Annotated in this window: 39 protein-coding genes; 18 read left to right on the plus strand and 21 right to left on the minus strand. The window is 72.9% G+C overall.

Going from position 1 to position 46,531, the window contains the following annotated elements:
• The first annotated feature begins 170 nt into the window (after window positions 1-170).
• Window positions 171-1,235: a glycosyltransferase family 4 protein gene (locus VG276_25505; protein ID HEV8652648.1), complete on the plus strand. Its 1,065-nt coding sequence runs from the start codon at window positions 171-173 to the stop codon at window positions 1,233-1,235.
• A 48-nt stretch (window positions 1,236-1,283) separates the two neighbouring features.
• Here the strand turns inward: VG276_25505 and VG276_25510 are convergent, their stop codons facing one another.
• On the minus strand, window positions 1,284-1,442 hold the full coding sequence (locus VG276_25510; GenBank protein HEV8652649.1) for a hypothetical protein: 159 nt from the start codon (window positions 1,440-1,442) through the stop codon (window positions 1,284-1,286).
• 135 nt (window positions 1,443-1,577) lie between these two features.
• Between VG276_25510 and VG276_25515 the strand changes: the two genes are divergently transcribed.
• The 4 genes from VG276_25515 to VG276_25530 all read left to right on the plus strand — a co-directional run bounded on the left by VG276_25515 (window position 1,578) and on the right by VG276_25530 (window position 4,598).
• Complete coding sequence (locus VG276_25515; GenBank protein HEV8652650.1) at window positions 1,578-2,411, plus strand: PHP domain-containing protein; 834 nt, start codon at window positions 1,578-1,580, stop codon at window positions 2,409-2,411.
• Window positions 2,412-2,461: 50 nt separating this feature from the next.
• The gene (locus VG276_25520) at window positions 2,462-3,067 is read left to right on the plus strand and encodes a MarC family protein (GenBank protein ID HEV8652651.1); all 606 of its coding nucleotides are present in this window, start codon (window positions 2,462-2,464) and stop codon (window positions 3,065-3,067) included.
• 197 nt (window positions 3,068-3,264) lie between these two features.
• Window positions 3,265-4,065 (plus strand): PD-(D/E)XK nuclease family protein, encoded by an 801-nt coding sequence (locus tag VG276_25525; GenBank protein HEV8652652.1) that lies wholly within the window; start codon window positions 3,265-3,267, stop codon window positions 4,063-4,065.
• Window positions 4,066-4,160: 95 nt separating this feature from the next.
• Window positions 4,161-4,598, plus strand: coding sequence for an ATP-binding protein (locus VG276_25530; protein HEV8652653.1), 438 nt, complete (start codon window positions 4,161-4,163; stop codon window positions 4,596-4,598).
• 99 nt (window positions 4,599-4,697) lie between these two features.
• Here the strand turns inward: VG276_25530 and VG276_25535 are convergent, their stop codons facing one another.
• Window positions 4,698-4,919, minus strand: a complete 222-nt coding sequence (locus tag VG276_25535) for a BldC family transcriptional regulator (protein HEV8652654.1) — start codon at window positions 4,917-4,919, stop codon at window positions 4,698-4,700.
• A 459-nt stretch (window positions 4,920-5,378) separates the two neighbouring features.
• On the minus strand, window positions 5,379-5,927 hold the full coding sequence (locus tag VG276_25540) for a metallophosphoesterase family protein (GenBank protein ID HEV8652655.1): 549 nt from the start codon (window positions 5,925-5,927) through the stop codon (window positions 5,379-5,381).
• Window positions 5,928-6,225: 298 nt separating this feature from the next.
• On the opposite strand from VG276_25540, the gene VG276_25545 reads away from it, so the two are divergent.
• The 3 genes from VG276_25545 (at window position 6,226) to VG276_25555 (ending at window position 9,520) form a co-directional block, all read left to right on the plus strand.
• A complete protein-coding gene (locus tag VG276_25545) occupies window positions 6,226-7,122 on the plus strand; it encodes an SDR family NAD(P)-dependent oxidoreductase (GenBank protein HEV8652656.1) in 897 nt (298 codons plus the stop codon).
• A gap of 150 nt (window positions 7,123-7,272) precedes the next feature.
• A complete protein-coding gene (locus tag VG276_25550; protein ID HEV8652657.1) occupies window positions 7,273-9,198 on the plus strand; it encodes an ABC transporter ATP-binding protein in 1,926 nt (641 codons plus the stop codon).
• A 79-nt stretch (window positions 9,199-9,277) separates the two neighbouring features.
• Window positions 9,278-9,520 carry a DUF2630 family protein gene (locus tag VG276_25555; protein HEV8652658.1) on the plus strand — a complete coding sequence of 81 codons (243 nt, stop codon included), beginning with the start codon at window positions 9,278-9,280 and terminating at the stop codon, window positions 9,518-9,520.
• 212 nt (window positions 9,521-9,732) lie between these two features.
• Here the strand turns inward: VG276_25555 and lon are convergent, their stop codons facing one another.
• The 5 genes from lon to VG276_25580 form a co-directional block, all read right to left on the minus strand.
• Entirely contained in the window at window positions 9,733-12,078 is a 2,346-nt protein-coding gene (gene lon / locus VG276_25560) for an endopeptidase La (protein ID HEV8652659.1), read from the minus strand.
• Window positions 12,079-12,204: 126 nt separating this feature from the next.
• Complete coding sequence (locus VG276_25565) at window positions 12,205-12,594, minus strand: cupredoxin domain-containing protein (GenBank protein ID HEV8652660.1); 390 nt, start codon at window positions 12,592-12,594, stop codon at window positions 12,205-12,207.
• Window positions 12,595-12,656: 62 nt separating this feature from the next.
• Entirely contained in the window at window positions 12,657-13,487 is an 831-nt protein-coding gene (locus VG276_25570; GenBank protein ID HEV8652661.1) for a zf-HC2 domain-containing protein, read from the minus strand.
• The gene (locus tag VG276_25575) at window positions 13,477-14,016 is read right to left on the minus strand and encodes a sigma-70 family RNA polymerase sigma factor (protein ID HEV8652662.1); all 540 of its coding nucleotides are present in this window, start codon (window positions 14,014-14,016) and stop codon (window positions 13,477-13,479) included. The genes VG276_25570 and VG276_25575 overlap by 11 nt, the downstream gene beginning before the upstream one ends.
• 467 nt (window positions 14,017-14,483) lie before the next feature.
• Complete coding sequence (locus VG276_25580; GenBank protein ID HEV8652663.1) at window positions 14,484-15,797, minus strand: DEAD/DEAH box helicase; 1,314 nt, start codon at window positions 15,795-15,797, stop codon at window positions 14,484-14,486.
• 315 nt (window positions 15,798-16,112) lie between these two features.
• Between VG276_25580 and VG276_25585 the strand changes: the two genes are divergently transcribed.
• Entirely contained in the window at window positions 16,113-16,454 is a 342-nt protein-coding gene (locus tag VG276_25585; GenBank protein ID HEV8652664.1) for a nuclear transport factor 2 family protein, read from the plus strand.
• A 44-nt stretch (window positions 16,455-16,498) separates the two neighbouring features.
• On the opposite strand, the gene VG276_25590 is transcribed toward VG276_25585, so the two are convergent.
• On the minus strand, window positions 16,499-16,729 hold the full coding sequence (locus VG276_25590) for a DUF3107 domain-containing protein (protein ID HEV8652665.1): 231 nt from the start codon (window positions 16,727-16,729) through the stop codon (window positions 16,499-16,501).
• Window positions 16,730-16,954: 225 nt separating this feature from the next.
• Here VG276_25590 and VG276_25595 point away from each other — a divergent pair, with 225 nt between their 5' ends.
• On the plus strand, window positions 16,955-17,668 hold the full coding sequence (locus VG276_25595) for a hypothetical protein (GenBank protein ID HEV8652666.1): 714 nt from the start codon (window positions 16,955-16,957) through the stop codon (window positions 17,666-17,668).
• Between the two features lie 132 nt (window positions 17,669-17,800).
• Complete coding sequence (locus tag VG276_25600) at window positions 17,801-18,850, plus strand: DNA recombination protein RmuC (protein ID HEV8652667.1); 1,050 nt, start codon at window positions 17,801-17,803, stop codon at window positions 18,848-18,850.
• Here VG276_25600 and VG276_25605 read toward each other — a convergent pair.
• The 6 genes from VG276_25605 to ligD all read right to left on the minus strand — a co-directional run bounded on the left by VG276_25605 (window position 18,834) and on the right by ligD (window position 27,773).
• Window positions 18,834-19,874, minus strand: coding sequence for a VWA domain-containing protein (locus VG276_25605; protein HEV8652668.1), 1,041 nt, complete (start codon window positions 19,872-19,874; stop codon window positions 18,834-18,836). The two genes, VG276_25600 and VG276_25605, sit on opposite strands and share 17 nt — an antisense overlap.
• Before the next feature lie 177 nt (window positions 19,875-20,051).
• Window positions 20,052-21,014, minus strand: a complete 963-nt coding sequence (locus VG276_25610; protein ID HEV8652669.1) for a DUF58 domain-containing protein — start codon at window positions 21,012-21,014, stop codon at window positions 20,052-20,054.
• A complete protein-coding gene (locus tag VG276_25615) occupies window positions 21,011-22,036 on the minus strand; it encodes a MoxR family ATPase (protein HEV8652670.1) in 1,026 nt (341 codons plus the stop codon). Before VG276_25615 ends, VG276_25610 begins: the two co-directional genes overlap by 4 nt.
• 453 nt (window positions 22,037-22,489) lie before the next feature.
• Complete coding sequence (locus VG276_25620) at window positions 22,490-24,022, minus strand: HAMP domain-containing sensor histidine kinase (protein ID HEV8652671.1); 1,533 nt, start codon at window positions 24,020-24,022, stop codon at window positions 22,490-22,492.
• A gap of 145 nt (window positions 24,023-24,167) precedes the next feature.
• Window positions 24,168-24,863 (minus strand): response regulator transcription factor, encoded by a 696-nt coding sequence (locus VG276_25625; GenBank protein ID HEV8652672.1) that lies wholly within the window; start codon window positions 24,861-24,863, stop codon window positions 24,168-24,170.
• A 117-nt stretch (window positions 24,864-24,980) separates the two neighbouring features.
• Window positions 24,981-27,773, minus strand: coding sequence for a non-homologous end-joining DNA ligase (gene ligD / locus VG276_25630; GenBank protein ID HEV8652673.1), 2,793 nt, complete (start codon window positions 27,771-27,773; stop codon window positions 24,981-24,983).
• Between the two features lie 92 nt (window positions 27,774-27,865).
• Here ligD and VG276_25635 point away from each other — a divergent pair, with 92 nt between their 5' ends.
• Both VG276_25635 and VG276_25640 read left to right on the plus strand, forming a co-directional pair.
• Window positions 27,866-28,723 (plus strand): Ku protein, encoded by an 858-nt coding sequence (locus VG276_25635; GenBank protein ID HEV8652674.1) that lies wholly within the window; start codon window positions 27,866-27,868, stop codon window positions 28,721-28,723.
• 245 nt (window positions 28,724-28,968) lie between these two features.
• Window positions 28,969-29,952: a sensor domain-containing diguanylate cyclase gene (locus tag VG276_25640; protein HEV8652675.1), complete on the plus strand. Its 984-nt coding sequence runs from the start codon at window positions 28,969-28,971 to the stop codon at window positions 29,950-29,952.
• 171 nt (window positions 29,953-30,123) lie between these two features.
• Here VG276_25640 and VG276_25645 read toward each other — a convergent pair whose 3' ends face one another.
• Complete coding sequence (locus VG276_25645; protein ID HEV8652676.1) at window positions 30,124-31,284, minus strand: lysylphosphatidylglycerol synthase transmembrane domain-containing protein; 1,161 nt, start codon at window positions 31,282-31,284, stop codon at window positions 30,124-30,126.
• 215 nt (window positions 31,285-31,499) lie between these two features.
• A complete protein-coding gene (locus VG276_25650; GenBank protein ID HEV8652677.1) occupies window positions 31,500-32,714 on the minus strand; it encodes a M20 family metallopeptidase in 1,215 nt (404 codons plus the stop codon).
• A gap of 103 nt (window positions 32,715-32,817) precedes the next feature.
• Between VG276_25650 and VG276_25655 the strand changes: the two genes are divergently transcribed.
• On the plus strand, window positions 32,818-34,683 hold the full coding sequence (locus VG276_25655) for a Mur ligase family protein (protein HEV8652678.1): 1,866 nt from the start codon (window positions 32,818-32,820) through the stop codon (window positions 34,681-34,683).
• Window positions 34,684-34,735: 52 nt separating this feature from the next.
• Here the strand turns inward: VG276_25655 and cphA are convergent, their stop codons facing one another.
• The 4 genes from cphA to VG276_25675 form a co-directional block, all read right to left on the minus strand.
• Window positions 34,736-37,426, minus strand: a complete 2,691-nt coding sequence (cphA, locus tag VG276_25660) for a cyanophycin synthetase (protein HEV8652679.1) — start codon at window positions 37,424-37,426, stop codon at window positions 34,736-34,738.
• Window positions 37,427-37,873: 447 nt separating this feature from the next.
• On the minus strand, window positions 37,874-38,830 hold the full coding sequence (locus VG276_25665) for a cyanophycinase (protein ID HEV8652680.1): 957 nt from the start codon (window positions 38,828-38,830) through the stop codon (window positions 37,874-37,876).
• Between the two features lie 122 nt (window positions 38,831-38,952).
• Window positions 38,953-39,552 carry a hypothetical protein gene (locus VG276_25670; protein ID HEV8652681.1) on the minus strand — a complete coding sequence of 200 codons (600 nt, stop codon included), beginning with the start codon at window positions 39,550-39,552 and terminating at the stop codon, window positions 38,953-38,955.
• Window positions 39,549-41,123: an RIO1 family regulatory kinase/ATPase gene (locus tag VG276_25675; protein HEV8652682.1), complete on the minus strand. Its 1,575-nt coding sequence runs from the start codon at window positions 41,121-41,123 to the stop codon at window positions 39,549-39,551. The genes VG276_25670 and VG276_25675 overlap by 4 nt, the downstream gene beginning before the upstream one ends.
• 222 nt (window positions 41,124-41,345) lie before the next feature.
• On the opposite strand from VG276_25675, the gene VG276_25680 reads away from it, so the two are divergent.
• The 4 genes from VG276_25680 to VG276_25695 all read left to right on the plus strand — a co-directional run bounded on the left by VG276_25680 (window position 41,346) and on the right by VG276_25695 (window position 45,754).
• The gene (locus VG276_25680) at window positions 41,346-42,275 is read left to right on the plus strand and encodes an ABC transporter substrate-binding protein (protein ID HEV8652683.1); all 930 of its coding nucleotides are present in this window, start codon (window positions 41,346-41,348) and stop codon (window positions 42,273-42,275) included.
• Window positions 42,276-42,350: 75 nt separating this feature from the next.
• Complete coding sequence (locus VG276_25685; protein HEV8652684.1) at window positions 42,351-43,034, plus strand: response regulator transcription factor; 684 nt, start codon at window positions 42,351-42,353, stop codon at window positions 43,032-43,034.
• The gene (locus VG276_25690; protein ID HEV8652685.1) at window positions 43,031-44,299 is read left to right on the plus strand and encodes a HAMP domain-containing sensor histidine kinase; all 1,269 of its coding nucleotides are present in this window, start codon (window positions 43,031-43,033) and stop codon (window positions 44,297-44,299) included. Before VG276_25685 ends, VG276_25690 begins: the two co-directional genes overlap by 4 nt.
• 90 nt (window positions 44,300-44,389) lie before the next feature.
• Window positions 44,390-45,754: a trypsin-like peptidase domain-containing protein gene (locus tag VG276_25695; protein HEV8652686.1), complete on the plus strand. Its 1,365-nt coding sequence runs from the start codon at window positions 44,390-44,392 to the stop codon at window positions 45,752-45,754.
• Window positions 45,755-46,531: the final 777 nt, after the last annotated feature.

Consider the following 46,531-nt stretch of genomic DNA (forward strand, 5'->3'; position numbering starts at 1 on the left):
GCGCATCTGCTCGGGGTGACGAGCGCACCTGCTCGGGGTGACGAGCGCACCTGCTTGGGCATCCGGCCGCGATGGATGGACACGGCCGGGATGCCGTCATTCGCGGGATCGCGGCGGAACTTTGATCGCTTTGTTATGTTCGATCGTCCCGTCCGGATCAGGAGGTGCCCGTGTCAACGCGCGAGGATGGCTCGTCGCTCCGCATCGCGATCGTCGCCCCACCCTGGTACTCGATCCCACCGTCGGGCTACGGCGGCATCGAGTCGATGGTCTACTGGCTGGCAGAGGGCCTCGTCGACCGAGGCCACGACGTGACCGTCATCGGCGCGGGCCCGGCCGAGACCAAGGCCAGCTTCCTCGTCACCTTCCCGGAGCCGCCCAGCGAGCGCATCGGGCAGGCACTGCCCGAGGTCATCCACTCCCTGCACGCGGCCGAGCTGCTCGACGAGCTCGAGTGCGAGCAGCCGCTCGACGTCGTCCACGACCACTGCGCCGCCTCGGCCCTGGCCGCCTCCCGCCGCCGTGCCCCGACCGTGGTCACCGCCCACGGCCCGGTCACCGGCGAGATGGCCGCCTACTACCGCCGACTCGAGCCGGGCATCGCGCTGGTGGCCGTGTCCGACTTCCAGCGGGCCAGAGCCCCGGAGCTGCCCTGGGCCGGCACCGTCCACAACGCCACCCCGGTCGACAGCCACCCGTTCGAGTCCCGCAAGGACGACGCCTGCCTGTTCCTCGGCCGCATGAGCCCGGAAAAGGCGCCCGACCTGGCCATCAGGGCGGCCCGAGCCGCCGGCCGGCCGATCGTGGTGGCTGGCAAGTGCACCGAGCCGGTCGAGCGAGCCTACTTCAACGAGCGCGTGCGCCCGCTGCTCGGCCCGGACGCGACCTGGTTCGGCGAGGCCGATGTCGTGCAGAAGGCCGGCCTGCTCAGCCGGGCCCGCTGCCTGGTCTTCCCGGTCCAGTGGGACGAGCCCTTCGGCCTGGTCATGGTCGAGGCGATGGCCTGCGGCACCCCGGTGGTGGCCCTGCGGGCCGGGTCGGTGCCCGAGGTGGTCGAGGACGGCGTCACCGGCTTCGTCTGCGACCACCCGGACGAGCTGCCCGCCGCCATCGCCAGGGCCGACGAGCTGGAGCCCAAGGCCTGCCGCCAGCGGGTCGTCGACCAGTTCGACGTGCCCCAGATGGCCGAGGGCTACGAGGCGGTCTACCGAAAGATCCTGCGGGAACGGTCGTGAGCCGTCCGCGCAGGACACCGCAGTGGGCGGGCCGCCGCCCGCCCAGTGCTACTCGTCGCGCTGCTCCTGCTCGCCCGCGGCCAGCGCCGTCTCCACGAGGTCCTGGGTGGGGCCGACCACCCGGCCCTCGAGTCCCGAGGTGAGCAGCAGGATCGCCAGGAGCGCGACGGGGAACAGCGCGATCACGGCGAGCATGGCCAGCGACACGACGGGACCTCCTTGGTGCGGTGACCTCCACCCGGACCAGTCTCCCTCCTGTATCGGAACGGCCGGGGCCGGTCTGGACGCTCGTTATCCATTCGTTCCCCAACCCTGGGTGGACTGTCTTGCTATCGTCTCGACATGGCCGGGTTCGATCTCCACACCCACTCGACGTACTCCGACGGCACCCTCGACCCCGAGGAGGTCGTGGAGCTCGCGTCCTCCCGCGACCTGGCCGGGATCGCCCTGACCGACCACGACATCACCGACGGCGTGGACCGGGCCCGCAAGGCCGCCCAAGCCATGGGCCTCGTCGTCCTCACCGGCTGCGAGCTGTCGGCCGAGCACGACGGGGACCCGGTGCACGTCCTCGGCTACGAGTTCGACCCGGCCGAGCCCGTGTTCGCGGCCAAACGGGACTGGATCCGCTCCGGCCGCGTCACCCGGGCCAGGCGGATGGTCGAGCGCCTCCGCCGCCTCGGCGCTCCGGTCCAGTACGACCGGGTCGAGGAGCTTGCCGGCGGCGGCTCGGTCGGCCGGCCCCACATCGCCCGCGCCATGGTCGAGGCCGGAGTGGTCCCTGACGTCCCCAGCGCCTTCTCGCCCGACTGGATCGGCACCGGCGGCCGCGCCTACGTGGCCAAGGAGGCGGTCACGCCGGTGGAGGCGGTCGAGCTCATCCACGGCGCCGGCGGGGTCGCCGTGCTCGCCCACCCGTCGATCCACGCCGGCGCGCGCGCCGTGCCCGAGCCGGTGATCCGCGACATGGCGGCGGCGGGCCTGGACGGGCTCGAGGCCGACCACCCCGACCATCCGCCCGCCGACCGCGACCACTGGCGGGCCCTGGCCGCCGAGCTGGGCATGGAGGCGACCGGGTCCTCCGACTGCCACGGCGCCCTCTACGGCTACCGCATGGGTGTCTGCCGCACCTCCGAGACCACCCTGGCCGCCCTGCTCGCGCGAAAGCCTCACTGACTCCGGCAGCCTACGATAGCGCGGGAGCCCCCCTGGCGCCGGACTCGCGCATGGACACCTTCTTCCTGGTCAAGAGCTTCGTCACCCTGCTCGTCATCATCGACCCGGTCGGCAGCGTACCCCTGTTCCTCGGGATGACCACCGGCTTCGAAGCCCGCGAGCGGAACCGGGCTGCCTGGCAGGCGGTGCTGGTGGCCGCGCTCGTGATCGCCGTGTTCGCCCTGTTCGGCCAGCAGATTCTCACCTACCTGGGCATCACCGTGGCCAGCCTGCAGGCCGCTGGCGGGCTGCTGCTGCTCGTGGTCGCGCTCGACCTGCTCCGGGGCGAGACCGAGAGGCTGTCCGGGGGGCACGGCTCCAACATCGCGTTCGTGCCGCTCGGCACGCCGCTGCTGGCCGGGCCGGGCGCGATCGCGGCCATCATGGTGTTCATGCGCCAGGCCGACGAGGCTGACGAGCGCCTCGGGATCGCGCTGGGGCTGGCTGGCGTGCTCGTCGTGCTCTACCTGAGCCTCCGCTTCGCGGGGGTGCTGCAGCGGCTGCTGCGGCAGGAAGGCGTCGAGCTGATCACCCGCATCTCGGGCCTGCTGCTGACCGCGATCGCGGTCCAGCTGATCGTGGACGCGGTGCGCGAGTTCGTCCGCCAGGGTGTCTAGCGATCCCTGGTCGCTGGGCGGCCACTGAACAACCCGCGGGCAACCTGATTTTGCAACGCCCTGACCTGCGGCGTTGCAGCCCGGCAAGGGCAGGAGCGGCCCTTGTTCAGTGGCCGCCCAGGGCGCCGCCCAGGGGTTGTCCGAGCTGCGCCCAGGGGGCTGTCCGAACTGTCCGTTCCCTAGCGTACCCTGGGGTCGTGAGCGGCTCAGAGCAGCAGGTCCTGCCCGGGGTGGACGCGGCCCGGGTGACGTTCCTGTCCCCGTCGGCCCTCGACCGCTACCGGCACTGCCCCCGGTTGTACCGGTTCCTGCACGTGGACGGGTTGTGGCGCATGTCGAGGATCGGCGCCGGGCAGTCGTTCGGGACCAGCGTGCACGCGGCGCTGCGGGAGTTCTTCCGGCTGCCGGTGGCCAGCCGGTCGCTCGAGCGGTTGCTCGACCTGTTCCGCCGCTCCTGGGTCCGGGAGGGGTACGGCAGCAAGGAGGAACGGTCGCGGGAACGGGCTCGCGGCATCGACGTGCTCAGGACGTGGTACGCGCAGGCCGATACGAAGGCCAAGCCGCTCGCGACCGAGCTCGGCCTGCAGGCGGGGTACGGTGACATCGTGCTCAAGGGACGGATCGACCGGCTCGACGCCGGTCCGGACGGCGGGTTCGTGGTGGTCGACTACAAGACCGCGAAGCGGCCGGCCAGCCAGGCGTCGGCCGACGAGGACGTCGCGCTCACCATCTACGCCTCGCTGGTGGAGCGGAAGCTCGGGCGGCCGGTGACCGAACTGGTGCTGGACTACGTCGTCGCCGGAAGGCAGGTGGTGACCAGGCGCCCGCCCGAGGTGCTGGCCGAGCGCATGGCCGGGGTGCTCTCGGCCGCCGCGGCGCTGCGGGCCGACACGGAGTTCGCGCCCCGCACCGGGCCGTGGTGCAAGGGCTGCGACCTGCTCAGCCTCTGCCCGGAGGGGCAGGCGGAAGTCGCCGCGGCGGCGGCTCGGTTGGACTGATGAGCGTCCCGCGTTGTATCACCGGGACGGCAGAGGATCTCGGAACGAGAGCGCCCGAGGTCGGATCCGGGGGGAGAGGCCACTTGCAGGAACCGATGCCGACGAAAGCCAAGCACCCGACGGCACATCTGCTGCTGCCGTGCCGCAGCGAGTCGGTGCCCACCGTGCGCGCGCTGCTGCAGCGCGACCTCCAGCGCTGGGGGATCGCCGACGACGTCGCCGACGGGATCCTGCTCGCCACCGGCGAGGCGGTCACCAACGCGGTCGTGCACGGGTCGTGGGGCCAGCAGGACTCGGCGATGGTGGTGCGCTGGGCGCTCACGGGCGAGCGGTTCTCGTTCTCGGTGCAGGACCGCGGTCCAGGGTTCGACAGTTCGCGGACGGCGATGTCGCGCCGGGCCCACCCCTCGCAGAACCGGGGCCGGGGCCTGTACATCATGCACGCGCTGATGGACCGCGTGGTGGTCGACTCGGGGCTGTCAGGCACCCGGATCCTGCTCGAGAAGACCCTGGGCGCAACCGCGGCAGTGTGAGGCGGCCAAGAAGGCGCCCACCAGCCCGGGGGAGCAGCGCGGTCGCCGCCCTCACGGTCCGGCGGCGACCGCCTGGAGGCTCCTCCGGCTCGGCCTCGGCTACTGCGACTCGGCGTGCGGCTCCTGCATGGACGGCCACATGCGCAGCTCGTCCGCGAGCGCCCGGATCTCGCTGTCCGGGTACCGCCGGTGGCCGCCGAGGGTCCGCAGGAAGGGAAGCTTGCCCTCCTGCGCCCAGCGCGACACGGTCTTCGGCGACACGTGCAGGAGGCCGGCAACCTCTGAGGTGCGCAGGTACGTGGGTCTGCTCGTCCGGCTCATGCTCGACACCCCTCTACAGTTGGGTCCCAACCGGGATGATCCCAAACGGGACTTTACTGTTGTCCCCGACGGGACACTACTGTCTTGCTGCGAATTTGCTGAATAGGCTGTTCTACCTAGAAACCAGCGAACCAGTCGTACGACCCAGTACGTACGGGTGCGCGCCTGCCTTGCTTGGCGCACCGGATTTCCGGCAATTCCGGCATGCTGGTTGCGGCGCTCGCGCTTTCCGTGAGGATCCATCCGTTAGCGTAGTCCGTCACCGACCAGAAATTTCTGGCCGCCCGTATCCATCCGGAGCCGTCGCGCGCCTGTAGATGCAGAAGCGACGCCGCGACCTCCGGGGGACCTCTCAAAGGCCCGCTACTGGGGGAGGCGCGGCAGTTGAGAGTAGGTCGCGGCGTCGCCTGCGCCTTGCCTGGCCGGGCTCCCGGTCCTCCCGGTCCCTCCGGGGCCCGGTCAGGCAAGGCGCTTCTCGTCCGGCCCGCCGACCGCATCCGCCGGCCCGCGGACCTGTCCGGTGACCGGGACGATCCGTGCCTCGACCAGGTTCCCGTCCTCGACCCGGACGAGCCCGATGGTGCCGTGCGGCTGCCTCCGGCGGTCCGTGGGCGACCCGGGGTTGAGCATCCGTATCCCGTCCTCGGCCAGGTCGAGCGGGATGTGGGAGTGGCCGAAGAGCACCAGGTCGGCGTCTGGGAAGCGCCGGCGCATCCGGCGTGCCCGCCCGGTGGCCGGCCCCGCGTCGTGGATCATGCCGACGCGCAGCCCCTCCAGGTCCAGCCTCAGGGCCTCCGGCGCGCCCCAGGCGGCCACGTCGGGGGTGTCGTTGTTGCCGAGCACGGCCCGGACGGGCGCGAACACCGACAGCTCGTCGAGCACCTCGGCCCGGCACACGTCACCGGCGTGCAGGATCAGGTCGGTGCCCTCCAGATGACGGGCGACCGCCGGCGGGCAGCGCTTCCAGCGCCGCGGGGCGTGGGTGTCGGCAAGGACCGCGATCAACATCGGCCCCATGATCCCACCCCGAATCGGCCCATGATCCCACCCCGCCGCTCCCATCCGGCGCCGCCGGCTCCGGCTGTGCTGGCAGTGGCGGTGCCGGCTGGGGCTGTGCTGGCAGTGGTGGCGCTGGCTGGGGCTGTGCTGGCAGTGGTGGCGCTGGCAGTGGTGGCGCTGGCAGTGGTGGCGCAGGCAGTGGTGGCGCAGGCAGTGGCGGTGCTGGCTGCGGTAGCCTCGCGGCGCGACCGCGGCCAGCCGCGGCGCGGCGAAGCAGGCGTTCACCGGCGAGGCGAGGGTTGGTCGCATGGGCACGCTCGACGGCAAGGTGGTCATCGTCACCGGGGCCGGCCAGGGGATCGGCCGGGAGGAGGCGCTCGCCTGTGCTCGCGAGGGCGCGAAGGTGGTTGCCGACGACCTCGCTGGCGCGGGGGACACCGCCGCCGCGATCGAGGCCGAAGGCGGGCAAGCGGTCGCCGCCGACTTCGACGTGGCCGACTTCGACGCCAGCGGGCGCCTGGCCGAGCTGGCCGTGGAACGGTTCGGCGGCCTGGACGGGGTCGTCAACAACGCCGGCGTGATCCGCGACCGGATGGTGTTCAACCTCTCCCCGGACGAGTTCGACCTCGTCATCCGGGTCAACCTGCGCGGGACGTACTCCATGACCAGGCACGCCAGCGCCTGGTGGAAGCGGGAGGGCCGCCCGGGCGCCATCGTCAACACCACCTCCACCTCGGGCATCCTCGGCAACCTGGGCCAGTCGAACTACGGGGCGGCCAAGGCCGGGGTGGCCGCCTTCACCGTCATCACCGCGCTCGAGCTGGCCAGGTACGGCATCCGGGTGAACGCGGTCGCGCCCGGGGCCCGCACCCAGATGACCGAGAGCGCCTTCGGCGACCTCTCGTTCGGCGGGGACTTCGACCCGCTCGACCCGGCCAACGTCGCCCCGGTGGTCGTCTGGCTGCTCTCGGACGCCGCCGCCGACGTGTCCGGCCAGGTTCTGGGCATCACCGGAGGCCTGCTCGAGCTGTACGAGGGCTGGCACGTGGTCGCCGACCAGGAGCGGGACGGGCGCTGGACGGTGGAGGAGCTGGCCGAGGCCGCCCCCCGCCTGTTCGGCGACCGGCCGACCCGCGCCCCCTGGCGCCGCTCGAGCGTGCGCCGGGTGATCGAGGCGGCCCGCACCGCGGCCGACGAGGGCTGAGGATGGTCCACGCGCCGTCACCCGTGGCTGGCCGGGAGCAGTCGGTAATCATCGTGGCCGGTCGGGAGTAATCGCGTAATCATCTTGGTTGTAGCGACAGCGCGCATGCGGCCGGGCACAGCGCGCATGCGACCGGGCACAAGGAGCGCCATGACCACGACGGTTGAGGAAGCGGACCGGGCGAAGCCCGTGGCCGCGTCCACGGTGCGGCGGGTCGTGGCCCTGTTCCGGCCCTACCGCAGGCAGGTGGCCCTGGTCGGGCTTGCGATCCTGGTCACGTCGAGCCTGGGCGTGGTGAACCCGCTGCTGATCCGTGCCGCGTTCGACCGGGCCCTGTTCGTGCCCGGCGGCCCCCGCCTCGGCCTGCTCTACGCGCTCGTCGCGGCGATGATCGCGATCCCGCTGGTGTCGGGCGCCATCGGGGTCGGCCAGACCTACCTGGCCAACCGCATGGGCCAGCGGGTCATGGAGGACCTGCGGGCCACCCTCTACACCCACCTGCAGCGGATGTCGCTGCGCTTCTTCACCGCCACCCGCACCGGAGAGATCCAGTCGCGGCTGGCCAACGACGTCGGCGGGGTGCAGTCGGTGGTGACCGACACGGCCGCCACCATCCTCGCCAACGTGGTGATCGTGCTCTCCACCGTGGTCGCCATGCTGGTGCTGTCGTGGCAGCTCACCGTGCTCTCGCTGTTCATGATGCCGGTGTTCGCCTGGCTCACCTACCGGGTCGGCCGGCGCCGGCGCGAGCTGGCCGCGTCGACCCAGCGGTCGCTGGCGGAGATGAGCGCGATCACCCAGGAGACGCTCTCGGTCTCCGGCGTCCTGCTGGCCAAGGTGTTCGACCGCCAGCCCGACGAGATCGCCCGGTTCCGGCGGGAGAACCGGCGCCTGGCCGACCTGCAGATCCGCCAGGAGATGGTCGGGCGGGTCTTCTTCAGCCTGGTGCAGGCGTTCTTCTCGGTCACGCCCGCCCTGGTGTACCTGGTCGCCGGTCTGGTGCTGGCCGGCGGCGGGCCGACCCGGCTCACCGCGGGCACCCTGGTCGCCTTCACCACTCTGCAGACCCGGATGTTCTTCCCGATCGGCCAGCTCCTGCAGGTGTCGGTCGAGGTGCAGTCGTCCCTGGCCCTGTTCCAGCGCGTGTTCGAGTACCTCGACCTGCCCCGGGAGATCGTGGACGCGCCCGGCGCCCGGGCGCTCCCGTCCCGGGAGGTGCGGGGCGCGATCCGCCTGCGCAACGTGTGGTTCCGCTACGACGCCGGCCCGGGCGGGCCGGCCCCGGAGACCCGGGCCGACGGCGACGGCGAGCGGCCGGGGCGGCGCTGGGCGCTCGAGGACCTGAGCCTCGAGATCGAGCCCGGGCAGCTCGCCGCCATCGTCGGGCCGAGCGGCGCCGGCAAGACCACCATCAGCTACCTGGTGCCCAGGCTCTACGACGTGACCGAGGGGACGGTCCGGATCGACGGGACGGACGTGCGCGACATCCAGCTCGCGTCGCTGTCTGAGATCGTCGGCATGGTCACCCAGGAGACCTACCTGTTCCACGCCAGCGTGCGGGACAACCTGCTCTACGCCCGGCCGGACGCCACCCAGGAGGAGGTCGAGGCGGCGGCGCGGGCCGCGCTCATCCACGAGCGCGTGCTCGACCTGGCCGACGGCTACGACACCATGGTCGGGGAGCGCGGCTACCGGCTGTCCGGCGGCGAGAAGCAGCGCCTCGCCATCGCCCGGGTGATCCTCAAGGACCCGCGCGTCCTGATCCTCGACGAGGCCACCTCCGCCCTCGACACGACCAGCGAGCGGCTGGTGCAGGCGGCCCTGCAGCCGCTCATGGCCGGGCGGACCACGATCGCCATCGCCCACCGGCTGTCCACGATCCTGGCCGCCGACGTCATCTTCGTGCTCGACCGCGGGCGCCTGGTCGAGCAGGGCACCCACGTGGCCCTGGTCGAGCGGGGCGGCCTGTACGCCCAGCTGTACGCCGAGCAGTTCCAGAGCGGCCTGGTCGAGGCGCGTTGCCAGGACGGCCTGGTGCTGTCCAGCGGCCAGGTGCTCACCACCACCCCCGGATGAGGTCGTGCAGTCAGGTGATGGGGGGGTTCGGGGGCTCAGGTAGCGCAGCGGTAGCCCCCGATCAACGAGGGAGGACGTGATGGAGGACCGGAACGTGCTGGACCGGATCAACGAGCTGGTCGAGGAGGAGCACCGGCTCGAGCGCGAGGCGGTCGGCAAGGGCCTCGACGACCCCCAGCAGGAGCGGCTGCGCGCCATCGAGGTCCAGCTCGACCAGTGCTGGGACCTGATGCGCCAGCGCCGGGCCCGACGCGAGTTCGGCCAGGACCCCGACCAGGCCCAGGTCCGCGGCGAGAGCACCGTGGAGGGCTACTTGCAGTAGCCGGTCGAGGGCTACCTGCGGTAGCCGGGGATCGTCGATGCCGAGGCCGGCGACCCGGCCGGGCCCGCGTCTCCTCCCTGCGCGAGCTGCACGGCGACGGCGACGGCGCCGCCGCCATGGGAGGAGGCGACCGGCTACCTCGGTGACGACAACGGACGAAGCGGGGCGGGGTGCGCTCGGCACCCCGCCCCGTCCTCTGGCGCTCCTACCAGCTACGCGGCCTCGGCGGTCGCCTCCTCCGGCGTTGCCCGGCCGAGCGCATGCTCGAGCACCTCGCCGATCTCGCCGGCCAGGTGGAAGGTCATCTCGGCCCGGACCGACTCGGGCACGTCCTCCAGGTCGCCGCCGTTGCGCTGGGGGAGGATGACCTCCTTCAGGCCGGCCCGGTGGGCGGCGAGCACCTTCTGCTTGACCCCGCCGATCGGCAGCACCCTGCCCTGCAGGGTGACCTCGCCGGTCATGCCCACCCGGGACCGCACCGGACGGCCGGTGAGCAGGCTCACCAGGGCGGTCGTCATGGTGACGCCGGCGCTCGGGCCGTCCTTTGGCACCGCACCGGCGGGGATGTGCAGGTGGTAGCGGCGCGACTCGACGCCCTCGCCCACACCCAGCTCGCCGGCGTGGGCCCGCACGTAGGACAGGGCGATCGTGGCCGACTCCTTCATGACGTCGCCAAGCTGCCCGGTCAGGGTCAGCCCGGGCTCGCCGTCCATGGCGCTCGCCTCGATGAACAGCACGTCGCCGCCGGCGCCGGTGACCGCCAGGCCGGTTGCCACGCCGGGCACCGAGGTGCGCTCGGCCGCCTCGAAGAAGAACTTCTCGCGGCCCAGGTACTCGCGCACGTCCTGGGCGTCGACCACGATCGGGGCGGCCGCCTGCCCGGCGGCCAGCTTGGTGGCCGCCTTGCGGTAGAGCTTGCCGATCTCGCGCTCGAGGTTGCGCACGCCGGCCTCGCGCGTGTAGTCGCCGACGATCCCGCGCAGGGCCGCGTCGGTGACGATCACCTCGCCGGGCCGCAGCCCGGCCCGGTCGACCTGCCGCGCCATGAGGTGGTCGCGGGCGATCGCGAGCTTCTCGTCCTCGGTGTAGCCGTCCAGGCGGATGATCTCGAGCCGGTCCAGCAGCGGGCCGGGGATCGTCTCCATCACGTTGGCGGTGGCGATGAACAGCACGTCGGACAGGTCCAGCTCGACCTCGAGGTAGTGGTCCCGGAACGAGTGGTTCTGGGCCGGGTCGAGCACCTCGAGCAGCGCCGAGGAGGGGTCGCCGCGCCAGTCGGCGCCGACCTTGTCGACCTCGTCGAGCAGGAACACCGGGTTCATGGTGCCCGCCTCCTTCATGGCGCGGGCGATGCGGCCGGGCTGGGCGCCCACGTAGGTGCGCCGGTGGCCGCGGATCTCGGCCTCGTCGCGGATGCCGCCGAGGGCGACCCGGACGAACGAGCGCCCGAGGGCGCGAGCCACCGACTCGCCCAGCGAGGTCTTGCCGACCCCGGGCGGGCCGACCAGGGCGATGATGGCGCCGGCACCCCGCCCGCCGGACTCGACCAGCCCGCGCTCCCGACGGAGCTTGCGCACGGCCAGGTACTCGACGATGCGGTCCTTCACGTCCTCGAGGCCGGTGTGGTCGGCGTCGAGGATGCGCCGCGCCTCGGTGATGTCGAGGTCGTCCTCGGACTTCTTGCCCCAGGGCAGCTCGGTCATGGTGTCGAGCCAGGTGCGGATCCAGCCGTGCTCGGGGCTCTGCTCGCTGGTCCGCTCGAGCCGGTCGATCTCCCGCTCGACGAAGACGCGCACCGCCTCGGGCATGCCGGCGTCGGCCACCTTGCTGCGGTAGCCCTCGACGACGTCCTCGCCGTCCTGGCCCTCGCCGAGCTCCTTCTTGATGGCGGCGAGCTGCTGGCGCAGCAGGTACTCACGCTGGGTCTTCTCCATGCCCTCGGCCACGTCCTTGCGGATGCGGTCCTTGAGGCTCACGTCGGCCAGGGTCTCGCGGCTCCAGGCGAGCACCTTCTCGAGGCGCGCTTCGACGTCGGTCGCCTCGAGCACCTCGACCTTCTGCTCGAAGGTCAGGTCGGGGGAGTAGACGGCGGTGTCGGCGATCTGGCCGGGGTCGGTGATGCCGCGCAGCATCTCGGCGATCTGCTGGGCGCCGCGGGCCTCGAGGATGTTCTCGATCACGGCGCGGTACTCGCGGGCCAGCTCGCGGGCGCGGGGGGTGACGGGCGGGTCGGGCACCCGCTCGACCTCCACCCAGGTGGCGGGCCCGGTGCCGGCCACGCCGGTGCCGATGCGGGCCCGGTGCAGGCCGCGCACGACCACAGCGAGCTGGCCTGAGGGCAGCTCGCCGGCGTTCTCGATCTTGGCCACGGTGCCGATGCGCGCGTAGCGGCCGTCGACTCTGGGGACGAGCAGGAGCTGCTCGCCCGCTTCGGCGGCGGCGGTGGCGGCGGCCTGCGACTCGGGCGTCTCCAGAGTGGCGGTCACGACCATCCCCGGCAGCACCACGCCGCTGGTCAGGGGGAGGAGCGGAAGGGTCTCAACAGAGAGGTCGGGCATCAAATCTCCAGGTCCGGTGGGGACGTTGCAGTCGTTTCAACGCCCCGTCCCACCGGGTCATTCCTGGCTGCCCACAATCGTTGAGGATAAAAACTACTTCAAGGTCAGCTCACCGTGACCGTAGGGTCAGCTCACCGTGACCGTGCCGGTCATCTGGCTCGGGTGGTACTTGCAGAAGAACTTGTAGGACCCGGCCGCTGGCGCGGTGAAGGTGACCTCCCCGCTCTCGCCGCCCTCGACGTCCTTCTCGGCGTTGGCCTCCTTGAAGGTGAAGTTGTGCTCGACGGAGTCCTTGTTGGTGAACGTGACGGTGTACGCCTGGCCCGTCTTGAGCTGCAGGTCGGTGGTGGAGAACTTGATGCCCTGGGCCTCGAGCGACAGCTTCTCGCCGCCGCCGCCGACGCCTCCGCCGCTGGCGCTGCCGCCGCTGTCGCCGGAGCTGCAGCCGGTGGCCACCACCACCAGAGCGACGGCGAAGGCCAGGACGTAGGCAAGTCTCGTGCGACCACGCTGCATGGTCGGCCTCCAGAGCTCGGGCCGCGATGCGGCCGTTCAGCCGGAGAACTTGCTCTGTTGGCTCATGATTCCGCGCCCAGGTGCGCGGCCACCGCGTCGAGGGTCTGGTGGTCGACCGTGCCGATCAGGCACCAGACGACCTCGCCAGAGCGGAACCACGCGCTCGACGTCGCACCCCACTGGGCGGTCTGCAGCTTCCTGCTGTAGCCCTCGGCCGGGGAGCCTTGGGTGGCCTCGGGCAGCTTGCCCCGCCACCGGAGCAGCGTCACCCGCCTGCCCTGGGCGTCGCGGTACTCGGCCACGGCGGCCAGGTGGCCGGCCAGGTTGCGGGCGCCCCAGCCCTGCGAGACCAGGCCGAAGCGGGTCAGGTCAGGCGTACGGGCGGCGGCTCCGAGCACGGCCAGCAGGCGTTCGGTGGTGCGTCCGCTCGGGCGGTCCCAGGCCATCGACGCCTCGGTACGGTAGGCGGACCAGCCCGCGGCCAGCGGGCTCCCTGCATCGGGAGCTGGCACGGCGAGGACCACCGCGGCGAGCACGGCCGCGGCCAGCCCAGCCGCCGAGCTGAGCGCGAGCCAGTGACGCCGGCGCCCGCCGGCCGGTCGCCCGGCGGCCCGGACGCCGCTCCAGCCATGCCTCACCTGCCGGCCGGGCTTGCGCTGCCCGCTGGTACGGGCCGCCTCGGCCCGGACCGCGGCCAGGACCGCCTGCCGGCCAGCGCTGGGCATCTCGACCACCGAGGCGCGCAGCAGCGCGGTGAGCTGGCGGTCACGCAGGGCGCTGGACGCGCAGGCGTCGCAGTGGGCCACGTGCTCGCGTGCCTGCCCGGCCTCATCCGGCCCGAGCTCCCCCAGGCTGAAGGCGGTGAGCCGCGCCTCGAACTCGTCACAGGTCATCGGCACGCACCCTTCCCAGCTCGGGCACGAGCATCGCCTCGAGGCGGCGCCTGGCCCGGTGCACGCGCGACAGCACCGTCCCGCGTGGCGTCCCCATCACCGCGGCCGCCTCCGAGCAGGTCAGGCCGTGGAGGTCCACGAGCGTGACCGCGACCCGGAAGTCCTCGGGGAGCCGGGCCACAGCCCGGCGGACAGTCTCCTGGTCGGCCTTGCGCACGGCCTGCTCCTCGGGGCCGGGCTCGGTGCTGGGGACCTCGACCGCCCGCCCGTCGTCCCCGCCGTCCAGTGGTACCAGCGGCATCCGTTGCCCCTTGCGGTACTGGGTGCAGAACAGGTTGTACTGGATGCGCAGGAGCCAGGCCCGGCAGTTTGTCCCCGGCTGGAACGAGGCGAACGACCGCCAGGCACGCAGGAACGTCTCCTGCACGAGGTCCTCGGCGGTCGCCGGGTCAGCGGTCAGCCGCAGCGCCGCGTCGTAGCAGGCGTTCATGTGCGGGACAGCAGTGTCCTCGAAGCTGGCCACCTGCACCAAGCGCCGATCCCTTCTCGACCCGGCCGAGCCGGACACGCCCCTTCCTCAACGAACACAACTTCCTGAAAGGGTCGGCGATTCCCCCACCGGCGGTCCTCTGAGTGTCGCCGGCAGCTCAGCTAGCCTGGAGTCCTGGTTCGATGTGGGGGGAGCTCGCTCCCCCCACGGCCCCCCAACAGCGCCTGTGCCAGCTTCCGGGGGAGCCGCGGTCTGGCAGGTACACGCTCCCCCCACGGCCCCCCAAGAGCGCCTGCGCCATGGTCAGGCGGATCCCGAAGAGCGCCGGTGCCATCGTGCTTGGGGGAGCCGCGGGTGTACCGGTACACGCTCCCCCCACGGTTCCCCCAAGAGCGCCGGTGCCGTGGCCAGGCGGATCCCGCCACGGTCCCAAGAAGCGCCTTGCCATGGTCAGGCGGATCGCCGGCGCTGCGAGCTGGGGGCTGGCGCCCGCCTGTTGGCGACTTCTAGCTGGCCGCAGCTGAAGGGCGGGCGGTCGCCTCACTGCTGCTGATGCGCCTACGCCGCCGACGGCGATGGTTAGCCGGCTTGGGCGTTGCTGCCTTGGTCGGGGCCGGGTCGCCGCTGGCCTGGGCCGGGGCCGGTGCGGCCGGCACCGAGTGCTTCCGCCTGGCGGCTGCCTCCTCGGTGGTCGGCAGGTCGAACAGCTCGGCAAGTAGCGTGCTGGTCGAGTAGACCTCGTGCATGGGCTCGTCGGTGAGGTTCAGGCGGCGGCGGATCAGGTCGGCCGTTTCCAGCTCGTTCCAGGCGACGAAGGTGATGGCCACGCCGGCGGCTCCGGCCCGGCCGGTGCGGCCGATCCGGTGGACGTAGGCGCGGTCGTCCTCGGGGGTGTCGTAGTTGACGACGTGGGACAGCCCGGCGATGTCGAGTCCGCGTGCGGCCACGTCGGTGCAGACGAGCACGTCCAGCTTGCCCTTGCGGAACGCCCGCACGACCCGCTCGCGGGTCACCTGGGGCAGGTCCCCGTGCAGGGCGCCCGCCTTGTAACCGGCCTCGACCAGGCCCTTGATGGTGCGGTCGACGCCCCGCTTGGTCCGGCGGAACACCGCGACCCGGTCGCGCGCGGGCGCGTCGAGGATGCGGCAGAGGACCTGGAAGCGGTTCAGCGGGTGGACCTGGAAGAAGTGCTGCCTGGTGGCGGGGACGGTCACCTCCTGCCCGTGCTCGGCGTGCACGAACGTCGGCTGCTTGGAGTAGCGCCTGGCCAGCGCCACCACCGCCTTCGGCATGGTGGCCGAGAACAGCATGGTCTGCCGGTGGTCGGGGGTCGCCTTGATGATCGCCTCGACGTCGGGCAGGAAGCCGAGGTCCAGCATCTCGTCGGCCTCGTCGAGGACGAGGATGATGACCTGGGAGAGGTCGAGGCTGCGCTGCCGCAGCAGGTCGAGCAGGCGTCCTGGGGTGCCGACGACCACTTGGGCGCCCTGGCTCAGGGCGACGACCTGGGGGCCGATCGGCCGGCCGCCCACGATCGACACGACCCGGATGCCGGCCTCGAGGCCGGCGGTCTCGATGTCGCCGGCCACCTGGAGGCAGAGCTCGCGGGTGGGGACCACGACGAGGGCCTGCACGGCCGCAACGTCTGGGTCTACCTCCTGCACGATCGGGACGCCGAAGGCGAGCGTCTTGCCGGTGCCGGTGCGTGCCTGCCCGATGAGGTCCACGCCGGCCAGCGCCAGAGGCAGGCACAGGGTCTGGATGGGGAAGGGATGCTCGATGCCGACCCGGGCCAGCGAGGTGAGGGTCTTCGGCGTCACGCCGAGGTCAGCGAAGCTGCGTTCAGGGATGATAGTCGTGGCTGTTTCGTTCGGACTCAACGAGCCTCCGCGTCGTGGGGAATCCTGGATGGCCACGCGCAAGCGGGCGCGGGCCGTGTTCAATGAACCAGTATAGCGGTGAAACGACCGCGGCCGGTGGGCGAGCCGGTCAGTACCGCCGGGACTCCGGGCTGGCGGCGGTCCGCTCCTGCAGCCATGGGGGGCCATGCTACCCGGACCCGGTCGTACGGTAGGCTCACCGCGTATCCGTCCGCCGGTGCCGCCTGGCCCGGCACGTCCGAGGAGGTAGCCGCCGTGGCCAGTCCGGCCGAGGTGTACGAGGCGTTGCGCGAGGCCCATGCCCGAGCCGACGCGGACGCCGCGGCCGCGCTGTACGCGCCAGACGCCGAGTACTACGAACCGGACAACGCCGTCCACCGCGGCCGCGACGAGATCCGCAACTTCCTCGCCTCCTACTTCGCCAACCGCGGCCCGGTCGAGCTGTCGGTCAAGCGCGAGATCACGGCCGACTCGACGGTCATGGCCGAGTGGACCAGCGCCTACACCCACGCCGGCAGGCGCTCGTCGGGCACGCCGGGGGTGTCGGTCATCGAGCTGGGCCGCCACGGCATCCTCTATCACCGCGACTACCAATAGCGGCTTCACCTGGCGGCCGTCACCGCGCTGCCAACAGCGGGCGCCTACATCGAGCTGAAGCCGACCCGCTTGGTCGGGTTCTCCTCACCGACCTCCACGTAGGCGAGCTTCTCGGTGGGGATGCCCACCCGGCGGCCATTGGTGTCGCTGAGCCAGAGCACGCCGGCGTGCCCACCCACCGCCGCGTCGACCAGCCCGGCCACGTCCTCGGCCGACTGGTCAGTCTCGACGACGAGCTCCTTTGGGCTGTAGGTGACGCCGAGCTTGACCTCCATACCTGCTCCTCCTTGACGGCGGGTGGGTCCGTTGCCTGCCGCCCGCCCCCGGTGGGCGGCGAGCGGCCGGGGGCTGAGGGTACCCAACGGCGGGCGTCCGTGCCCGGCCGGTCCCAGCCTCAGTGTGGACAGGACTGTACCGACCCCGCCGAAACGACATAGGCTGTCCCTGGGGGGCTACTGGGGGCCCAGGGCCCGGCGTCACATCCATCCCGGGGATCCTACGTGCTGCCATCTGGACCGTTCGCACGCCTGGCCGACGACGTGCGCGAGTTCCTCTTGCTGCTCGTTGCCGGCGGGCTGCCGGTCAGCAGCAAGGGCGATCTCCGCATGACCGGCGTGCGGCGCCTGCAGGCCCGGCTCTCGGGCGCCGGCGATCCGCCGGAGCTGGTGCCCGCCCGGCGCCGGGCTGCACTGCTGCGCTCCCTCTGCGACGCGGGCGGGCTGGTCGAGGTGGACGCGGGCGCCCTCCGGCTCACGGGCCAGGGCTGGGAGTTCCTCGCCCTGCCGTTGGACGCGCAGACCGGCTTCGTGTTCGCCGCCTGGTGGGAGGGGATGGACTGGGCCCGCTGGTCGCCCCGGGCCGGTCTCGGCCGTCTGCTCCGCCACGAGCGGGACGTCCTGCTGCAGGAGCTGGCGGGGCTGCCGCAGGGACGGGTCGACCTGGCCAGCTTCGCCGGGCGCTTCCGGGCCCTGGTGGGCCACCGCTGGCCGGCCGTGCTCGCCGTGGCCGGTCCCGAGGTGTGGCGGCGCGAGCTGTGGTCGACCGCGCTGGCGCCGCTCGCGATGCTCGGCGCGCTCGACGTACCCGGCTCGGTGACGGCCGGTCCACCGCCCTGGTTCTCGGTCAACGACGCGTCCGGCGAGCTGCTGGGCGCCGCCGTGGCCATCTCCGGGCCGGACGCCCTGTGTGGCCTCACGCCGCCCGACCACAACTGACTGCTCCCGCCGCTGTCGCACCCCGCTGCTACGTTCCGGCCCCAAAGGGTCCGGAACCCGAAAGGATCCGGAGCGGTCCGCCCAAAGGGTCCGGAGCGGAGGGTGACGGGAGGCCGGCCGGTGGAATGGGCGATGCTGGCGCTGGCGGTGGCTGCCGGGCTCGCGGTCGGGCTCTGGGCCGGGCGGCGCGACCGCGGGACGGAGCTCGCCGCTGCGGGCCTGCTGGAACGCCGGTTCGAGGGCATGTCCAGCGAGCTGGACCGCCGCTTGGCAGCCCTCGACCAGCGCCTCTGGCTCGGCCTGGACACCGTGCAGCACGCCCAGGCCCAGGCCGCCGACGTGGCCGCCGACGTGCGGGAACGGGTCGGGACCGTGGCCGAGCTGGCCAGGCAGGTGCTGGACCACGCCCGCGAGCTGGGCCGGCTCGAGGATCTCCTCCGTCCGCCCCAGGCCCGCGGCGCCCTCGGTGAGGTGCTGCTCGAGCAGCTCCTCGCCCAGGGGCTGCCCAGCTCCGCCTGGCGCACCCAGCACGTGTTCCGGTCCGGCGCCCGGGTGGACGCGGTGCTCGACCTCGGCGGCACCATGGTCCCGGTCGACGCCAAGTTCCCCCTCGAGGCGTTCGCGCGCATGGCCTCGACCGAGGAGGGCGAGACCGCCCGGGCGCTGCACCGGCGGGCGTTCCTCCGCGACGCCCGCCGGCACGTCGACGCGATCGCCGAGAAGTACATCTGCCCCGACGAGGGCACCTTCGACTTCGCGCTCTGCTACGTGCCGTCGGAGGCGGTCTACTACGAGTTCCTGCGCGAGGAGGCGCCGGGTGACTCCCCGTTCCGCCACGCGGTCTCGCGCCGAGTGTTCCCGGTGTCGCCGACCACCCTCTACGCCTACCTGATCTCGATCGGGCTCGGCCTGCGCGGGCTGCGGGTCGAGGCCAACGCCCGCCGCGTGCTCGATGCCCTCACCGGCCTGCAGGGGGAGCTGGGCCGGCTCAGGGACGACTTCGAGGTCGTCGGCAGGCACCTTGGCAACGCCCGCACCCGCTGGGACGAGGCCGCGCGCCGGCTCGACCGCTTCGACGGCCGGCTCGCCGAGGTGTCCGAGCGCGCCGGGGAGCTCGAGGGGGCGGGCGACAAGCCGGACGGGATCGGCACCGACGCCGGGCCGCTCACGGGAACCGGTTGAACCAGGCCAAGGAGAGCGCCCCGCCGACGACCAGCAGCAGGAGCGCGCCGGCGGCGAAGACGACGGTGACCTCCTGCCGCTCCTTCACGAAGCCGATGCGCGACCCGAGGTCGCGGTAGACCCCCTTCAGGTCCCGGTTGCTGGGGGCGGTGAAGAACTTTCCCCCGGTGGCGTCGGCGATCCGCCGCAGGGTCACCTTGTCGGGCGGGACCGGGATCCGCCGCGGCTGGCCGCTCTCGTCGGGCACCTCGACGACGCCCGAGTCGGTTCCGAGCGCGATCGTGAAGATCGGCACGTGGAACTGCTTGGCCTCCTCGGCCGCTTCCATGGGCTGCTTCTTGCCCACCGTGTTGGCGCCGTCCGACAGCAGCAGCATCACCACCGGGGGCTCCTTGCCGTTGGGCTGCGCCTCGGCCGGCGGCGTGGACGGCGTGGTGGGAGCGGTCGTGGTGCCCGGCTTCCCCTTGGGCCGGTCCACCTGCGCCGGCGGCGGGCGCTTTGCCTCGAGGCCGCGCTCGATGGCGTCGCCCATGGCGGTCCCGCCCTCGGCGTGCAGCGAGCTGAGCGCGTCCCGCACGGCGTCCCGGTCGGTGGTCGGGCGGGTGAGGGTCTGGGCGGTGGCCGAGAACGACACCAGGCCGACCCGGAACTTGGCCGGCAGGTTGTTGAGGAACGAGTTGGCCGCCTGCTGGGCGGCGACCAGGCGGGTGGGCTCGACGTCGGTGGCGTTCATCGAGCCCGAGACGTCGATGACCATCACCACCGTGGCCTGCTCCTTCGGCACCAGCACGACCGACTGGGGGCGGGCCAGGCTGACCAGCAGCGTGGCCAGCGCGAGCAGGTAGAGCACGGCCGGCAGGTGGCGCCGCCAGCCGGGTGAGCGGGTGACCACGTTGGCGAGCAGGTCCAGGTTGGTGAAGCGCACCGCGTAGCGCGCCCGGCGCCGCTGCGCGAGCAGGTAGGCGGCCAGGGCCAGCGGCACCAGGACGAGCGCCCAGAGGAACCCCGGCCACAGCACGTTCATCGGCGCCCCTCCCGCGCCCGCCCCGCCTGGAATGCGCCCGCCCGCATCATCGGCGCCCCTCCCGCACCCGCCCCGCCCTGCGCTGGCGCAGCCTCGAGGCGCGCGCGGCTGCTGGTGCGCCCGCCCTGGGCTGGCGCAGCTTCGAGGCGCGCGGGGCTGCTGGTGCGCCCGCCCTGGTCATCGGCGCGGCCCTCCTCCGCTCTTCCAGCGGTTGCCGCGCCGGCGGAGGAACCCGCCGAACGTGGCCAGCCAGTCTCCCGCCGTCCAGAGCACGACGTGGTCGCAGCCGCTGCCGCGCAGCAGGCCGGCCAGCTCCTCCCGCTCGGCGGCCGCGGCGGCCGCGAAGCGCTCCCGCAGCCTCCGGTTGGAGGTGTCGACCCGCAGGTGGCGGCCGGTCTCCGGGTCGACCAGCCAGAGCTCCCCGACGGCCGGCAGCTCCTCCTCGCGCTGGTCGCGGACCTCGACGGCGGTCACGTCGTGCCGTCCGGCCAGCGCGAGCAGCGGCGCCTTCCAGTCGCGCGGGCCCCGGAAGTCACTCACCACGAACACGACCGAGCGGGTGCGCGCGAACCGGCCGGCCCGGGCCAGGGCGTCGCCCAGCGAGGTGGCACCGCCACCTTCCATCGCCGGTTCCCGGCGCAGCGTCGCGAGCAACCCGAGCAGCCCGGCGCGGCCCTGGCGGGGCGGAATCGACTGCGGGTTGTCGTCGCCGAAGGTGACCACCCCGAGCCGGTTGCCCCGGCGGGTGGCGACGTGGCCGACGGCCAGCGCCACCCCCTCGGCCACGTCCGCCTTGCGCCGGTCCTGGGTGCCGAAGGCCATCGACGGGCTGGTGTCGAGCACGAGCCAGCTGGACAGGGCCCGCTCGGCCACCTCGACCCTGGTGTGCGGCTCGTTGGTGCGCGCGGTCGCGTTCCAGTCGATGCGGCGCACGTCGTCACCGGGCTGGTAGGGGCGGATCTGGGCCAGCTCGGTGCCGATCCCGATCGTGGCGGAACGGTACTCGCCCGCCAGCAGCCCCTCGACCCGGCGCCGCACCTGGATGTCGAGGGCGCGCAGCAGCGCCTCCGGGGTGGGCCCTGGACCCGGACGGTCAGGGGTGCGCTCGACGGCGAGCGGCGTGCCCGCGGCCCCGCTCATGACGCGGTCGGCTCGTGGGCCAGGTCGATGCGGGGAGCCGGGATCGCGGTGAGCACGGCGGTGAGCAGCGCGTCGGCGCTGACCTCCTCCGCGAGCGCCTGGTAGGTGAGTACCAGCCGGTGGCGGAGCACGTCCTTGGCGACCTCCTGGACGTCCTGGGGGAGCGTGTAGGCCCGGCCGCGGAGCAGCGCCAGGGCCCGCGCGGCGTGGACAAGGTTGATCGAGCCGCGAGGGCTCGCCCCGTAGGCGACGTAGGGGGTGAGGTGGCCGACGTTGTACTGCTCTGGGTACCTGGTGGCCATGCACAGGGCGACGGCGTACTCGGCCACCAGCCGGTCGACGTAGACGTTGGCTGTCACCCGCTGCAGCTCGTGGAGCTGGTCGAGGGAGAGGACCCGGTTGACGGCCGGCCGGTCCACCAGCGACCGCTGCACGACCGCCATCTCCTCGCTGAAGTTGGGGTAGTCGACCACCACCTTCATCATGAACCGGTCGACCTGGGCCTCGGGCAGCGGGTAGGTGCCCTCGGACTCGATCGGGTTCTGGGTGGCCAGCACCAGGAACGGGTCGCCCACCGGGTAGCTCGTCTGGCCGATGGTGACCTGCCGCTCCTGCATCACCTCAAGCAGGGCCGACTGCACCTTGGCGGGCGCCCGGTTGATCTCGTCGGCGAGCAGGAAGTTGCAGAACACCGGGCCGAGCTCGGTGTCGAACTTGCCCGAGTCGGGCCGGTAGATGCGGGTGCCGACCAGGTCGGAGGGGACCAGGTCGGGGGTGAACTGGACCCGGTGGAAGGCGCCGCCGAGCACGTCGGCCACGGTCGAGATGGTGAGGGTCTTGGCCAGCCCGGGCACGCCCTCCAGGAGCAGGTGGCCCCTGGCGAGCAGCGCGATGAGCACCCGCTCGAGCATGCCCTCCTGGCCGACGATGACCCGCTTGATCTCGAACAGGGCGCTCTCGAGCTGGCCGTGGGGGGTGGCGGCCTGGCCCACCGCGGCCAACCGCGGCTGATCGTTCGTCACGGTTGGCTCCTTGCGGTATGCCGGAGCCGGTGCGTGCGGCCCGCTCCGAGATGGCGAGTGGATGATTGCTCCCGAATGGACCGCCGAAACGCGGCCATCCTCACCTTAGCGCCGAAGGCACGATCAGGCACGACCCAGGATGACGGGTGGAAATGCGCAACGCCAGGCTTGCGCTCCCGGCGGGTCGCTCGGGGCCGTTCAGGGCCGGCCAGTCGGCCGACCGGGACCCCGTTCGGGGCCGGCCGTTCGGGGCCGCTCCGGCCGCCGGCCGGTGACGCGAGAGGCCCCGAGGCCGGAGCCATCGGCCCGGCCTCGTCCCACCATCCGGGCCTCCGGCGTCACCGCCGGGGCGGCCGGGGGCGCGGCCGTGCGTCCGCGCCGCCTGCGTCCGCCGCAGGGGTTGAGTTTTATCCGCCAACCCTGAGAACTGAATGAGAAAAGCCTAGGGACGGCTTAAGAATGTGCGGGATCGGCTGGGACACCCGCTCGCACCAGCTCGTCGGTGTCGGCGGTGCGGGGTCGCCGCGGCCTGCCGCGCTCGACCGTGGCCGGGAGCTGCAGCGTGAAGGTCGTGCCGTGGTCGAGGACCGACTCGACCAGCACGGTGCCGCCGTGCGCCTGCGCCACCCACTTGGTGATGGCGAGGCCGAGGCCGGACCCGGACGTGCCCCGGGTGCTCTGGGCGCGCCAGAAGCGGTCGAACACGCGTGCCTGGTCGGCCTCTGCGATGCCGATCCCGGTGTCGCGCACCTCCAGCTCGGCGATGCCGTGGGCGGCCCGCAGGCGCAGGTCCACCCGGCCGGCCCGGGTGTACTTGAGCGCGTTCTCGACCAGGTTCCAGACCGCCCGGCGCAGGTCGTCGCGGTCGCCGGAGACCCGCACCTCGGGAGTGGGGCCGAGCCGGACCTCGACCCCGGGCCGGGCCACGCGGCTGGCGTCCCGATGGATGTCGGCCAGCAGATGGTCGAGCCGGATCGTCCGGCGGACCGGCCCGGCGCCGGTGGCCTCGAGCCGGGCCAGGGCGAGCAGGTCGCCCACGAGCTCCTCCATGCGCCGCATCTCGGTCAGGACGTCGTGCAGGGCGGCGGCCCGGTCCTCCTTACGCGCGCCGGGGACGCGGGCCAGGAACTCGACGTTGGTGCGGATCGCCGTCATCGGCGTGCGCAGCTCGTGCGAGGCGTCGGCCACGAAGCGGCGCTGCGACTCGAGCGCGGTCTGCAGGTCCAGGTGGGACTGCTCCAGCTCGGTGAGCATCTGGTTGAACGACGTCGACAACCGTCCGAGCTCGTCCTTGGCGTTGTCGACCGGCATGCGGCGCTTGAAGTCGCGGTCGTCGCCGATCCGCTGCGCGGTGGACTTCATCCGGGCCAGGGGCCGCAGCAGGCCGGCGGCCAGCATCCAGCCGACCAGCGCGGCCACGGCCAGGACGGCGGCACCCCCGGCGATGAGGATCTTGCGCAGCAGCCCGAGCGACGACTCGACGCTGCCGAGGTCGCGGGCCAGGACGAGCCGGCCCTTCCAGCGGGGGAGGGGGTCGTCCCCCGACGGCGGGTTGTTCCGGGTCCCCTCGCGCGGCCGGATCGCCTCGAAGTCGACCGTGTAGACAGCCAGCGTCGTGCCGAGCTGGTTGTCCCACTTCGGCACGGTGTGGACCTTGCGGTCGGCGGGCACCACCGGCAGGTCGTTGGCGCCCAGGGCCGGGCTGGGCAGGTTGAGGTTGGGATGCTCGGGCCCGGAAGGGACGTGCCGCGCCGACACCACGTAGTACGTGCCCGGCGCGGTCAGGATGGAGCGGACGTTGTTGATGGTGATGTTGTAGTAGCCCTGGACGAGCTGGCCGAACGTGCGTGCCTGGTTGAGGAACGACTCCTCGACCTCCCGATGCACCCGGGCGTCCACGTACGCGTACACCCCGAACCCGAACGCCGACAGCGCGAGCGTGAGCAGGGCCAGATAGGCGAGGGTGAGCCGGGCCCGGAAGCTCATCGGCGCTCTCCTTCCCGCGTCACCGGGTCTTCCCGCGTCACCGGGTCTTCCCGCGTCACCGGGTCTTCCCGCGTCACCGGGTCCTCCCGCGTCACCGGGTCCTCCCGCGTCACCGGGTCCTCCCGCGTCACCGGGTCCTCCCGCGTCACCGGGTCGCCTCGGGGTCCTCGCGGAGCACGTAGCCGACGCCCCGGACGGTGTGGATGACCCGCGGCTCGTCCTCGGACTCGAGCTTGCGGCGCAGGTAGCCGACGTACACCTCGAGCACGTTGGAGTCGCGCCCGAAGTCGTAGTCCCAGACCCGCTCGAGGATCGTGGAGCGGGGCAGGACCTGGCGCGGGTGCTCGAGGAACAGGGCCAGCAGGTCGAACTCCTGCCTGGTCAGGGAGATCGTGCGGTCGCTGCGCCACACCTCGCGGGTCGAGCGGTCCATGCGCACGTCGCCGAAGCGCAGCTCGGCCGTTGGCGAGGTGCCGTTGCGGCCCCGGCGCAGCAGCGCCTTCACGCGGACCAGCAGTTCCTCGAACGCGAACGGCTTGCCCAGGTAGTCGTCGGCGCCGGCCTCGAAGCCGGCGACCCGCTCGGGCACCTCGCTGCGGGCGGTCAGCATGAGCACGGCCGCGTCGCCCACCTGGCGCAGCCGGCGGCAGACCTCGAGGCCGTCGATGCCGGGCAGCAGGACGTCGAGGATGACCAGGTCCGGGGCTCGCTCCAGAACCCGGGAGAGGGCCTCTTCGCCCGATGCGGCCACCTCCACCTCGAATCCCTCGTACGCCAGCGGCCGTCGCAGGGCAGCCGCCAGGAGGGGATCGTCGTCGACAACCAGGATGTGAGCACCCATGCAACCTGTCCTTCTCGCCCGCTGAGGAGGCCCTCGCGACGTTGCGAGCGCACCGGGCTGCGGAGTGTCGCCGAGCCTCTCTACACCGCCATTCTGCCTGCTGCGTCACCGTCTTGCCTACTCCCGGCCCCCAGCCGACCCCGCGAACGCGGGCTCGGGACGGCAGTCCTCGGGCAGCTTGTCCGTCCTGATCCCCTTGAACGAGGCGAACCGGAGCCGGCCCTCCTTGGTCCAGCCCTGGTACTCCACCTCGCACACCAGCTCCGGCCGGACCCAGCGGGCACCCCGGACGCGGGGGTCGGGGTCGACCGGCCGCTCGGTCGTCTCGCGCTCGCGCAGCTCGGCCAGGAGCTCGGCCAGGAACGCCTGGCCGAAGCCGGTGCCGACGTTGCCGGCGTAGCGCAGCCGGCCCCCGTCCCAGACGGCCAGCAGGAGCGCGCCGAGAGTGGCCGAGCGCATGCCCTTGCCCGGCGTCCAGCCCACGATCACGCAGTCCTGCCTGTGTACCGCCTTGACCTTGCGCCAGTCCGGCGACCGCTGGCCGGGTCGGTAGGGGCTCGCCATCCGCTTGCCCACCACCCCCTCGAGGCCGAGCTTCTCGATCTCGCCGAAGAAGGCCACGCCCGCCTCCTCCACCACCTGCGACAGGCGCATCCGCCGGGTCTCCACGAACACCTCGGCCAGCCGGGCCCGCCGTTCCGAAAGCGGCCGGTCGAGCAGGGGCACGCCGTCGAGCCAGAGCAGGTCGAAGGCGATGAACTGGATCGGCACCCGGCCCGCGTTGCGGGCCAGCTCCTCGGCCGAGCGGTGGAACCGGTCCTGCATCCGCGCGAACGACGGCCGGCCCTGGGCGTCCAGCGCGACCACCTCGCCGTCGATCACCGCGTTGCGGGCCGCGAGCTGCCGGTGCATCTCGGCAAGCTCGGGGAACTGGCCGGTGGCGTCGCGGCCGGTGCGGGAGGTGAGCCGGGTAGCGGTGCCGAGGTTGGCCAGGCAGCGATGCCCGTCCCACTTCACCTCGAACTGCCACCCCTCGGCGTCGAACGGCGCGGTCTCCAGGGCGGCCATCATCGGCTCGAACGTGGGGGGCGGCGCCGGCTGGGGGAGCGAGGCCTTGCCGGCCAGCACGCACATCCAGTCGCGTCCCTTGGTACGGAAGAAGTGGTACTCCGCGCCGTGGTAGCGGCTGCCGTGCAGCCGCACCGTCCACTTGCCGTCGCGCACCTCGAGCGGCTCGTAGGTGCCGAGGTCGAACAGGCGCACCTCGCCGCCGCCGTACTCGCCGGCTGGGATCGCGCCCGAGAACGTCAGGTAGTCGAGCGGGTGGTCCTCGGTGTTGACGGCCAGGTGGCGGACGCCCGGCTCCTCTGGCAGCCGTTTCGGCACCGCGAACGACACCAGCACCCCGTCGTGCTCGAACCGCACGTCGTGGTGGAGGCTTCTGGCGTGGTGCTGCTGAATGGTGAAGCAGCTGCCCGGCTCGAGCCTTGCGGCGGCCGGGATGCCGGCGGCGTGCGGCTCGGCCGGCATCGGGCTCACCCGCGCCGGGGGCGCCCCGGCGTCCCCGGCCGCCGCGCCCTCCGGCTCGGGGAGGGCCTCCACCGGCCCGGGGACCGCGCCCTCGGACTCCGGGGCGGCCACCGGCACCGGCGCGGCCTCCACCAGCTCCGGGGCCGCGCCCTCGGCCTCCGGGGTTGGGTCCACGGCCTCCGGGGTGAGGTCCAAGGTGGGGTCCATGGGGTCCTCGGCCTCCGGGATGGGGTCCTCGGGGTCTGGGGCGGCGCCCCTGGGTTCCGGAGTCCGGGCGAAGTCCCGCTTGCTGGCGTACTCGTCCAGCGCGGCCGGGCCCGCCGCCCGCGCCGGCCGGCGGGGCGTGTTGGGCCCGGCCGACCGGCCGTGCTCGCGCCGAGGCCTGCCGGGCGGCCCCAGCCCGAGGGCCTCCATCGCCGGGGCGAGCGACTGCCGGTCGGTCAGCACCGGCCCGAACCGGTCGCCCGAGGCGAACCGCTCCCACACGCTGTCGATGCGGAAGTCACCGGGCTCGATGTCTTCGTCCAGCTCGTCCCAGTCGAGCGGGGTGGACACCGGCGCCCCGGGCCGGGGCCGCACCGAGTAGGCGCTGGCGACGTTCGCGCCCTGCCGGTTCATCTGGTGGTCGACGAACACCTTGCCGGCCCGCTTCTCGATGGCCCAGTCCATGGTGACCTTGTCGGGGGAGGCGCGGACCAGCAGGCGCCCCACCCGCTCCACGAAGGCGCGCGCGTCGGCGTAGGTGTGGGTGCCGTCCAGGGGGACGAACACCTGCATGCCGGTCGCCCCGGAGGTCTTCGGGTACCCGCGCAGGCCGAGCCCGTCGAGCACGACCTTGACCAGCTTGGCGGCGAAGCGCACGTCCGCGAACGTGTAGGGCTCGAACGGGTCGAGGTCGAAGAAGGCGTAGTCGGGCCGGTCGAGCGAGCCGGCCCGCGAGTGCAGCGGGTGCATCTCGATGCAGCCGAGGTTCACCACGTACAGCAGGCTCGGCAGGTCCTGGACGACCACGAACGGGGTGATCTTCGACCGTTCCTCGGAGGGGACGGCGGCGGTGGGCAGCCAGCTCGGCGCGTGGGCGGGCACCCGCTTCTCGTAGAACGGCTCTCCAGCGAGCCCGTCCGGCATCCGATGCATGGTGAGCGGCCGGTCGGCGAGGTGGGGCAGGAGCAGCGGGGCGACGTTCCAGTAGTACGCGAGCAGGTCAGCCTTGGTGATGCCCTCGCCCGGCCAGTAGACCTTGTTCAGGTTGGAAAGGCGCAGCTCACGGCCTTCGGCCTCGACCCGCCAGGCGCTCCCGGCCCCGCGTGCCTCAGGCGACACCCGCCGCGCGGGCAGCGCCGACGGGAAGGGCGGCGGACGGCGTTTGCCGGTGGCCACGACAGGCAGCCTCCTTGGGTCGCACTGTTCGCCAGCGTACAGTTGACGGCGTAGCAGAGGTTGGCCCGCCGCCTTCACCAGGAGCACGGCCGATGAAGACGATCTGGAAGGGCGCGATCTCGTTCGGGCTGGTCACCATCCCGGTGAAGCTGTACGGGGCCACCGAGGAGAAGAGCCTGCGGTTCAACCAGCTGCACGCCAAGGACGGCGGGCGCATCCGCTACAAGCGGGTGTGCGCGCTCGACGGCGAGGAGGTCGACTACTCCGAGATCGTCAAGGGCTACGAGTACGAGAAGGACCACTACGTGACCCTGACCGACGAGGAGCTCGACTCGCTGCCGGTCTCCACCGCCAAGACGATCGAGATCGAGCGCTTCGTTGACGCCGACCAGATCGACCCGATCTTCTTCCAGAAGTCGTACTACATCGTGCCCGAGGGCACCGGGGCCAAGGCCTACCACCTGCTCCGCGAGGCCATGGCCGACGACGGCAAGGTGGCCCTGGCCAAGATCGCCTTCCGCGACAAGGAGCACCTGGCCACCCTGCGCCTGCGCGACAGCTGCTTCGTGCTCGAGACGATGTTCTGGCCGGACGAGATCCGCACCCCGGCCTTTGACGAGCTCGACGAGCGCGTCGAGGTGCGCCCGCAAGAGGTCAAGATGGCCCGCAGCCTCATCGAGAGCCTCTCCGACGACTTCGAGCCCGGGGAGTTCCGCGACGAGTACCGTGCCGCCCTCGAGGACCTGGTGGCCAAGAAGGTCCAGGGCGAGGAGATCACCTACGTCGAGGAGGCCGAGCCGGCCAAGGTCGTTGACCTGATGGAGGCTCTGCGGGCCAGCGTGGAGGCGGCGAAGGCGGGCAAGGACTCCGCCAAGCCGGTCGCCAGGACCGCGCGCGCCTCGGGCGGCAAGACGGCGTCCTCGCGCCGCAGGAAGGCGTCGGGCGAGTAGAGGCGCCGCGGTCAGGGCTAGTCCCAAATGCCGAGGCCCTGGTCGGGACCAGAACGAGCGCTGGTCGGGGACCAGAACGAGCGGTCCAAAGTCTCTGGCACCAGGACTAGCCTCCTGACCCTCCGCAGTTGTACTGACTAGCCAGGGCAGGTGGCGTGGGGGTCCAATCTGGCCGTGTCGGATTGACCGCTTCCTAACGGTAGCTCGTTGTATCCGACCTGTCTGATTTGGACTCGTCGTTGGCGGTGCTGTTCAGCGTGAAGGCAGCGGTCACCCTCCCCTCGAGCCCATCGATCTTCGATGGTGCGGTCTCCTCGGTCCTCGACTACCTGCAGGAGCGCGTCGGGCTGCGGCTCTGGATGCTGGCGCGGGTCTCGGGTGGCCGGGTGGTCGTGCTGGGCGTGCGCGACCGGTGGTACGGCATCGAAGTGGGCGAGGTGCTCGACTGGGACGACCTCCCGTTCAGGGCGGTGGCCGACGGCCGTGCGCCGATGGTGGTGCCGTCCACAGCCGGGCTGGGCCCGTTCACCGTCGCGCCGCACCAGCGCCTGCGGGTCGGCGCCCACGCCGCCGTGCCCATCGTCGACCCGGAGGGCGGGCTGTTCGGGTGCTTGTGCGGCCTGGACCCCGAGCCGCGGCCAGCGCTCGCCGGCGAGCTGCCCATCCTGGAGCTGCTCGGCCGGCTCCTCGGCACCGTGCTCGCGCAGGAGCTGGAGCGCGAGGAGCTCGAGCGGCGAGTCGAGCGGGCCGAGCTGGAAGCCCTCACCGACCCGCTCACCGGGGTTGGCAACCGGCGCGCCTGGGACCACATCTTCGACGCCGAGGAGGCTCGCTGCCGGCGCTACGGGTCGCCGGCCTCGCTCGTATCGGTCGACCTGGACGAGCTGAAGCGGACCAACGACGACCGTGGGCATGTCGCCGGCGACGCCCTCCTTCGCCGGACCGCCCAGGTGATCGTGGCCACCAAGCGCGCCAGCGACGTGGTTGCCCGGCTCGGCGGGGACGAGTTCGGGGTGCTCGCGGTGGAGTGCGACGAGGCCGCGGCGGCCGCCCTGGCCGAGCGGATCCGGGCCGCGCTCGAGCGGGCCGGCATCCGGGCCTCGGTCGGCCACGCCACCCGCCGGCCAGGCGTCGGCCTGGCCCGAGCCTGGGACGAGGCCGACGCCGCGATGTACGCCGTCAAGCGCGGCACTGGCCGCGGCGCGAGAGCCGAACCTGGTCGGCGCTGAACCGCCCGGAGCGCCTGCGGCGCGGGCGCCCATGCCGACGGCCAAGCTCATGGAGCGCCTGGGGCGCGGGCCATCCCATTCCGACGCCAAGCTCCTTGGAGCGCCTGCGGCGCGGGCATCTATGCCAGCGGCCAAGTTCGGCGGTCGGCCTCGCGCGCTTCAGGGGTGCGGTCAGTCCTCGGCCGGGTCGAAGGTGTTGTCGGGCCGCGGGTGGACGCGCAGGCCGTGACGCTCGGCCCAGGCGCGCCGGTCCTCGGACCGCTGCACCGACTCCTCGGCCAGGCGGCGCAGCTCCCGCTCCCTGCGCGGCCTCGCCGCCTGGCGCTGCCCGGCCTCGATCTCCGCGTCGGCCCTGGCCTCGTCCACCTGCAGCGACAGGTAGGCGAGGCCGCCGAGCGGGATGGGGAGCCAGAAGTTGACCAGGCGATAGGCGAGCACGCCGAGGGTGGCCGCCCCGACCGGCACGCCGAAGAACGTGAGCAGCGAGATCAGGACCGCCTCTACGACCCCGAGCCCGGCCGGGGTGATCGGCAGGGCGGCCACGACGTAGGCGAGCCCGAACGCGACGATCAGGCCGTAGATCGGGACCCAGTACCCGAACGCGCCGACGAAGACCCAGAGGGCGGTGGCGGTGCACAGCCAGAAGCCGAGGTCCCAGACGATCGCCCGGCGGATCAGGTCGCGCTCGCGGGCGAGGGTCTGCAGGCGGTCGGCGAGCCGCAGGGCGATCTCGTACACCCTGTCCTCGTCGAGGAACGGGATCCGCCCGGCGACCGCGCGCAGGATCCGGGCGGCGCGCTGCTCGCCCCGGATGAGCAGGATGACCAGGGCCGAGAAGCCGCCGATGAGCACCACGCCGAGCAGGGCGGCGGTGCCGTAGAGGGGGTTGAAGCCGCGCAGCGGGATGGAGACGACCAACCCGAGCCAGAGCAGGAGGTTGAGCACGACGGCCGACCCCATACCCTGGGTCGCCATCGCGAAGGCGGCGTCGGTGCCCTTGATCCCGTTCTTGGTGAGCAACCGGAAGCCAAGCGCCCCACCAACCGCCGACCCCCCGGGGACGACGTGGCTCACCGCCAGGGTCGAGAGCTGGATGCGGGACAGGGTGAAGAAGGGCGGGCTCTGGCCGCGGGGCAGCAGCGCCCTGGTCAGATTGGTGTAGCAGCACCAGGAGGCGACCTCGAGCGCGATGGCGAGGGGCACGAGCCTCAAGTCCACCTTGCCGAGCAGGTGGAGCGAGTCGCGCACCTTCGGCACCTGGGGCAGCACCAGGTAGATGACGACGAATGCGAAGAGCAGGAGCTGGATCACCCGCTTGACCGGAGTCGCCAACGGGGCTCGGGACGTCGCCATCACGGGCTACCAGGCGGACGCTGGGCCGCGGGCGGGCCGCTTCGCCGCGGGCCGCGCCGGGGCCACGCCGAGCGGCCCGCGCACCAGGAGTGGCGGGCGCGCAGGGACAGCGCGCGGGGACACAAGACTAGTATAGGGGCGCGGGGTCGCTCGCTCTCGCGGCGTCCGTTTGGGGAGGCATGTCCGCCCGCTCGCTACCCGCCGCCACCGAGCCGCGCGAGGAACCCGGCCAGCAGCGCGGTCCGGGGCACCACGCTGCCGAGGTCCAGCCACTCGCGCGGCCCGTGGGCCTCGCCGCCGATCGGGGCGAAGCCGTCGATGGTGGGCAGGCCGGCCGCTGTCGTTGTGTTGGCGTCCCCAGCCCCGCCGGTGGCCTGCTCACCGACCTCGAAGCCGAGGGCGGCGGCCACCCGCTGGGCCTCGGCCAGGAGCGCGACGACTGCCTCGGTCCGCTCCATCGGCAGGTGCCGGTGCACGGCCCGGAGGGTGGCGCTGGTGCCCGGCACGAAGCTGGTCGCCGCGATCTCCTCGACCGCCGCGGCGGCCACGTCGAACGCGGCGGTGGTGACCGCCCGCAGGTCGACCTCGAGGTGGGCGTGCTCGGCGACCACGTTGGGCCTGGTACCGGCCCGGATCACGCCCACGTTGCAGGTCACCCCTTGCCACCTGCCGTTCAGCTCCTGCAGGGCGACCGTCTTGCGGGCCGCCTCGAGGGCGGCGTTCACGCCCCGCTCGGGGCGGACGCCGGCGTGCACGGCCTTGCCCACCACGTCGATGGCAAAGGCGGAGATGCCCTTGCGGGCGGTGACCAGGGACCCGTCGATCCTGGCGGCCTCCAGTCCGATGCCGGCATCGTGCTCGCCCGCCAGGCGGGTCAGCACGGCCCGGCTGAACGGCGAGCCGATCTCCTCGTCGGGCGTGCAGACCATGGTGATCTCGGCGAAGGCGTCGAACCCGGCTTGGTCGCAGAGCACCTCGACCGCGTCGAAGCCGGTCACGATCCCGGCCTTGTCGTCGGTCACGCCGGGGCCGAAGGCGCGCCCGTCCTCTACCCGGAACGGCCTGACGGCGGCCGCGCCGTCGTCGAACACGGTGTCCATGTGGGCCATGAGCAGCAGGCGTCGCCCGCCGCCGGCCACGGGCAGGGCACCCGTGCGCCGCCCGATCACCACGTCGCCCAGGCGGGCTTCGCCCTGCGGCGGCTCGTGGACCAGGCGCTCGAGCGCCCACCCGGTAGCCCGGAAACGGGCCTCGCACAGGTCGGCGACCCGGTTCACGCCCTCGCGCGACCACGACCCGGAGTCCTGGTTCACGAGCTGCTCAAGGGTTGCGAGCGCGCTCTGGTAGCGCCCGCGCACCAGCGGGACCAGGCTCGCGGGGTCGGCGCAGGGGTCGGCGCAGAGGTCCATGCGCTGCCAGTATAGTGGCCGCCATCCCGGCCGGCGCCTGCCGGCCGTCGCAGCGATCCCTCCGAGGCCCGGCAGTGACCCCGTCCCCCTCGGGAGGCCAGCGTTGAGCCCCCCGCACCCCGAGAACCTCGTCGAGCTGCGCGTCCTCGACGGGCCGAACCTCTACTTCCCGCGCCCCGCCATCAAGCTCACCCTCGAGGTGTCGGAGCTGCTCGCGCTGCCCGAGACCGAGGCGGTCGCCGTGGCCGAGCAGGCCGCGCTGCCCGGGCTCGCCGCGTCCCCCGAGGCGCCCGCGTCCGGACCAGAGGACCGGCCGGCCGGACCACACCGCCTGAAGCGGATGAGACCCGGTCCGGCCGGGCGGCCCGGGAGCGAGCAGCGGCGCCGGTTCGTGGCCCGGCTGGGCGCCCACCTCGTCCGCCGGACCGCAACCGCCGCCGGCGTGGGCCGCCTGGCTGTGCGGGGCCGGCCCGGGCCCGAGCCGACCCAGGTGGTGCTGGCCTGGCCCTGGCGCCGCCGCAACGCGGCCGAGGCGCTCGGCGAGGAGGTCGCCGCCCTCCTCGAGGGGCTCACGGTGCGGCCCGACCTGGTTGAGCGGGTCCGGCCCGACCGGGTTGAGCGGTTGCGGCCCGACCGGGCCGACCTGGCTGAGCAGATCCGGCCCGACCTGGCTGAGCAGGTCCGGGCCGCCGGGAGCCGCCTGCGCGAGGTGGAGCCGGGCCCCGGCCCCACCCTACCCGACCCGGACATCCCCGTGGTCGCCGTCACCGGCACCAACGGCAAGACCACAGTGACCCGGCTTGTCGCCCACATGGGCCGCCGGGCCGGCCTGCGCGTGGGCTGGTCCAACACCGACGGCATCTACCTCGACGGCGAGCTGGTCGACGCCGGGGACTGGTCGGGCCCTGGCGGCGCGCGGCGCGTGCTGTCGGAGCCCGGCGTGGAGCTGGCCGTGCTCGAGACCGCCAGGGGCGGCATCCTGCGTCGCGGGGTGGGGGTGGCCCACAACGACGTGGCCGTGGTCACCAACATCTCCCCCGACCACCTGGGCCTGGGCGGGATCGACACCCTGGACCAGCTCGCCGAGGTGAAGGCGACCGTCGTGAAGATCACCCGCCCGACCGGCTGGGTCGTGCTGAACGCCGACGACCCGCGCACCCTGGCCATGCGCCGGCTCTCCAGGGCCAGGCCGTTCCTGTTCGGTCTCGACCCCGACGCCCCCGGCCTGCGCGAGGCGCTCGAGGAGGGCGGCCGGGCCGCCACCGTGCTCGACGGCGACCTCGTCGTGCTCACGGGCAGGCAGGTGGACCGCCTGCTGCCGGTGGTGGACGCGCCGGTCACGCTGGCTGGCATCTCCTCCGCCAACCTGGCCAACGCCCTGGCCGCCGCCGCGGCCGGCCTCGGCCTCGGACTCCCGCGGGCCGCGGTCGTCGAGGGTCTGCGGACCTTCGCGCCAGACCTGGCCCAGAACCCGACCCGCATGAACGTCTGGGCGCTGGACGACCGCACGGTCGTGGTCGACGTCGCCCACAACGAGGAGAGCCTGCGCGCCCTGCTCGAGGTCTGCCGGGGCCTGTGCCGGAACGGGGCGGCCGTGCGGATCGGGATCGGCACCGCCGGCGACCGGCCCGACAGCGTGCTGCGCCTGCTCGGCGAGCTCGCCGCCAGAGGCGCCGACCGGGTCGTGGTCGTCGAGAAGGAGCGCTACCTGCGCGGCCGCGACCGGGCCGGGATGACCCGGCTGCTCCAGGAGGGCGCCCGCGCCGGCGGCAAGGCCGACGTGCCGGCCTTCCCCGACGAGCTGGACGGCATCGAGGCGCTGGTGGGGGAGTCGGAGCCGGGCGACGTCTGCGCCCTCATGTGCCACACCCACCGCGACGAGGTGGCCGCCTGGCTGCGCGACCGTGGCGCTGGCCTGGCCGGCCCCGACGACCTGCGCGCCCTGGTCCTGGCTGCCCGCGGCGGCTAGCCCAGGCCCAGCCGGGCCACCGCCTTCGGCTCCTCGAGCCCTCGACCTCTGCTCAGGCCTGGGGTCTGCGGCGGGTCTCGAGTTCGTCGGCGATCGCGTCGACCTTGTCGGCGCAGATCACCACCAGGTCGCCCGGGTTGGCCCGGTCCAGGGCGAGCTGGGCCGCCTCCAGCTCGTCGAGCACGACCTGGGTGGCCCGGCAGCGGGCGCCCCGCTTCATCGCCGCCTTGATCCCGGAAAGGAGCAGCTCGGCGGTTGCGCCCGGCTCCCGGCCGCGCGGGTTGGCGTCCTCGCGCACCACCAGCGCGTCGAAGGAGGCGGCGGCCACCTCCCCCAGCTCGCGGATGTCGGCGTCGCGGCGGTCGCCCGGGCTGGCCACCACCCCGATGCGGCGGTGGGCGACGACGTCGCCGCCCCTGGGCGCCTCGGCCAGCCGCTCCACGAAGTCGCCGAGCATGCGCATGGCGTCGGTGTTGTGGCAGTAGTCGACCACGACCCGGAAGCCGTTCAGCTCGAACAGGTTGAGCCGCCCAGGCGCGACCTCGTAGGAGGTGGTGAACGAGCGCAGGCCGGCCCGGATGTCGTGCAGGTGGGCGCCGGCGGCGTGGGCGGCCGCGGCAGCGGCCAGGGCGTTGGCTACGTTCATGCGGGCCCGACCCCCGAAGGTGGCCGGGACGGCGCCCACCGGCGCGACCAGCATCGACCGGCGGCCCTGGCGCAGCACGATCCCCTCCCCGAGCCGCCCGTCCTCAAGGACCAGGGCCCGGCCGCCGCGGCGGCAGTGGGTCTCGACCAGCTCGTTGCCCGGCTGCATCGAGAAGTAGACGATGTCGCCCGAGCAGTGCCGGCGCATGGCCGCGACCAGCCGGTCGTCGGCGTTGAGCACACCGTGGCCGTCCCTCGGCACCGCCTCCACCACCACCTGCTTGACCGCCGCGAGCTGCTTCAGGGTGTCGATGCCGCGCAGCCCGAGGTGGTCGCCGGTGACGTTGAGGACCACGCCCACGTCGTTGCGCTCGTACCCGAGGCCCTCGCGCAGGATACCGCCCCTGGCCACCTCGAACACCGCGAAGTCGACCCGCGGGTTCTGCAGCACCATGCGGGCCGAGCGGGGCCCGGACGCGTCGGCGGTGAGCACCAGCCGCTCGTCGATGAGGATCCCGTCGGTGGTGGTCAGGCCGACCCGGCGCCCCATCCCCTTGAAGACGTGCGCGATCATGCGCGCGGTGGTGGTCTTCCCGTTGGTGCCGGTCACCGCGACGATCGGGATGCGGCTGGGCGAGCCGGGCGGGAACAGCAGGTCCAGGACTGGCTTGGCGACGTACTGGGGCTCGCCCACGGTCGGGTGGGTGTGCATGCGGAACCCTGGGGCCGCGTTCACCTCCACGATCGAACCACCAGTCTCGCGCACGGCCTCGGCGATGTCGGGCGCGATGAAGTCGATCCCGGCCACGTCGAGCCCGACTACCCGGGCCGCCTCCTCGGCGATCTCGACGTTGTCGGGGTGGGCCTCGTCGGTCCGGTCGATCGAGATGCCGCCGGTCGACATGTTGCCGGTCAGGGTGAGCTTGACCATGGTGCCCTCTGGGGGCACCCCGTCCATCTCGAAGCCCTGGTACCGGACCAGGTCGACGGCCGACTGGTCGACCCGGATGCGGGTCAGCACCTTCTCGTGGCCGACGCCCCGGCGCGGGTCGGCGTTGGTCCGGGCGACCAGCTCGGCAACGGTGTGCTCGCCGTCTGCGACCACGTGGGCGGGGACCCGCTCGGCGACCGCGACCATGCGGCCGCCGACGACCAGCACCCGGTAGTCGTTGCCGGTGACGTAGGTCTCGACCAGGACCACGCCCCGGCGCGCCTGCTCCCGGGCCGCGTCGAAGACGGCCCGCACCGCCTCCTCGTCGCGGAGGTCGAGGTGCACCCCGCGCCCGTGGTTGCCGTCGAGCGGCTTCACCACCACCGGCCAGCCGACCCGTCCGGCCGCGGCGGCCGCGCCGTCGGCCGTGCGGACCGCGACCGACCGGGGCACCGGGAGCCCGGCCGCGGCCAGCAGCCGGTTGGTCAGCTCCTTGTCGCCGGCCACGTCGACCGCGAGCGAGGCCGTCTTGGACGTCATGGTGGCGCGGATGCGCTGCTGCCAGACCCCCTGCCCGAGCTGGACCAGGGAGTAGTCGTTGAGGCGGATGAACGGGATGTCCCGGGACGCCGCCTCGTCGAGCAGGGTCTGGGTCGAGGGGCCGAACGCGACCCGCTCCGCGGTCAGGATGAAGCGCTCCAGCTCGGTCTGGAAGTCGAAGCCGGCGGACGAGGCCGCCTCCGGCGGCCCCTCTGCCGAACCGGGCTCGACCAGGTGGTTCAGGAGCCGCACGGCGAGCCTGCCCGCCGCCACTCCCACCTTCTCGTCCCCGTAGCCGTAGACGACGTTGTACTGCCCGCGCCGGCCGGCCCCGCGCGTCTTGCCGCGGCGCTGCTCGCCGCCGGCCTCCCGCTGGAACTGCAGGGCCACATGCTCGGCGACGTGGCCGAGCCAGGTCCCCTCGCGCAGCCGGTCGACGAACCCACCCCGGCGCCCGGTCGAGCAGCTGTGCTCGGCCAGCCCGGGCAGCAGCTCGAGCAGCCGGTCGGTGAAGCCGGGCAGGGTGTTGGTCGGCCAGTCCTCCAGCGAGCCGAGGTCCACCAGCAGGTGGATCGCCTTGTCGTAGGACCAGTAGTTGGGCCCCCGGTAGACCCTGGTCTCGAGGATCGTGAGGTCGGGGCGGGCCGGCGCGACGCCGTCCCCGCTGGCCTGGCGGCGCTGCTTCTCGGCGGCCTCGGCCGCGCTCTCCGGTGCCACCGGGCGCTTGGACGCTGTTGGTGCCACCGGGCGCGTGGACGCCGTCGGAGCCACCGGTCGCTTGGACGCCGTTGGACGCTCGGCCACCCCGTCGGTCATGGCGCTCCCTTTCTGCACGTACCATCCCGGGTGCGCCCGCCGTGCTCATGGCGCTCCCTTTCTGCACGACCGGCTCCTGCCACGCCCACCGGGACGGTCGGGCGCTCCTTCAACGGTCGGGCGCTCCTTCAGTGGTGAGAACCCGGGGCTGTCGCTTCCAGTGGTGAGAACCGTGGCCTGTCGCTTCGCTGCTCGGGCCTGGCCTCGCGCGCTTCGGGCTGCGTGGACCCTGTGGTCAGAGACTGGCGGCTTCCGTCGTCATTGTGAAGCCTCCTCGCTGGTGTGCGCGCCCGGGTGCGGGTCCGCGCGGTGAGGAATGCGGTCGGCCGCACCCTCGGCGTCGACCGCCTGCGCGAGCCGGCGGGCGGCCGGGTCCCGCCTCGGAGAGGCCCGCCGCCCCCGGGCCGGCCGCGCCTCCTCCACGGGGGGCAGCGACTGCAGGCGGGGGAGCAGCGCCCGCTTGGCCAGGTCGAACCGGTACCCGGGCGGGAGCGAGTGCACCACCGCGCCCGACACCAGGATGGGCCGGCTCTGGCGCACCTCGAAGGCGTCGGAGACGACGTCGGAGCCGTCCACGATCGTGACGGCGCCCTTGCCGAGGACCTCGAGCACGCCGTCGGCGGAGATCACGGCGGCGGTGTCCTCGTCCAGCCCGAGGCCGAGCTGCCCAGGCGACTGGGCCACCAGGGTGAGCAGGCGCCCGATGCGGTTGCGCTGGCCGAAATGCTGGTCGACGATGACGCCGGGCAGCAGGCCGAGCCCCACGCCGAGCTGGCCCATCCGCTGCCTCGGGGTCTCGCCGGGCCGCCCGAACGACACCATGTGGGTCGAGAGCGCGCTCGCCCCCGCCGAGGTGCCGCCGACCACCGCGCCGCGTCCGTGCGCCTCGACCAGCGCGCGGCCGAGGCTGGTCGCCTCGACCACCATCGACAGACGGAGCTGGTTGCCGCCGGTCATGAACACCCCGGTCGCGCCGCGCACGGCCGCGACCGCCTCGGGTGCCTCAGCCTCGGCGCGGGTCGAGGGCCGCAGGCCGTGGACCTCGGCCGCGCCGAGCTCGAGGAACAGTCTGCGGTACAGCTCGGTGATCTCGTGGCCCAGGGAGGAAGCGGTCGAGATGACCGCGATCCGTGCCGACGGCCCGCCGGCGAGCTGCACGAAGCGGTTCAGGATGGTCTTGTTGCCGAGCTTGTCCTCCGCGCCGCCGATGGCCATGAGGACGCCGGCTCCCGTGCGGGAGGAATCGGAAGGCATGCGGCAGTGTAACAAGCGCTCCCCGCCTGCCCGCCCGGCTCGCTGGCGCGCTGCGCGGAAGACGGTCGGCGTGCGGACCGTCGTCATCGGCTGCCCGTCACGGCGGAGGCGTCGAGTTTGGCGCGGCCGTGGGTGGTCTCCCGGACGAGCTTGCGCACCGCGTCTCGGGTGACGAAGCTGAGCGCCAGGGTCACCTCGCCGATCGGGCCGGCCCGTTCCTCGGTCTTGAACTGGAAGCGGTAGGTGACGCAGCCACCCTTGAACAGGTAGAAGCGGGTGCCGGTGAAGCCGACCCCCGGGCGGACCTCGCCGATCTGCTCATAGCGCCGCGTCCCGGGCTCGTCGGAGGGCACCCTGGTGGCCTTGAGGCTCCCGAACTGGCAGGTCCGCTCGAGAACCACCTGCACCGCATGGGGGCCGACCCGGTCGGAGTCGAGCGCGAACCGGGCCCGCCCGCTGCGGACGAACGCGTCGCTCACGCTCCACCCGGCCGGCAGCAGCTCGATGCAGGGCAGCTGGGTGGCCGACGGGACCGCCTGGGCCATGAGGACCACGAACTGGGTGCCCGGGTCGCCGCGGTGCTCGCAGAAGGGCTGGCGGGACTGGGCGAACTCGTGGGAAGCGGGCCGGGCACAGCCGGCCAGGAGCAGGCAGGCCAGCGCGAGCAGCGGCAGGCGCCTCACAGGAGCCCGGCCGCCTGCAGGTTGCCGATCGCCGCCAGCAGCGCGAGCAGGCCGAGCAGAAGCACCCCGAGCATCAGGCCGACCCGGCGCAGGCTCCAGTGCTGGGTCGAGATTGGGGCCGGCCGCTCGGGCAGCAGCCGCAGGAACTCGTCGTGCAGGTCGCGTCCCTGCTCGCGCATCCACCGCCGAAGCTGGGACGGCATGGTGATCCCGTGGGTGGCGGCGAACGCCTCGCTGATCTCGTCGTCCCTGAACTGCAGCCTCGCCCGCTGGTAGACCCGTTCGGGGCTGGAGCGGGTGGCCAGCACCAGCAGCATGTTGGCCAGGTCGACCGCCTGCCGCCAGGGGCTCGGCCGGACCTCGGCGAAGAACACGTCGATCAGGTGGACCCTGCCCTCGCGGACGAGCAGGTTGGCCGGCTTGATGTCGCGGTGGGCCAGGCCGGCGTCCCACAGCCTTCGGATGATGCGCAGGCCGTCGTCGATGATGGCCTCGTCGACCTCCGCGTCGCCGATCTCCTGGGCGCCGTCGAAGAACTCGGTGACGACCATGTACTCGCGCTCGGGGGTGATCTCGACGATGCCGAACGGCTCCGGGCTGCGCACGCCGGCCCCGTGCAGCAGGCGCAGGGCGTGGTCCTCCTGTTGCACCAGCCGGCGGACGGTGTTGAAGGGCTTCTCGTCCTCCAGCCGGCCGTACAGCAGGGTGCGGCCGAGCTTGTACCAGCGGTCGGCGCGCAGGTGGCTGCGGGCGTAGAGCTTGGCGAACAGGTAGGTGTTCGGGTCGCCCTTGGCGCAGACCCGCAGCGGAGTGGAGCCGGCCGAGCCGGACAGCCCGAACGGCTTGATCTCGAGCACCTGGATGCCGAGCTGGTCCTCCAGGGCCCGGTGGATGGCCTGCCCGCGGCGCCCGCCGACGTCCAGGTGGGCGGCGCGGCCGTGCCGGTAGCTGACCGGGAACACCTCGTTCGGGGCGAGCAGCCGGAACGCGACCAGCGGGATGGTGACCCCGATGATCACACCGATCACCACGTCGGTGGGCGAGTTCACGGCCAGGTACACCAGGGCGACCGACAGCGCCGTGACCAGCACGCCTGCCAGCAGCTTGCCGAGCTGGCGGAGCCGGCCCTGGGGTAGGAGGGCATACAGCATGCCGACCACGGTGGCGGTGAACACCGCGACCGGGCGGGATGGGTGCGCCGCGCCGGTCCAGTCGCCGAGGATCTCGACGCCGAGCGGACGGGGCCGCATGAACAGGTAGGCGAACAGGGAGCTGAGCGCGATCACCCCGACGACGGCGCCGAGGAAGACGAACAGGTGCCGGAAGCGGCGGGGGACCAGCAGCACGAGCATCGTGGCCCAGAACAGGCCACGGATCGTCCAGCGGGACCCGAGCGCATGCACCGCCTGCATGAGATCGGTCAGGGCGCCGCTCCGCAGCCGCGAGACCCAGTCGAGCAGCGTCAGGTCGAACGCGAGGATGTAGTTGTTGGTGCGGCTGCTGGCGAGCGCGGCGAGCCACAGCAGCAGCACCACGCCAGTCGCGGCGAGCCAGTATCGGACAGTGGTCAAGGGGCGCGGCAGCGGCGGCGCCTCGCCAGAGGGACGGCGACGCCGGCCGGACCGCGAGATCCGCATGGGGCGGGACCGTACCGGCTCGCCGCCGGTAAGGGGTGGGTGCCGCAGCGTGGGTTCCACCAACAAGCTCCTGGGGTCCAATGCGGGCGATCGCCACCCGGCGCGGCTCGACGGCAAGTGTAGCCTGTGCAAACGGGCTGCAACAGGAGGAAGGTCATGCCTCGAGCCAGGCTGGCGGTCGTGCTCGTCCTGGCTGCGGCCGTCCTGTTGGCCGGCGGGTGCTCCCCCGCGGCCGAGCGCCCGCCGCCGCCCGAGGACCCGCGGCGGCCCGTCATCACGGTAACCTCATTCGACTTCCCGGAGAGCGAGACCCTGGCCGAGCTGTACGGGCAGGCCCTGCGCCGGCAGGGCTACCCGGTCGAGGTCGTGCCGCGGCTCGGCCCCCGCGAGATCGTCGCGCCCGCCCTCGAGCAGGGCCGAGTCGACCTCGTCCCCGGATACCTGGGGAGCGCGCTGAACTTCCTCTACGAGCAACAGCGGGTGGCGACCGCCGACCCCCGGGCCACCCACGCCCGGCTCCAGCAGGCGCTCACCTCCCGCGGGCTCAGCGTGCTCGCATTCGCCCCGGCCGAGGACCGCAACGGCTTCGTCGTCACCGGCGACCTGGCCAGACACCGCAAGCTCGAGCGCATCAGCGACCTGGCCCCGATCGCCCGCCAGCTCACCTTCGGCGGACCGCCCGAATGCCCAGGTCGGCCGCTCTGCCTCAAGGGGCTGCGGGACGTCTACGGCCTCGAGTTCGCGCGGTTCGAGGCGATGCCGTCCCGGACGGTCACCGCCGATGCCCTCGAGACGGGCGAGATCGACGTCGGCATGCTCGAGACCACCGACGGTCACTTGGCCGACCGCGACCTGGTGCAGCTCGAGGACGACCGCCGGCTGCAGCCAGCCGAGAACATCGCCCCGATGGTGCGCAACGAGACTGTCGCCGCCTACGGGCCCGCGCTGGTTCGCCTGATCAACGCCGTCACCGCCCAGCTCAACACCCAGGACCTCATCCACCTGAACCAACAAGTCGAGCTGGCGGGGGTGAAGCCCGCGGCGGCAGCCGCCGACTGGCTGCTCAGCCACCCAGTCAACCGCTGAGCCCGCAGGAGGCCACTGGCCCGAACTCGGCCTCGCTTATGACCCCTTGATCACAAGGCCGCTAGCATTCCCCTCATGCGCCTGCTGGTGGTTGAGGACGAGACCGACCTGGCCGACGCGGTCGCTCGCGGCCTGCGTCGGGAGGGGTACGCGGTCGACGTCGCCTACGACGGCGACGACGCGCTCGACAAGGCCGCCGTGAACACCTACGACGTCGTCTGCCTGGACCTGAACCTGCCCGGGACGGACGGCATCGAGGTCGTCAGGCAGCTCCGCGCGCCCGGCGACGCCAGGCCGGTGCCCCGCGTGCTGATGCTGACCGCCCGGGACCGGCCCGTGGACCGGGTCACCGGCCTGGACGAGGGCGCCGACGACTACCTCGTCAAGCCGTTCGACTTCGAGGAGCTCAAGGCCCGCGTGCGGGCGCTGCTCCGCCGCGACGCCGGCCGCTCGGGGGCGCTGCTGCGCGTGGGCGACCTGGCGCTCGACACGGCCAGGCACCAGGCGCTCCGGGGTGGGCGGGCCCTGCCCCTGACGCCCAAGGAGTTCGCGCTCCTGCGCTACTTCATGTCGCGGCCCGGTCAGGTGCTCTCCCAGGAGGACCTGCTCGAGCACGTCTGGGACGAGCACGCCGACCCCTTCACCAACACCGTGCGGGTGACCGTGATGACGCTGCGCCGCAAGCTCGCCGACGCGGGCGAGGACCAGCCCATTGAGACCGTGGTCGGCCGCGGCTACCGGCTGCGCGAGGGCTTGTGAAGCAGCCTGGCGCCCTCGACGACCGGCTGCCGGAGTGGATGCGGTCGATCCGCTTCCGCTACACCCTGATCTACTCGGCCGTCCTGTTCGGCCTGGGCGCGCTCGTCGTCGGCGGCCTGTACCTCATCTTGTCGACGTCACTGCGGGGCGAGGCGAGCCCGAACACGTTCTGCCGCTACGGCACGTGCATCGACGTCTTCACCGCCAGCGGGTTCCAGAAGTTCGTGCACACCCGCACGCTCGAGAAGCTGCGGATGTACTCGTTCGACGCCCTGGCCGTGCTGTTCGTCGCGAGCCTCGGCGTCGGCTGGGTGATCGCCGGCCGGGTGCTCGCCCCGATCGGCCGGATCACCGCGGTGGCCAGGGAGATCCAGGCCACCGACCTGTCCAGGCGCATCGAGCTGTACGGGCCCGACGACGAGCTGAAGCAGCTCGCCGACACCTTCGACGCCATGCTGGCCCGGCTGGACGCCGCCTTCGCCGCCCAGCGGCAGTTCGTGGCCGACGCCTCCCACGAGCTGCGCAACCCGCTCGCGATCATCCGCACCAACGTCGAGGTGGCCCTGGCCGACCCGAACGCCGACCCGGAGGACCTGCGCCAGGCCATCATCGTGGTCAAGCGGGCCAGCGACCGCATGGCCCGGATGGTCGACGACCTGCTCGCGCTGGCCAGGCGCCAGGCCCCCGCCGTCTACAACGAGCCCGTGGACCTCGGCGTGGCCGTGGCCGAGGCGAGCGAGGAGTTCGTCGCCCTGGCCGAGACCCGCGGGATCGTGCTCGACCGGGCGATCGCGCCCGAGGTCACCGTGACCGGGGACCGGGACGCGCTCAAGCGGGCAGTGGCCAACCTGCTCGAGAACGCCGTCCGCCTCGCCCCCGCCGGCTCCTGGGTCCGGCTGGCCGTTGGCAGCGAGAGGGGCATGGCGTGGGTGGCGGTGTCCGACGAGGGCCCGGGGATCCGCCCCGAGGACCAGCCCAAGGTGTTCGACCGGTTCTGGCGGGCCGACAAGGCCCGCTCCCGGGCCGACGGCGGGACCGGCCTCGGGCTCGCCATCGTCAAGCAGATCGCCGAGAGCCACGGTGGGGAGGTGCAGCTGCAGTCCCGGGTCGGGGTCGGCTCCACCTTCGCCATCTGGCTGCCGGTCGCCGCCCACGACGGCGGCCAGCCGCCCCGGCTCGTCGCGCCTGGCGCGCGGGCCTTGGCCCGCCCGTCGTCCACCGCGGCGGAGCGGCTCCAGCGTCCTGACGGCTTTAGCCGGCCTTGACCTCTGGCTTACCGGTGTTTTAGGGCTCCCTGCCTACCCTGGTCTGGACGCCTTACCCTGCTCGTCTGCTCGTCCAGGAGGATCCCCGCGATGGCCAATCCCCCGAACGACCCGAACGGCGCCGCGCCGTGGCCGGGCTCCGATCCCGACACCCGCCCGCTGCATCCCGGGACCGCGGCACCGCCTCCGCCCCAGGGAGCGGGCCCGGCCGTCTGGGGTGACGAGCCCGCCACCACGCGGCTACCCCGCTGGGACGAGGTGCAGGCCGGGCAGCGTGGCGCCCCCACCACACCCGTCTGGGGCGTCGCCACCGCGTCCGACGATCCTCCGGCCTGGGCCGTCGGCAGCCCGTCGTCTGGCGGGGACGGGCCTGGCTGGGGCACCCGCCCGCCCGGCTCGGGTGAGGCGCCGCGCCGTCGTAGAGGGGGCCGGGTGCTGCTCATGACCATGGCCGCGCTGATCCTGGTCCTCACCGGCGCCCTGCTCACCCTGCTCGTCGACCGCCGCGACGGGGGCGTGGCGGCCTCGGCCGGCGCCGGCATCCCGACGGCGGCGCCGGCCGGGGCGGCCACGGCCACGGTGCCGGCCGAGGAGGAGCCGGTCGCCGCGGTCGCGCGGATCCTCGGCCCGAGCGTCGTCCAGATCGAGACCGGCCAGGGCCTGGGCTCTGGTGTCATCTACGACAAGAACGGCTTCATCCTCACCGCCGCCCACGTCGTGGAGGGCGTCAGCACGGTGACCATCCGCTTCCAGGACGGCAGCGCCGTGCGCGGCCAGGTGCTGGGCAGCGACGGCGGCAACGACGTCGCTGTCGTCAAGGTGAACCGCACCGGCCTCAAGCCCGCCACCCTCGCCCTCAAGGTCAACCTGCAGGTCGGCCAGACCGCCGTGGCCATCGGCAGCCCATTCGGGCTGCAGCAGACGGTCACCTCCGGCGTGGTCAGCGCGAAGAACCGCAGCCTGCGCACCCAGGACGGCGGGGCGCTTGAGGTCATCCAGACCGACGCCCCGATCAACCCGGGCAACTCCGGCGGTGCCCTGGCCGACCGGGCCGGCCGGGTGATCGGCATCAACGACTCCATCCGGTCGGAGTCGGGCGGGAACGAGGGCGTCGGCTTCGCGATCCCCATCGACACCGCGGCCAACTCAGCCGCCCGGATCGTCAAGGGCGAGAAAATCCAGAGCGGCTACCTCGGGGTCGGCCTCAGCGCGCCGGCCCTTGGCAAGGCCGGCGCGCTCATCGGCCAGGTCGAGCCCGGCTCGCCCGCCGAGAAGGCCGGCATCGAGGTCGGCGACCTGGTCACCGAGATCAACGGGAGGCCGATCCAGAGCAGCGACGACCTGGCCGCGCAGGTGCGCCTGGGCTCCCCGGGCCAGGAGGTGCGTGTGAAGCTGGTCCGCGACGGGAAGGAGCAGCAGGTCACGGCCACCCTGGCCGTGCGCCCGGGGCCGTGAGGCGAAGGCGGGGACCTGCCTCGGCCGGACCGGAAAGCCACCCCGCCCGGCATGGACAGATTCGGCCGGATCTGGTAATTTGGCGGATAACGATTTGGACTCGGGGGCGGCACGAACAGGAACGGCATCGTACTGTCAGTTACGCGAACACGGAACTGCATTCGCGGCGGCGCTGGGGGGCGTACGTGCGGGGGCACTTCCGCCCGCTGGGACGGCCGGGGCCGTCACGCCTTGGCCGGGAGGACACGGGAGGCGCGGGAAGCAAGTTCGCGTAGCGGCGGCCTCGCCGTCCGGCTGTGAGGACTGGTGGTTGGGGGACTGCCAGGGCCCCGCCGGACGGCAGGCCGTTGCCCTTTGTCACCGTCCTGTGCGCGCTGAACGGCAGCGCAGCTTGCTTGAGTCCCCGTTCGATGTGGGGGGAGCTCGCTCTGGCGGCGACTGTCGCCCTTGGTCTGCGCGCAGCGGCGTGTCCTGACCGGCAGTCCTGGTTCGATGTGGGGGGAGCTCGCTCCCCCCACGGCCCCCCAACAGCGCCTGTGCCAGCTTCCGGGGGAGCCGCGGTCTGGCAGGTACACGCTCCCCCCACGGCCCCCCAGGAGCGCCTGTGCCATGGTTCGGGGGGAGCCGCGGTCTGGCCAGGCACACGCTCCCGCCACGGCCCCCCAGGAGCGCCTGTGCCATCGTGCCGGGGGAGCCGCGGCCCGGCAAGAGCCACGCTCTGCTTCGCTGCTCGAGCCCCCGGCCCCCGGTCGGGCGGGACGTGGCCGGCCGCCCAGA

The organism is Actinomycetes bacterium, from assembly GCA_036000965.1.
Taxonomy (GTDB): domain Bacteria; phylum Actinomycetota; class CALGFH01; order CALGFH01; family CALGFH01; genus DASYUT01.

Bases quoted from the DNA above. Each gene is read 5' to 3' on its own strand.
- VG276_25600 (HEV8652667.1), top strand. From the start codon at position 17,801: ATGCTGGCGCTGGCGGTGGCTGCCGGGCTCGCGGTCGGGCTCTGGGCC.
- VG276_25540 (HEV8652655.1), bottom strand. From the start codon at position 5,927: ATGTTGATCGCGGTCCTTGCCGACACCCACGCCCCGCGGCGCTGGAAG.
- VG276_25685 (HEV8652684.1), top strand. From the start codon at position 42,351: ATGCGCCTGCTGGTGGTTGAGGACGAGACCGACCTGGCCGACGCGGTC.
- VG276_25515 (HEV8652650.1), top strand. From the start codon at position 1,578: ATGGCCGGGTTCGATCTCCACACCCACTCGACGTACTCCGACGGCACC.
- VG276_25570 (HEV8652661.1), bottom strand. From the start codon at position 13,487: ATGACCTGTGACGAGTTCGAGGCGCGGCTCACCGCCTTCAGCCTGGGG.
- VG276_25605 (HEV8652668.1), bottom strand. From the start codon at position 19,874: ATGAACGTGCTGTGGCCGGGGTTCCTCTGGGCGCTCGTCCTGGTGCCG.
- VG276_25680 (HEV8652683.1), top strand. From the start codon at position 41,346: ATGCCTCGAGCCAGGCTGGCGGTCGTGCTCGTCCTGGCTGCGGCCGTC.
- VG276_25635 (HEV8652674.1), top strand. From the start codon at position 27,866: ATGAAGACGATCTGGAAGGGCGCGATCTCGTTCGGGCTGGTCACCATC.
- VG276_25555 (HEV8652658.1), top strand. From the start codon at position 9,278: ATGGAGGACCGGAACGTGCTGGACCGGATCAACGAGCTGGTCGAGGAG.
- VG276_25625 (HEV8652672.1), bottom strand. From the start codon at position 24,863: ATGGGTGCTCACATCCTGGTTGTCGACGACGATCCCCTCCTGGCGGCT.
- VG276_25545 (HEV8652656.1), top strand. From the start codon at position 6,226: ATGGGCACGCTCGACGGCAAGGTGGTCATCGTCACCGGGGCCGGCCAG.
- VG276_25650 (HEV8652677.1), bottom strand. From the start codon at position 32,714: ATGGACCTCTGCGCCGACCCCTGCGCCGACCCCGCGAGCCTGGTCCCG.
- VG276_25565 (HEV8652660.1), bottom strand. From the start codon at position 12,594: ATGCAGCGTGGTCGCACGAGACTTGCCTACGTCCTGGCCTTCGCCGTC.
- VG276_25695 (HEV8652686.1), top strand. From the start codon at position 44,390: ATGGCCAATCCCCCGAACGACCCGAACGGCGCCGCGCCGTGGCCGGGC.
- VG276_25530 (HEV8652653.1), top strand. From the start codon at position 4,161: ATGCCGACGAAAGCCAAGCACCCGACGGCACATCTGCTGCTGCCGTGC.
- VG276_25535 (HEV8652654.1), bottom strand. From the start codon at position 4,919: ATGAGCCGGACGAGCAGACCCACGTACCTGCGCACCTCAGAGGTTGCC.
- VG276_25520 (HEV8652651.1), top strand. From the start codon at position 2,462: ATGGACACCTTCTTCCTGGTCAAGAGCTTCGTCACCCTGCTCGTCATC.
- VG276_25610 (HEV8652669.1), bottom strand. From the start codon at position 21,014: ATGAGCGGGGCCGCGGGCACGCCGCTCGCCGTCGAGCGCACCCCTGAC.
- VG276_25550 (HEV8652657.1), top strand. From the start codon at position 7,273: ATGACCACGACGGTTGAGGAAGCGGACCGGGCGAAGCCCGTGGCCGCG.
- VG276_25665 (HEV8652680.1), bottom strand. From the start codon at position 38,830: ATGGCCATCGGCGGCGCGGAGGACAAGCTCGGCAACAAGACCATCCTG.
- VG276_25590 (HEV8652665.1), bottom strand. From the start codon at position 16,729: ATGGAGGTCAAGCTCGGCGTCACCTACAGCCCAAAGGAGCTCGTCGTC.
- VG276_25620 (HEV8652671.1), bottom strand. From the start codon at position 24,022: ATGAGCTTCCGGGCCCGGCTCACCCTCGCCTATCTGGCCCTGCTCACG.
- lon (HEV8652659.1), bottom strand. From the start codon at position 12,078: ATGCCCGACCTCTCTGTTGAGACCCTTCCGCTCCTCCCCCTGACCAGC.